General features: G+C 58.0%; 51 protein-coding genes, 1 other RNA gene, 4 pseudogenes and 1 riboswitch (1 of these 57 running past the window's edge). Of the genes and pseudogenes, 42 read left to right on the top strand and 14 right to left on the bottom strand.

The window, feature by feature from the left end:
• From fabF to B5F22_RS06995, 4 genes are all read left to right on the top strand, one after another.
• On the top strand, positions 1-558 hold the end of the coding sequence (gene fabF / locus B5F22_RS07010; RefSeq protein WP_087392018.1) for a beta-ketoacyl-ACP synthase II. It extends 687 nt beyond the left edge of the window; the window shows 558 of its 1,245 coding nt (coding positions 688-1,245); its start codon lies off the left edge, out of view; its stop codon occupies positions 556-558.
• A gap of 5 nt (positions 559-563) precedes the next feature.
• Positions 564-992, top strand: coding sequence for a 3-hydroxyacyl-ACP dehydratase FabZ (gene fabZ, locus B5F22_RS07005; RefSeq protein WP_087392016.1), 429 nt, complete (start codon positions 564-566; stop codon positions 990-992).
• 67 nt (positions 993-1,059) lie between these two features.
• Positions 1,060-1,512: a MarR family transcriptional regulator gene (locus B5F22_RS07000; protein ID WP_087234225.1), complete on the top strand. Its 453-nt coding sequence runs from the start codon at positions 1,060-1,062 to the stop codon at positions 1,510-1,512.
• A gap of 393 nt (positions 1,513-1,905) precedes the next feature.
• Positions 1,906-3,894, top strand: coding sequence for a family 20 glycosylhydrolase (locus tag B5F22_RS06995; protein ID WP_158096642.1), 1,989 nt, complete (start codon positions 1,906-1,908; stop codon positions 3,892-3,894).
• Between the two features lie 83 nt (positions 3,895-3,977).
• Here the strand turns inward: B5F22_RS06995 and B5F22_RS06990 are convergent, their stop codons facing one another.
• The 7 genes and pseudogenes from B5F22_RS06990 to B5F22_RS06960 form a co-directional block, all read right to left on the bottom strand.
• The gene (locus tag B5F22_RS06990) at positions 3,978-4,763 is read right to left on the bottom strand and encodes an inositol monophosphatase family protein (protein ID WP_087392013.1); all 786 of its coding nucleotides are present in this window, start codon (positions 4,761-4,763) and stop codon (positions 3,978-3,980) included.
• A 110-nt stretch (positions 4,764-4,873) separates the two neighbouring features.
• Positions 4,874-5,140 (bottom strand): annotated as a pseudogene (locus B5F22_RS12470) (helix-turn-helix transcriptional regulator); the annotation flags it as partial.
• A 49-nt stretch (positions 5,141-5,189) separates the two neighbouring features.
• The gene (locus B5F22_RS06980; protein ID WP_087308103.1) at positions 5,190-6,812 is read right to left on the bottom strand and encodes a recombinase family protein; all 1,623 of its coding nucleotides are present in this window, start codon (positions 6,810-6,812) and stop codon (positions 5,190-5,192) included.
• Between the two features lie 100 nt (positions 6,813-6,912).
• Entirely contained in the window at positions 6,913-7,107 is a 195-nt protein-coding gene (locus B5F22_RS06975) for a hypothetical protein (protein ID WP_087392011.1), read from the bottom strand.
• A 72-nt stretch (positions 7,108-7,179) separates the two neighbouring features.
• A complete protein-coding gene (mobV, locus tag B5F22_RS06970) occupies positions 7,180-8,124 on the bottom strand; it encodes a MobV family relaxase (protein WP_087308759.1) in 945 nt (314 codons plus the stop codon).
• Positions 8,125-8,308: 184 nt separating this feature from the next.
• Entirely contained in the window at positions 8,309-8,704 is a 396-nt protein-coding gene (locus B5F22_RS06965; RefSeq protein ID WP_087308758.1) for a replication initiator protein A, read from the bottom strand.
• Positions 8,705-8,815: 111 nt separating this feature from the next.
• Positions 8,816-9,229 carry a cysteine-rich VLP domain-containing protein gene (locus B5F22_RS06960; RefSeq protein WP_058722955.1) on the bottom strand — a complete coding sequence of 138 codons (414 nt, stop codon included), beginning with the start codon at positions 9,227-9,229 and terminating at the stop codon, positions 8,816-8,818.
• A 338-nt stretch (positions 9,230-9,567) separates the two neighbouring features.
• Between B5F22_RS06960 and B5F22_RS06950 the strand changes: the two genes are divergently transcribed.
• The 7 genes and pseudogenes from B5F22_RS06950 to B5F22_RS06920 all read left to right on the top strand — a co-directional run.
• Positions 9,568-10,365: a helix-turn-helix transcriptional regulator gene (locus B5F22_RS06950; RefSeq protein WP_002578724.1), complete on the top strand. Its 798-nt coding sequence runs from the start codon at positions 9,568-9,570 to the stop codon at positions 10,363-10,365.
• A gap of 24 nt (positions 10,366-10,389) precedes the next feature.
• Positions 10,390-11,160, top strand: coding sequence for a nucleoside phosphorylase (locus tag B5F22_RS06945; protein ID WP_002578723.1), 771 nt, complete (start codon positions 10,390-10,392; stop codon positions 11,158-11,160).
• Between the two features lie 24 nt (positions 11,161-11,184).
• On the top strand, positions 11,185-11,961 hold the full coding sequence (gene ant(9) / locus B5F22_RS06940; protein WP_002578722.1) for an aminoglycoside nucleotidyltransferase ANT(9): 777 nt from the start codon (positions 11,185-11,187) through the stop codon (positions 11,959-11,961).
• A 199-nt stretch (positions 11,962-12,160) separates the two neighbouring features.
• Positions 12,161-12,289: pseudogene (locus B5F22_RS06935) on the top strand (zeta toxin family protein); the annotation flags it as partial.
• Positions 12,290-12,379: 90 nt separating this feature from the next.
• Positions 12,380-13,417 carry an IS1595-like element ISSag10 family transposase gene (locus B5F22_RS06930; protein ID WP_058962567.1) on the top strand — a complete coding sequence of 346 codons (1,038 nt, stop codon included), beginning with the start codon at positions 12,380-12,382 and terminating at the stop codon, positions 13,415-13,417.
• Positions 13,418-13,440: 23 nt separating this feature from the next.
• The gene (gene lnu(C) / locus B5F22_RS06925) at positions 13,441-13,935 is read left to right on the top strand and encodes a lincosamide nucleotidyltransferase Lnu(C) (protein WP_019543803.1); all 495 of its coding nucleotides are present in this window, start codon (positions 13,441-13,443) and stop codon (positions 13,933-13,935) included.
• An 81-nt stretch (positions 13,936-14,016) separates the two neighbouring features.
• Positions 14,017-14,439: pseudogene (locus B5F22_RS06920) on the top strand (chloramphenicol phosphotransferase CPT family protein); the annotation flags it as partial.
• A gap of 724 nt (positions 14,440-15,163) precedes the next feature.
• Here the strand turns inward: B5F22_RS06920 and B5F22_RS06905 are convergent.
• Positions 15,164-15,289 carry a helix-turn-helix transcriptional regulator gene (locus B5F22_RS06905; protein ID WP_087231441.1) on the bottom strand — a complete coding sequence of 42 codons (126 nt, stop codon included), beginning with the start codon at positions 15,287-15,289 and terminating at the stop codon, positions 15,164-15,166.
• Positions 15,290-15,437: 148 nt separating this feature from the next.
• Positions 15,438-16,256, bottom strand: a complete 819-nt coding sequence (locus B5F22_RS06900) for a DUF5131 family protein (protein WP_087392009.1) — start codon at positions 16,254-16,256, stop codon at positions 15,438-15,440.
• 117 nt (positions 16,257-16,373) lie between these two features.
• On the opposite strand from B5F22_RS06900, the gene B5F22_RS06895 reads away from it, so the two are divergent.
• From B5F22_RS06895 to B5F22_RS06880, 4 genes are all read left to right on the top strand, one after another.
• The gene (locus B5F22_RS06895; protein ID WP_242955075.1) at positions 16,374-16,697 is read left to right on the top strand and encodes an Arc family DNA-binding protein; all 324 of its coding nucleotides are present in this window, start codon (positions 16,374-16,376) and stop codon (positions 16,695-16,697) included.
• Positions 16,698-16,729: 32 nt separating this feature from the next.
• The gene (locus B5F22_RS06890; RefSeq protein ID WP_087392007.1) at positions 16,730-16,945 is read left to right on the top strand and encodes a YlcI/YnfO family protein; all 216 of its coding nucleotides are present in this window, start codon (positions 16,730-16,732) and stop codon (positions 16,943-16,945) included.
• 414 nt (positions 16,946-17,359) lie between these two features.
• Entirely contained in the window at positions 17,360-17,581 is a 222-nt protein-coding gene (locus B5F22_RS06885; RefSeq protein WP_087372061.1) for a hypothetical protein, read from the top strand.
• Between the two features lie 105 nt (positions 17,582-17,686).
• Complete coding sequence (locus B5F22_RS06880) at positions 17,687-17,884, top strand: hypothetical protein (RefSeq protein WP_087392005.1); 198 nt, start codon at positions 17,687-17,689, stop codon at positions 17,882-17,884.
• A 56-nt stretch (positions 17,885-17,940) separates the two neighbouring features.
• Here the strand turns inward: B5F22_RS06880 and ssrA are convergent.
• The 3 genes from ssrA to smpB all read right to left on the bottom strand — a co-directional run bounded on the left by ssrA (position 17,941) and on the right by smpB (position 19,329).
• Positions 17,941-18,286: a transfer-messenger RNA gene (gene ssrA, locus B5F22_RS06875) on the bottom strand.
• Between the two features lie 41 nt (positions 18,287-18,327).
• Complete coding sequence (locus B5F22_RS06870; RefSeq protein ID WP_087392004.1) at positions 18,328-18,849, bottom strand: peptidylprolyl isomerase; 522 nt, start codon at positions 18,847-18,849, stop codon at positions 18,328-18,330.
• An 18-nt stretch (positions 18,850-18,867) separates the two neighbouring features.
• Positions 18,868-19,329 (bottom strand): SsrA-binding protein SmpB, encoded by a 462-nt coding sequence (gene smpB / locus B5F22_RS06865; RefSeq protein ID WP_087392002.1) that lies wholly within the window; start codon positions 19,327-19,329, stop codon positions 18,868-18,870.
• A 216-nt stretch (positions 19,330-19,545) separates the two neighbouring features.
• Between smpB and B5F22_RS06860 the strand changes: the two genes are divergently transcribed.
• The 24 genes and pseudogenes from B5F22_RS06860 to B5F22_RS06745 all read left to right on the top strand — a co-directional run bounded on the left by B5F22_RS06860 (position 19,546) and on the right by B5F22_RS06745 (position 46,364).
• On the top strand, positions 19,546-20,529 hold the full coding sequence (locus B5F22_RS06860; RefSeq protein WP_158096641.1) for a LacI family DNA-binding transcriptional regulator: 984 nt from the start codon (positions 19,546-19,548) through the stop codon (positions 20,527-20,529).
• 150 nt (positions 20,530-20,679) lie between these two features.
• A pseudogene (locus B5F22_RS06855) lies at positions 20,680-22,059 on the top strand (PTS transporter subunit EIIC); the annotation flags it as partial.
• Between the two features lie 186 nt (positions 22,060-22,245).
• Positions 22,246-23,646 (top strand): glycoside hydrolase family 32 protein, encoded by a 1,401-nt coding sequence (locus tag B5F22_RS06850; protein WP_087392000.1) that lies wholly within the window; start codon positions 22,246-22,248, stop codon positions 23,644-23,646.
• Between the two features lie 164 nt (positions 23,647-23,810).
• Complete coding sequence (gene murI, locus B5F22_RS06845; protein WP_087391998.1) at positions 23,811-24,626, top strand: glutamate racemase; 816 nt, start codon at positions 23,811-23,813, stop codon at positions 24,624-24,626.
• A gap of 16 nt (positions 24,627-24,642) precedes the next feature.
• Positions 24,643-25,083, top strand: a complete 441-nt coding sequence (locus B5F22_RS06840; RefSeq protein WP_087231477.1) for a DUF1934 domain-containing protein — start codon at positions 24,643-24,645, stop codon at positions 25,081-25,083.
• Between the two features lie 34 nt (positions 25,084-25,117).
• Positions 25,118-26,866: an arginine--tRNA ligase gene (argS, locus tag B5F22_RS06835; RefSeq protein WP_087391997.1), complete on the top strand. Its 1,749-nt coding sequence runs from the start codon at positions 25,118-25,120 to the stop codon at positions 26,864-26,866.
• 265 nt (positions 26,867-27,131) lie between these two features.
• Complete coding sequence (locus B5F22_RS06830; RefSeq protein ID WP_087391995.1) at positions 27,132-28,421, top strand: glycosyltransferase family 2 protein; 1,290 nt, start codon at positions 27,132-27,134, stop codon at positions 28,419-28,421.
• An 843-nt stretch (positions 28,422-29,264) separates the two neighbouring features.
• Positions 29,265-29,711 carry a ribosome maturation factor RimP gene (gene rimP / locus B5F22_RS06825; RefSeq protein ID WP_087231486.1) on the top strand — a complete coding sequence of 149 codons (447 nt, stop codon included), beginning with the start codon at positions 29,265-29,267 and terminating at the stop codon, positions 29,709-29,711.
• A 14-nt stretch (positions 29,712-29,725) separates the two neighbouring features.
• A complete protein-coding gene (gene nusA, locus B5F22_RS06820) occupies positions 29,726-30,916 on the top strand; it encodes a transcription termination factor NusA (protein ID WP_087391993.1) in 1,191 nt (396 codons plus the stop codon).
• Positions 30,917-30,959: 43 nt separating this feature from the next.
• Positions 30,960-31,232, top strand: a complete 273-nt coding sequence (locus tag B5F22_RS06815) for a YlxR family protein (RefSeq protein ID WP_087231492.1) — start codon at positions 30,960-30,962, stop codon at positions 31,230-31,232.
• Positions 31,229-31,636: a hypothetical protein gene (locus B5F22_RS06810; protein ID WP_087391991.1), complete on the top strand. Its 408-nt coding sequence runs from the start codon at positions 31,229-31,231 to the stop codon at positions 31,634-31,636. The genes B5F22_RS06815 and B5F22_RS06810 overlap by 4 nt, the downstream gene beginning before the upstream one ends.
• Positions 31,636-33,963, top strand: coding sequence for a translation initiation factor IF-2 (infB, locus tag B5F22_RS06805; protein ID WP_087231500.1), 2,328 nt, complete (start codon positions 31,636-31,638; stop codon positions 33,961-33,963). Before B5F22_RS06810 ends, infB begins: the two co-directional genes overlap by 1 nt.
• Before the next feature lie 78 nt (positions 33,964-34,041).
• A complete protein-coding gene (argC, locus tag B5F22_RS06800) occupies positions 34,042-34,962 on the top strand; it encodes an N-acetyl-gamma-glutamyl-phosphate reductase (RefSeq protein WP_087391989.1) in 921 nt (306 codons plus the stop codon).
• A gap of 18 nt (positions 34,963-34,980) precedes the next feature.
• A complete protein-coding gene (rbfA, locus tag B5F22_RS06795) occupies positions 34,981-35,376 on the top strand; it encodes a 30S ribosome-binding factor RbfA (RefSeq protein WP_087391987.1) in 396 nt (131 codons plus the stop codon).
• Positions 35,373-36,323 (top strand): DHH family phosphoesterase, encoded by a 951-nt coding sequence (locus tag B5F22_RS06790; RefSeq protein ID WP_087391985.1) that lies wholly within the window; start codon positions 35,373-35,375, stop codon positions 36,321-36,323. The genes rbfA and B5F22_RS06790 overlap by 4 nt, the downstream gene beginning before the upstream one ends.
• A gap of 17 nt (positions 36,324-36,340) precedes the next feature.
• On the top strand, positions 36,341-37,213 hold the full coding sequence (gene truB / locus B5F22_RS06785; protein WP_087391983.1) for a tRNA pseudouridine(55) synthase TruB: 873 nt from the start codon (positions 36,341-36,343) through the stop codon (positions 37,211-37,213).
• A 17-nt stretch (positions 37,214-37,230) separates the two neighbouring features.
• Positions 37,231-38,139 carry a bifunctional riboflavin kinase/FAD synthetase gene (locus B5F22_RS06780; protein ID WP_087392035.1) on the top strand — a complete coding sequence of 303 codons (909 nt, stop codon included), beginning with the start codon at positions 37,231-37,233 and terminating at the stop codon, positions 38,137-38,139.
• Positions 38,140-38,496: 357 nt separating this feature from the next.
• Entirely contained in the window at positions 38,497-39,273 is a 777-nt protein-coding gene (locus tag B5F22_RS06775; protein ID WP_087231517.1) for an enoyl-CoA hydratase-related protein, read from the top strand.
• Positions 39,274-39,545: 272 nt separating this feature from the next.
• On the top strand, positions 39,546-40,397 hold the full coding sequence (locus tag B5F22_RS06770) for a 3-hydroxybutyryl-CoA dehydrogenase (RefSeq protein ID WP_087231520.1): 852 nt from the start codon (positions 39,546-39,548) through the stop codon (positions 40,395-40,397).
• Between the two features lie 66 nt (positions 40,398-40,463).
• Positions 40,464-41,627 carry an acyl-CoA dehydrogenase gene (locus tag B5F22_RS06765; protein WP_087231523.1) on the top strand — a complete coding sequence of 388 codons (1,164 nt, stop codon included), beginning with the start codon at positions 40,464-40,466 and terminating at the stop codon, positions 41,625-41,627.
• A gap of 20 nt (positions 41,628-41,647) precedes the next feature.
• Positions 41,648-42,451 (top strand): electron transfer flavoprotein subunit beta/FixA family protein, encoded by an 804-nt coding sequence (locus tag B5F22_RS06760; RefSeq protein ID WP_087372123.1) that lies wholly within the window; start codon positions 41,648-41,650, stop codon positions 42,449-42,451.
• 18 nt (positions 42,452-42,469) lie between these two features.
• Positions 42,470-43,576 carry an acryloyl-CoA reductase electron transfer subunit beta gene (gene acrA, locus B5F22_RS06755; RefSeq protein WP_087391981.1) on the top strand — a complete coding sequence of 369 codons (1,107 nt, stop codon included), beginning with the start codon at positions 42,470-42,472 and terminating at the stop codon, positions 43,574-43,576.
• Positions 43,577-43,800: 224 nt separating this feature from the next.
• Positions 43,801-44,298, top strand: coding sequence for a hypothetical protein (locus B5F22_RS12590; protein ID WP_242955074.1), 498 nt, complete (start codon positions 43,801-43,803; stop codon positions 44,296-44,298).
• A gap of 259 nt (positions 44,299-44,557) precedes the next feature.
• Positions 44,558-44,649, top strand: a riboswitch (ZMP/ZTP riboswitch).
• A gap of 50 nt (positions 44,650-44,699) precedes the next feature.
• A complete protein-coding gene (locus B5F22_RS06745; protein ID WP_204210546.1) occupies positions 44,700-46,364 on the top strand; it encodes a formate--tetrahydrofolate ligase in 1,665 nt (554 codons plus the stop codon).
• 55 nt (positions 46,365-46,419) lie between these two features.
• Here B5F22_RS06745 and B5F22_RS12750 read toward each other — a convergent pair whose 3' ends face one another.
• Complete coding sequence (locus B5F22_RS12750) at positions 46,420-47,496, bottom strand: metalloregulator ArsR/SmtB family transcription factor (RefSeq protein WP_087391978.1); 1,077 nt, start codon at positions 47,494-47,496, stop codon at positions 46,420-46,422.
• 253 nt (positions 47,497-47,749) lie between these two features.
• On the opposite strand from B5F22_RS12750, the gene B5F22_RS06735 reads away from it, so the two are divergent.
• Positions 47,750-53,461 (top strand): S8 family serine peptidase, encoded by a 5,712-nt coding sequence (locus B5F22_RS06735; RefSeq protein WP_158096640.1) that lies wholly within the window; start codon positions 47,750-47,752, stop codon positions 53,459-53,461.
• 330 nt (positions 53,462-53,791) lie between these two features.
• On the opposite strand, the gene B5F22_RS06730 is transcribed toward B5F22_RS06735, so the two are convergent.
• Positions 53,792-53,965, bottom strand: coding sequence for a 4Fe-4S binding protein (locus tag B5F22_RS06730; RefSeq protein ID WP_087231544.1), 174 nt, complete (start codon positions 53,963-53,965; stop codon positions 53,792-53,794).
• 167 nt (positions 53,966-54,132) lie between these two features.
• On the opposite strand from B5F22_RS06730, the gene B5F22_RS06725 reads away from it, so the two are divergent.
• On the top strand, positions 54,133-56,211 hold the full coding sequence (locus tag B5F22_RS06725) for an ATP-dependent Clp protease ATP-binding subunit (protein ID WP_242955073.1): 2,079 nt from the start codon (positions 54,133-54,135) through the stop codon (positions 56,209-56,211).
• A gap of 211 nt (positions 56,212-56,422) precedes the next feature.
• A complete protein-coding gene (locus tag B5F22_RS06720; protein ID WP_087391972.1) occupies positions 56,423-57,637 on the top strand; it encodes an argininosuccinate synthase in 1,215 nt (404 codons plus the stop codon).
• Positions 57,638-57,671: the final 34 nt, after the last annotated feature.

The following is a 57,671-nucleotide window of genomic DNA, read 5'->3' as shown; positions in this document are numbered from 1 at the left end:
TTTGTCATGGGCGAGGGCGCTGGTATCCTGGTGCTGGAGGAGCTGGAGCACGCTCTGGCCCGTGGCGCCAAGATCTACGCCGAGATGGTGGGCTACGGCGTCACCTGTGACGCCTACCACATGACCGCACCCGCCCCCAACGGCGAGGGCGGCGCCCGTGCCATGGCCCAGGCCCTGGCCGACGGAGACATGAAGCCCGAGGACGTGGACTACATCAACGCCCACGGCACCTCCACCCCCCTCAACGACTCCGGCGAGACCGCCGCCATCAAGACCGTGTTCGGCGACCACGCCTACAAGCTGGCCGTGAGCTCCACCAAGTCCATGACCGGCCATATGCTGGGCGCTGCCGGCGGCGTGGAGGCCATCTTCACCGCTCTGGCTGTGAAGGAGGACTACATCCCCGCCACCATCAACTACCAAGAGCCCGACCCCGCCTGTGACCTGGACATCGTGCCCAACCAGGGCCGCCACGCTACCGTGCGCTGCGCTCTGTCCAACTCCCTGGGCTTCGGCGGCCACAACGCCTGCGTGCTCATGAAGAAGTGGGAGGGCTAAAGGCTATGCAGTACAATTCCAATGAGATCGCCCAGATCATGCCTCACCGCTACCCCTTCGCCCTGGTGGACAAGATTGTGGACGGAGAAGAGGGCAAGTGGGCCAAGGGAATCAAGTGCGTCACCGTCAATGAGCCCTTCTTCCAGGGCCACTTCCCCCAGTACCACGTGATGCCCGGTGTGCTCATTCTGGAGGCCCTGGCCCAGGTGGCTGGCATCACCGTGCTGTCCATGGAGGAGAATCGGGGCAAGCTGGGCTTCTTCGGCGGCATCAAGAACGCCCGCTTCCGCCGCCAGGTGGTGCCCGGCGACGTGCTGGGGCTGGAGTGCACCATCATCAAACAGAAAGGCCCCGTGGCCGTGGCGGAAGCCAAGGCTGTGGTGGACGGCCAGGTGGCCGTCACCGCCGAGCTCACCCTGGCGCTGGGTAAGTAAATTACCGGGCTTTTGTGTGAAATCTGGAACTATGTACCATAAAACAGACGGACACGGAGGCAACGGAATGTTGGAGGAGCGATTCGGAGCGGTGTATACCAAGTTTAAGCTCCATTTTTACCAGGAGATTTTCGCCCATTTTCAGAATCGGGAGGCCAGCCTGACCACGGTGGAGACCTTCGCCATGGAGACCATCCAGGCCCTGGGCACCCCCACCGTCAACGAGTTTGCCACCTTTATGCGCATCTCACCCCCCAATGCGGCCTATAAGATCAACAGTCTGGTGCGCAAGGGGTACCTGACCCGTGTGCAGTCGGAGCAGGATAAGCGGGAATATCACCTGCAAGTGACCCAGAAATACCGGGATTACTGCAATGTCAGCACCGACTACATTCGAAAGGTCATGGAGCGCATCAAAGAGCGCTTTAGCCCCGAGGAGTGCGACAAGCTGGAGGAGATGCTGGCCATCGTCAGCCAGGAGCTGATGCCGGAGGTCAACCTCCCCGGCGAGACGGGCTGAGCCCCTCACTGACAAGCAAATACTGGGAAAAAGACCCGCCGATGGCGGGTCTTTTTTTGCCCTTTTTTCCGGGACAGAGGACAAAACCCAATAAAAGCTGACATTTTGTGGGGAAATGTTGACAACCTGGTGATGTCGTGGTAAACTATACCAGAATTACCATGGAGATTTATGCGTTTCCACTAGTTTCATATGGGGGAAGGCAGCTGCAACTTCCAGGTAAGGCAGGTGAAGGATGGAGAATGGAAGGGGGAGCGCGGACCGGCGTTCCCGATGATGTGCACGGCTTTGCCCCAGGCCACAGAGCAGCCATAGAGCGACGGCTCGGGCTGTGATGATTGATAAAACGTGCGTAGGTAAAGGAAGTTTATGTACCACAAGGAGGTAAGAGTAGTGAAACTATTCAAACGGGCTATGCCCATCCTGCTGTCTGCTGCAATGGCTGCCAGCATGCTGCTCCCCGCCGCTGCCGCCAATCAGGGCAGTGGGGAGACCACCACAACTGCCACTGAGGGCTCTTACGACAAGTCCATCGTCATGGTGGACGCTGGCCGTAAGTATTTCTCCGTGGACAGCCTGAAGTCCATCATCGACAGCGCTTCTTCCGCTGGCATGCACTATGTGATGCTGGGTCTGGGCAACGACGGTATGCGTTTCCTGCTGGACGACATGTCCCTGACTGTGGGTGACACCACCTACACCAGCGAAGAGGTGTCCACCGCCATCCACGCTGGCAACGAGGCTTACAGCGACTTTGAGGTGGACGAGCTCACCGAGGACGACATGGACGCCATCATGTCCCATGCCGATTCCAAGGGCGTGGAGATCATCCCCCTGATCAACACCCCCGGCCACATGGACGCCATCCTGGACACCGCTGAGGCCCTCACCGGCGTGGACTGCGCCTATGGCACCTCTCAGCGCACCATTGACATCACCAACGAGACCGCCACCAGCTTCACCAAGGCGTTCCTCCAGAAGTACATCACCTACTTCGCCAGCAAGGGCTGCACCCTCTTCAACATGGGTGTGGACGAGTACGCCAACGATGCCGGCGGCATGGGCTTCCCCAAGCTGGTGGCCAATGGCCAGTACGACGACTTTATCAAGTACGTCAATGAGGTGTCCGCCATGGTCAAGGACGCCGGCATGACTCCCATGGCCTTCAACGACGGCATCTACTACGATAACACCACCGATCAGGGCACCTTCGACCAGGACATCATCATCTGCTATTGGTCCTCCGGTTGGTGGGGCTATGACGTGGCCAAGCCCGCCTTCCTGGCTGAGCAGGGCCACCAGCTGGTGAACACCCACGGCGACTGGTATTGGATCGTGGGCGGCAACAAGTGCACCGCCGAGAAGGCCAGCCAGTTCAACATCAACAACTTCATGGGCGGCACCATCGAGGACCCCGTGGGCGCCATGTTCTGCATCTGGAGCGACGTGCCCCAGGCTCAGACCGATGCCAGCGTGGCAGAAGAAGTGGCCGACGTCATCGCCGCCTTCGGTTCCACTCTGCCCGAGACGGCCGAGCGCAATGTACACCCCATCATTGCCGGCAGCAAGGTCCTGCTGCAGAAGACCTATGACTACGCTCTGACCCTGTCCACCGAGGGCGTCACTGACACCGCCAAGGCCGCCTTTGAGACCGCTCTGGCCAACGCCAAGATCGTGCTGGACAAGGAGAACGCCACTCAGGACGAGATCGACGCCGCTTGGGACGCCCTGCTGGAGGGCATCTGGGGCCTGGGCCTCACCCAGGGTGACAAGACCATGCTGGAGCAGCTGATTGCCAAGGCTGAGAGCATGATCCCCGACCAGGACAAGTACGTCCAGGACAACTGGCAGACCCTGGTGGACGCTCTGGCTGCTGCCAAGGAAGTGGACGCTGACGGCGACGCCATGGACGAGGACATCCAGCCCGTGGCAGATGCCCTGTTCAACGCCATCCTGGCCCAGCGCTTCAAGGCTGACAAGTCCATCCTGGAAGACCTGATTGCTCAGGCTGCGAACATGGATACCACCGGGGCCAGCGAGGCCGCCGTGGCCACCTTCCGCACCGCTCTGGCCAACGCTCAGGCTGTCATGGCCAACGAGTCCCTCTCTGAGGACGACCAGGCCACTGTGGACGCCGCTGTGGCTGCTTTGAGCGACGCCATGAACGGCCTCACCGCCGGTGGCGCTCCTGAGACCACCGACAAGCCCGAGGCTACCGATAAGCCTCAGACCACTGACAAGCCTCAGACCACCGAGAAGCCCGAGAACAACGTGCCCCAGACTGGCGACTCCGCCCAGGTGATGGTGTACGTGGTGGCTCTGGCTGCCGCCGTGTGCCTGCTGTCCGGCGCCACTGTCGTGGCCCGCAAGAACCGCGGCTAATCTCCCGGTTTCAGAAAAAAGTACGGTCAGCGTCAGCTGACCGTACTTTTTATGCCTTTGATAGAAATGAATGACGGGTGTCCTCAGAACTCTAGCGAGACTGCCTCAGCGATGCGGGCACCGATGGGACCGTTGTGGGCGAACATGTCGCTGGGCTGGGTGGGGATGAGGGGGTTGCCCTGGTAGTCCCGTACCTGACCTCCGGCCTCCTCCACCAGCAGGATTCCGGCGGCGAAGTCCCAGGGCTTCAGGCCCCGTTCCAGATAGGCGTCCATACGGCCACAGGCCACGTAGGCCAGATCCAGGGAGGCGGTGCCCATGCGGCGGATGTCAGCGCCCACCTCGAACAGGCGGCGGAACAGGGCGAAGTTTGTCTCAGCCAGCTGCTTTTGGTAGGGGCTGGTGCCGATGGCAATGAGGCTGTCCGCCAGCTCCTGCTGGTCGCTGACGTGGATGGGCTCGCCGTTGCGGAAGGCGCCCTGTCCCCGGACGGCGTGGAACATCTCTCCGTTGAAGGGGTTGTATACGATGCCCAGCATGACCTGGCCACCTTCCACCAGGGCCAGAGAGATGGCGCTCATCCCCAGGTCGTGGATGAGGTTGCACGTGCCGTCCACCGGGTCCAGTACCCACATGGGAGCGTTGGGGTCCAGATGGGCGTTGGACTGCTCCTCGCTCATGAACTGGATGTGGGGCCAGCGCTTGGGCAATTCTTCCCCGAAAAAGCCTTGGACGGCCATGTCCACCTGGGTGACGTAGTCCGCCCGGCCCTTCTTGCGGATGTGGGTAGAGCCCTCCCGGTCGTAGAGCAGCTTGCCCGCCTGGCGGACCAGCTCCATGAGGGCTTGGATATCAATGTCTGTGTGCATGGGAATGTCTCCTCTCGCAGTGGGGTGATTCTGTGAGGACAGTATAACCCCGGAGGAGGGAGGATGTAAAGGGGCGGGAGGGAGATGAAGAGAAAAGGATATCGCCAAGGTCATCCGTTCCACCCATACCGCAGCACGTAATAGATCACATAGAACCAGTTCAGAAGCCCGTGGAAGATGGCCCACCCGATGGAGTGCCAGTTCACATAGGAGATCACCATGGCCAGAGCGGCGCCAAAGGACAGCCCCTTGGTGGCGTTTTGCACGGTGGTATTCTTGACGATGGTGGTGGTCTGCTTGGCTCCGTAGATCAGCTCTTCGATGGTGACGTCCAAAATCTCAGCAATTTTGTGGAGGGTCTCAATGTCCGGCTGGGTTTTGCCCGTTTCCCTTAGTTAAAGATATTGTTGGGTATCTCAAGATGTGTCATTCGATTTTGCCGATAAAGCGGTAGAAGATTTCCACTTCCTGTTCCCGGCTTCCGTCCTCACTTTTGACCGCTTCATGGACAAGGATTTTTTCAATCAGCGTATTCAGAAGTTCAGCCGTCAATTCTGTGGGATTGACATACTGTTTCATCAGACCTATCCACTTTTCAGCGTCAACCGCTGTCTGGGCGGCGACCTCCATCGCTTCGTGAAGCCGTTCAATTTTTGCGTCCAATTCTCGCTGTTCGCCCTGATACTTTTCGGACAGCATATTGAAATTGTATTCTGTAATGCGTCCGGCAGACCAGTCCTCATACATTTTTGCAAACAGGGTGTCTACTTCTGCTTTGCGCTTTTCCGCCTTTTTCAGTTCGGCTGTCTGCCGCTTCCTTGCAGTATTGCGTTCCTTGTCGCTGGCGTTAAGTAGCCGTTTCAGAAGTTTGTCCCCATCCTGCTGTGCCAGCACAGACCAGTATTGCAGACGGGAAAGGACATAGGCGTAAAGCACATCATAGCGGATATAGTGCATGGAACACTGGTGCAATCCTTGCCCGTACTTGCTACAATGGTAGTGGGCATAGGGATTTTTGTTCTGGCTGTTCACACCATAGGCCAGCGACCAGCCGCAGTCCGCACATTTTACCAGCCCGGAAAATATCTGTGTTGTGCCGTTCTTCTGCCGTCTGCGCCTGTTGCAAATCTGCTCCTGTACTTGACGGAACACATCTTCGGAAATAATCGCTTCGTGGGTGTTCTCCACACGATACCATTCCTCTTTTGGCTTGCGTACTTTCTTCTTGTTTTTGAATGAAATGTTGGTCTGCTTATTGTGGACGCTGTGTCCGATATAGGTTTCCTCTTTCAGAATACTTTTCACCTGCGCTATCGTCCACGCATAGGCTTTTTCCTCCGGCGCTCCGGCATAGATATTTGCGAAAGTGCCGTATCTCTGGAAATTCAGCCAGCCGGGAGTAGGCACTTTTTCTTCGACCAAAATCCGTGTAATGCTGGCGGCTCCCCGGCCATGAACGGCAAGGTCAAAAATCTTTTCGATAATCCACCTTGTTTCCGGGTCAATCAGAAGATGGCCTTTCTTATCCGGGTCTTTGACATAGCCCAGCGGGGCATAGGCTCCATAGTGTGCGCCATTTGCAAACCGTGTCCGCATGGCCGCTTTTACCTTTTTGCTGGTCTGGCGGGCGTGCATTTCATTCAGAATGTTGAGGAATGGGGCAAGCTCATTCTCTCCGTTGATGGTGTCCACATTGTCATTGACAGCGATATAGCGGACTCCTTTGCTGGGAAAGTAGATTTCCGTGTATTGGCCGGTCAGAATGTAGTTTCTGCCTAAGCGGGATAAATCCTTCGTAACAACGCAGTTGATTTTCCCGTCCTCAATGTCATCAATCATTCTCTGAAAATCCGGCCTGTCAAAGTTCGTTCCAGACCATCCATCGTCGATATATTCATCTATGACATTCAGGCTATGCTCGGCGGCATATTGCCGGAGCATCATGCGTTGTGTCTGAATACTCCCGCTTTCTCCTTGCAGTTCATCGTCCCGGCTCAATCTCATATAAAGCGCCGTGTTGTAAATCGTAGTATTGTAAGGTTGTTTCACCGTTAAAAATCCTCCTTCTAAAGAAACAACCCACGCTTACAATACTTTTGCTCTATGGCAATTATATCATAAGCGTGGGCGTGTTATCAATGATGGGCTATCAGGTTGAAGCGGCTTTTTCTGCGGTATGCCGCACCACATCTACAATCAGATCACCGAGGGGCTTCCCGCCTGCGGCGAAGTGTTCGGAGATTTTTATACGGTTGTTCCCACATACAAAATACTGCGTGCCGTTCTCTGCTTGTATGACCTGCCCTGTCCGGGGTGTAAAAATATCGCTTTTGCTTTTTGCCATCCAGTGTCCTCCATATTCAGTTTTCAAGGTACAATGCCGCACAGAGGCGGCGAAAATTTCTGCTTATATCTATCACCTTTCCTTTACCGTGTGCCGCTGCTGACGTTTCAGTTCCGCCAGTATATCCGGCGGGATACGGTCAACCAGCCGCTGTAAATTGTCCAGTTCGCTTTTCAGCTTTGCCCGTTCCATCGTATCTTTCATCTTTCCTTTTTCGCTGGCCTTTGCCCTTGCTTCCAACTTCTCATTCTCCGCCAACAGGTCATTGATTGTGACCTTGTACTTTTTCAACTGCCCGGAGAAGTTCTCCATCTGCGGGAACCACTTTTTCAGCATGGAGAGGGCTTCCTCTTTTTTCTTTCCGGCGTTCAGCGGGTTAATGCCGTCAAGGGTGGCTTCAATGGCTCTGGCCTGTTTGGAGAGGGAAACCGCCTGTTTGAAAATCCGGGTGGGGATATGCTTCCGGCCTGTCTTGCTGGCACTCTCCCCACGCTCCAAGTCGGGATATTTCACCACCATATAGGCGTGAAAATCGTCCTGCCACTTCGTCAGGTTTGCCCGGTTGCCGATAATCTCCTTTGCACACAGGCGGTTGTCCTTTGTCAGCGGAACAAAGGTCAAATGCAGGTGGGGCGTTTTCTCGTCCATGTGTACCACCGCCGACACGATATTTTCCCGTCCTACCCGTCCAATGAGGAAGTCCGCCGCCCGCTGGAAGAACGCCTGTATCTCCTTTGGGGATTTCCCCTTGAAAAACTCCGGGCTGGCAGTTATCAGCGTATCGACAAACCGTGTGCTGTCTTTCCTCGTCCGGCATCCGGCCTGCTCGATACGGCTCTGAATGAAGTGGTAATAGCGTCCTTCCGGCTTGACGATATGGAAGTTGTATTTGCTCCGGCTTGTGTCAATGTCGGGATTGCTGGCATACTGTTCTTTCTGTCTTTCGTGATGGGCTTCCAGCGGCCTTGCCGGGTTGCCCTTGTGCTTCTCAAACCGTAAAATTGCGTGTTGTGCCATTCTGCTCCTTTCCCCATTCCTTTCCTATCCGGGGTTTTCCACAGGGAAAATCCCGCCGGAATTATCTCTGATACGATAGGAATGGAATGGATATAAATAAATCATTTTAATCTTTGTATTTCTATATACCGTCCGGTTTTCGTACTTCAGGGGGGGCGGTTTCCGTACTTCATGGGTACGGTTTTCAGCCCTCCGGCGTACCAGAACGGGATTTCTTGAAGTCGGTGTTTGGAACCGCTTCATAGGATTTTGGGAAAATGCGGTTGGGTTTTCCACAGCCCTGCTTCTGGATTTCCACCAGTCCGGCGTATTGCAGTTCCCGCAGGGTGTTCACCGCTTTCTGCCGCCCACAGTGGAGCAGGTCAACCACCTCGCAGATGGGGTAATACAGGAAAATCCGTCCGCAGTCATCCGCCCACCCATTCTTGCGGGATAACTCTGTCCGGCGCAGGATAAAGGCGTACAGAACCTTTGCCTCGCTGGACAGGGGCTTGAATGTGGGGGCTTCAAAGAGGAAATTCGGGAGCCGGGTGAAGCTGAACGCCTTTTCCGGCTGATGGATATAGATGGTATTTGTCATAGCGCATTTTGTGGACGGTTAGAAGCCCGTTTTCCGGGGCGGGCGATACTTTATACCACCTGCCCCGTTTTGGGGCTTGCGGAGCCTGATAAATCAAGGCTTTTTTCGCTCCTAACTGTCCACAGCAGACCTCCTTTTCCGTTCACTTTCTGTTTTCTGCCGCCTGTGAACTCTGGCGGCACAGCCGGGGCAGTATTTTGCCCGGTTAGATTTGGGGACGAACACGCCGCCGCAGACCGCACAGCGTTTCAAGTCCTTATCCCGGAAAATCTCCGCTTCCAACGTCCCGTCCAGCGGCAAGACCGCCCAGCGGAACCACTTACAGCAGACCGAGAAAGAAATCGTCTGCGGGCAGGTGCAGGTGTCCCCATCATCAAGGACAATGCAGTTGCCGTCCTCACAGCAACAACACTCCCGGCGTATCAGGCTGGCCGCCTGTTTTCTCTGCGCCGGTGTCATGCGGTAAAGGGAACCGTCCGGCCTGCGTTCCAGTGGCGGCAAGTCTTTATAGGGGTTATCTCTCATGCGTTCCCTCCATTTTGCTTTCCGTTGCCGTTCTCCCCGAAAAGGTTTCCTGCCCCATTCCTGCGGCGTGTTCCAGCGTTGGCACGCTCCCCGCAGCTTCGGGACATTTTGTCTCGAAGTCCGGTTCCTTGCGGTGCTTCCCCAGCCGGGGTATTCCTTTTCGGACGGTCATTCTGTTTTCAAGGTGCTGTCCATCGATGAACTACCCTAAGTCTACACGAAAAAAATGCAATCCCCGGAATTTTGCGAGAATTGCATTTTGATGAAGTTTACACTTTGGAAATTGCATTTTTGCAATCATTCTGTATAATGGAAGTATGCGGAGGAGGTGCGTATCTATGGCTTTACCCGGAACACCCGGACAGCGGATTTCCGATTTATGCAACGGGAACCACATCACACAAAAGGAACTTGCGGAGAAGATAGGGGTTTCCGCTTCCCAGTTGAGCCGCATTGTCAGCGGCGAAACGAGAACGGTCAGCAGTGATATTCTCATAGGCGTGGCAAAGGAATTTAAGGTATCGACAGACTACATACTGGGCTTATCCACCGTGAGCGTCCGTAAAAGCTACGATATTTCTGAATTAGGCTTGTCCGAGGGAGCCGTGAGGGGGCTCGTGACGGGTGCTGTTGATGTGCAAATCCTCAACCGCCTGTTGGAACACAGGAATTTTCCTAAGCTGATAGATTTGATACGGATTTATTTTCAGGACACAGCGGCAAAAGGCATAACAGCAAGAAACCAGCTTATCGAGATAGCAACGGCTTCCCTGTCCGACCTGATGAAAGAACACCCGGAACACCGGGCGGAAGCAAAGCAGGATTTACAGCTTTTGAACGCCCAGAAGATGGGGGAACATGAGGCGGAGATTGAGAAAATCAAAAATGTGTTCCTTGCTATCCTGCGGGATATTAAGAAAGACATTGACAACGGGGAACAGCCGGGAGAAGCTGTGACCGCCGCGATGTTCCAAGCCATGCGGGACGCATTGGCGGAACAGAAGCAAAACCCGCTTTCCATTGACGATGTAGCGGCGATGGTTGCCGGACAGATCGGACAGCTTACGCCGATGGATGAAGAAACTGCCGACCTGTTCAAGCAGTTGGCAAAAAAGATGATGAAAGGAATAGAATAATAGCCTGTTATTCGAGATAATAATATGCCATTAGTAAAGCATGACTACCCTGTTTTAGAGTACGATACCGCATCAAAAGCTGTTTTTCAGCCGGGAAATGGGAAAAAATGTTTTCCTGCAAAAGCAGTGTTTGCTTTTTTAGGAGACGAGGTTGAAAATTATGCACATACCCATGATGGAATACAGATAGATGAATTTGAAAGTGCAACAAGACGATATCCTATTTATGAATGTCTTTATAATCAGGAGAAAATATGTCTATGTCCGGCTCCTGTGGGAAGTGCTGCTGCCGTCCAAGTTTTAGAATATTTAATTGCAGGGGGTGTAACAAAGATTATTTCCGTCGGCTCTTGCGGCGTATTGGAAGACATCCCGGAAAATAGATTTTTGATACCTGTTTCTGCATTGAGAGATGAGGGAACATCTTACCATTATCTTCCTCCCTCCCGAGAAGTAGAGATTTCAAAGGCTGGTATAAATGCGATTGAATCTGCTTTAAGCCAAAAGAATATACCATATTGGGAAGTTAAAACATGGACAACAGACGGTTTTTATCGAGAAACAGTAGAAATGGTTCAGTATCGGAAAGAAGAGGGATGTCAAGTAGTAGAAATGGAATGTTCCGCATTGGCGGCGTGTGCAAAATTTAGAAAAGTTACATGGGCTATGCTGCTTTTTTCAGCCGATACTCTTGCAGACCCTCATAAATACCAAGAAAGAGAATGGGGAAAAACAAGTATATCCATAGCCTTAGAATTAGCCTTAGACGCTGTTTTATCAGTTGTTGAGGAGTAAAAATAAATACATATAGGAGTTACAATGAATATAAATGAATTTCCACAACAAGTAAATCAAGTTATTTCAATAGCAGAAACCATATTACAAGGTCAAATATTGGGGATATATTTATATGGTTCAGCAACAATGAATGGGCTGCGTCCAGATAGTGATATAGATATACTGATAATTACTAAACAAGAATTGAGTAATTCAATCAGAGCAGATCTAACAAAGCAATTATTGAAAATTTCTGGCTCCGTAGGCTGTATTGAAAAAAGACCTTTAGAGGTAACTATTATCAATCAATCTGATATTGTTCCGTTGCAATTTCCGCCAAAATGTCAGTATATGTATGGTGAATGGCTAAGGGGAGAGATGGAAGCAGGAGAATATCCGCAAGCCTGCAATGACCCAGATATAATGATTTTATTATGGCAAGCAAGAAAAAATAGCATAACTTTGAAGGGGGCGGAAAGCAAAGAGCTTATTCCCGCTATCCCATTTCACGAAATTAAAAAAGCAATTCGGTTTTCTTTACCTGGTTTGATTTCCAGCTTTAAGGGTGATGAAAGAAATGTGTTATTAACCTTATCACGAATGTGGTTTACTTTAGTAACAGAAGAAATCACGACAAAAGATGTTGCCGCAAAATGGGTAATTTTAAAATTGCCGGAGAGATTTCCCCCCCTGCTAACAACGGCAAAGGAAGCTTATTTGGGAAATTTGTCTGATGAATGGGAGACAGTAGAAAAGGAAGCGATGGCACTTGTAGAATATATGAAAAAACAAATTGAGGAATTACTTAGAACAGAGTAGCAAAGTTAGCGGGGCCAATCAACGGTCAAGATGAACGGCGCATAAATGCGCCGCCGTTGACAGTCCCGCCCGTCTTTGCTGATGGGCAATCAAGGCGGGAAAGCCCTAAAATGGCTTCCCGCCCATTTCAATCTTGAGAGAAGAAACGCTCCAAAATCAGAAAGAGAGCGGTAAATCTGAATTGCGAGGGAGAATGTAGATGAATCAAGGAAGAATTATTGTGATTACAGGTTCGCCGGGAACAGGAAAGACAACAACTGCGTCGATTGTCGCAAAAGAATCGAACATGGATAAATCTGTGCATATGCACACAGACGACTTTTTTCATTAGGCTCTGTCACAACAAATGGTTGATTTTTGACGAGAAATAGCGTATAATAATAGTAAGAAACAGTACCACCGAAGGAGGTAATTGGATATGCCTACTATCAAAGACGCATTAGATATTATCGGTAAGTTGACTGTCGCAGAGCAGGAAAGCCTTAAAACAATGCTTTTAAGTCCTGCCTTTGTAAAGTCTTTGAATATTGAAGATTTCGTAGCAAAGGAACGCTTTGCAAATGGTCGTGTATGCCCTCTTTGTGGCTGTATCCATGTGGTTCGCAATGGTCATCGTAAAGATGGCACACAGCGATATGTATGTAAGGATTGTGGCAAGTCCTTCGTGATTGCTACGAACTCCATTGTGTCTGGTACAAGAAAAGACTTGTCCGTGTGGGAGCAGTACATTGATTGTATGATGAATGGCTTATCCATTCGTAAGACTGCTGTTGCTTGTGGGATTCACAGAAACACCGCATTCCTTTGGAGACACAAGATTTTGGATGCACTTCAGAATATGGCAGACGATGTTACCCTTGACGGCATTATTGAGGCTGACGAAACTTTTTTCGCCATCTCGTACAAGGGCAATCATAGCAAGAGTAAGACATTTGCTATGCCACGCAAGGCTCATAAGCGTGGTCATTCTACACATATCAGAGGCTTGTCCCAAGAAAAGGTATGTGTTCCTTGTGCGGTTAATAGGAATGGCTTGTCTATCTCCAAGATTACGAATACTGGTAGAGTTTCTACAATAGATTTACATCATATTTATGATGGTAGGATTAAGACCAATTCCACTCTTGTTACGGACAAGATGAACTCCTATGTGAGATTTACAAATGCCAATGGCATTGACCTTGTGCAGTTAAAGACTGGCAAAGCCAAGAAAGGCATTTATAATATCCAACATATCAATAGCTACCATAGCCAGCTAAAGAGGTTTATGCGTGGCTTTAACGGTGTTTCTACCAAGTATCTGAACAACTATCTTGTGTGGAATAACCTTGTAAATTACGCCAAAGAAAGCGACATGGAGAAAAGGAACATCTTCTTAACTTTCGTTTTGGCAACATTGAAAACTGCTAAATGCAGAGATTTATCAAACAGACCAGCAGTTCCTCTGGTCGCCTAATTAGAATTTGTGGAGATGATAAGATGGTCAATATAACAGATGTAAAACAGATTCTTCAATTTGCAATAGATGCGGAGATTAAAGTCTTTCTTGATGGTGGCTGGGGTGTAGATGCTCTTCTTGGATATCAGTCAAGAGCCCATAATGATATTGACATTTTTGTAGAAAAGAACGATTATCAGAACTTTATAGAAATAATGAAAGCTAATGGCTTTTATGAGATTAAGATGGAATATACAACATTGAACCATACTGTATGGGAAGATTTGAAAAACAGAATTATTGATTTGCATTGTTTTGAATATACGGACGAAGGTGAAATTCTTTATGATGGGGATTGTTTTCCGGTAGAAACTTTTTCGGGTAAAGGAAGAATTGAGGAAATAGAGGTTTCCTGTATTGAACCATATAGTCAAGTAATGTTCCATCTGGGATACGAGTTTGATGAAAATGATGCACATGATGTGAAGTTATTGTGTGAGACACTTCATATCGAAATTCCAAATGAGTATAGATAACTGCAAATAACAGTTTGTAGGGGAGTTCTGATACTCCCCTATAAAAATGGCTATTTATCAACTGTTTGTTGTGACATAGCCTTTCATTATTTAAGCAAAGGAGCAATACCGCCGCATTTACCAGAGTCCAACGAACAAAATTTAGTTGTCATTGAAGCCTTTTTAGAAGCTGCAAAGCGCTATGCCCGCGGCGGATATGATGTAATTGTAGATGGAATTGTCGGGCCGTGGTTTTTAGAACCATGGAGAGCCCTTGTTCGAGAAGATTATGAAGTACACTATATTGTTTTAAGAGCCAGTAAAGAAGAAACTATGAAACGAGCTGTGGAACGTTCAAAATTAGACAGAAAAACAAATGTTGAATTAGTAGAAACAATGTGGGAGCAATTTTGTAATTTGGGGATATATGAATCGAATGTTATAGAAACGACAACCTATTCTATCCAAGAGGCTGTTTTTGCAGTAAAAGAAAAAATTTCAAGTGGAGCCGCATTGCTATCTTAAACGATTTCTAAAAATCGAAATTTCATTTATCAGAGAAATAGCAAAGCCAGTTAACGGTCAAGATGAACGGCGCATTTCATGCGCCGCCGTTGACCGTTCCGTCTGGCTTTGCTGATGGGCAATCAAGGCGGGAAAGCCCTAAAATGGCTTCCCGCCCATTTCAATTATGAGAAAAGAAACACTCCAAAATCAGAAAGAGAGCGGCCAAGCACTTTGAGGGATTGGTCGCCTTGTTCACCCATTCAGCGGAACGGCGGGTGGCGGTCAAGGCCGGGTGTAAGCCCGTTCATTTCAGCCTTGACGGTTGCCCGCTGTCCTGTTACTTTTCCGGGAGTGTAGCCACAACTTCGGGACACTTTGTCCACAAGTCGGAGCGTAGGACGAGGGACGGGGGCTTTCATATACGCCCAGTCTGCTGTTGAAACCAGACCTGTGCTTACGGCTCTACGCCACGCAAGCACAGCCCTGTTTTCCTGCCGCTCCAAATGCCCTTGCCCTCCCCGGCGGCAACGGCATTTTCACGGCAACGCCGACAGAGCGTATAACACACTACACTTTGCTTCGCAAAGTCGTGTGCCAAATGGGGGCGTTGCCCCCTTTGGAAACCCCCACAAGAAAAGGCGGTACGCTACCCCTCCACGGGGCGCATACCGCCTTTTCTTGTTATCCAGCCCTCCGGCTGTATCGGTTGAGCAAAAGTCAGCGTGGGATTGATGTGGTATCTTTATCTAAGTGAACCCCCGTTCTCCCAATTGGACACCGCCTGACGGGTCACGTTGAGCTGCTGGGCCAGCTCGTCCTGGGTCATCTGTTTTGCCGTGCGAAATTTTTTGATGTTCTTGCCAACCATACGGGCACCTTCCTTTTCTGGGGAGTTCTTCACTATGATAGGGGAGAAGACCCCCAAATGGCAAGCAACGATTTGTTGCGTGGGGAGGAAACAAAAGATTTCCACGAAACAAGCGTCCCATGTGGAAGTTTGTTTCCATGGGACGCTGCTAGGGCTGGCATCGGCCGCACCAGCGGCACCCGTTGCAGGTCTCACGCCGGGCACAGGTGGCGCACCGCTTTTGAAGGGGAATCTCCTGAGCTGGGGCGGGATATTGCAGCCCGGAGCGCAGGGCCTGCACATGCTGATAGGCTTTGCAGATGTGATACTCCTTCCCGTCTTTGACAAAGCGGTCCCCGGTGCCAAAGAAGGTAAAGGGCACCTGATATTGTCGGCACTGGTCATAGAGCTGCTTCACCCATTCATAGTGCAAGGGCCTGGCTCCTTCGTAGTTTTCCCCGTCTGCGATCACGTGTTCCAGCTGTCCGGTGGCCAGGTAGGAGGCCAAATCCACCGGCCCTAGAAAGGGGGCTACCATGACGCCCTTGTGTTTGGCGGGAATGTCCAGGAGGATGGGGAGCCGCTCATCGGCCCGCCGTTGGTTTTCTGCCGTGACATTCAGGGACACGTGGTCCCAGCCGTCCAGCCAGTCCCAGGGCAGACACTCCTGGATGCGGTGGGCCCGCTTGGTCAGGAGGAAGAAGTGGACGTCAGAGCGCTGGCGGATCATGTCCCACACCTCGTCCCGCCACGGGTCTGCCTCTTCCAGAAAAAAGTCGCTGGTCATGCATACCCGGAGAGATTCTCCGCTCTTGATTTTATAGTTGCCCTGTCGGTCCTTTTTCAAGGGCAGGTTAAAGTTGGTTTTGACCTTGTAAATGTCGCCGCCAAATCGGTCCCGCTGGCTGTCTTGGTAAAACATGTAGCAGTGGTCGCAGCCCTCGCTGAACTTGCGGCAGCCGTGCCAGGGGTTCCAGATGTCTCTCATGGTGGGCGTTCCTCCTTCCTCCGGGGGTATGTGTAGATACAGTATAAGTTTTGGATGGGAGAGCGTCAAGGAGGGGGAGAGCAAATACAGCGCCATGTAAACATGTCTTATGGTATAATGAACACACAATATATCTATAAAGGTGATTTTATGGCAATTAAAAGTGTGTCTATTCGCATTGAGGAAGAAATGCTGGAGAAGCTGGGCTTTGTAGCCGACTATGAGGGGCGTTCGGTCAACAGTCACATCCTGGTACTGATTCGAGAGAATATCAAAGCCTTTGAGCAGGAGCACGGGGAAATTGACGGGACCATCCGCCCGGACGTGAATGTGAAGCCAGGCAGAAGAAGTAACAGATGGACGCAAGATATCACCTTGCGTCCATTATACTCTGCATTGCAAATGCAATGCAGACTTTCCAGAATTTATGAGATAGACTGATTGCAATACAAAAGTATTGCGAGGAAACATCTATGGCCAGATTTCAGATACCGTCCACGCCGCCCACCGTCAACAAGACCATTCGCCTTCCCAGCGATGTCGTAGAAGAGGTGGAACAGGCAATTCAAGGTAAAAATTGTACGTTTTCTGCCTTTGTCATCGCTGCCGTCCGTACGGCCCTGGAGGATATTCGTGAAGGGGATGCGTCGTGTCAGGATGTAAATGTGAAGTCCACTAGGAAAACATAAAGAAGGACCGCAGTTTGATGGGATTGGAATCAAACTTGCGGTCCTTCTTCCGTTGACTTTTTCGCATTTTAGTACTATATTGAACTTGGACATTCTTATCAGTTTTCAAACAGCTGCGTCTTTATGTAACGAGCACATAAAACAGGCTTGGGGTTAACTTTGGATGTCTTACAATGAAACGAGTAAACCGTGAAACTCATCAATTCTTTCAGATGCTCGTTATGAATTGAGAAAGTAGTTGTGTGTGACTTTTAGTAGTTCCCCTATGTTTCACAGCTTTACACGACAAAAATCGAGCCAAAGAACATGGTTCCTTGGCTTTGTTTTGGTGCGTGTAAAGCAATATAAATAGGTATTTGCTTCCACGCCCAGGACAGAGGGGCGTGTTTTTTTGGCTCAGAAAGGAGGTTTATTATGAAAAAAGTGTCTGGAAAGACCCATACGCAAGAACAGCTGAATGCCTGGGCCAATCAAAATAACCCCAATAATAAGGCTTATCAAGCAAACTTGAATCATCACAGCAATCAGCTTAATCCCAACCACAAGACGCACCAGCAAAGACACAACGCACAAAGGAAATATCAGGAGTCGGGATATGTGGAATGGGCGCCGGATTATCCTGAGTGGGATGATTGAAATAACTATCCTTCCAGTGGATGTGAAGGGGATGCGAGCAAAGATTCTTGACATGGACGGCAGCGCTGCCATAGGATAAAGAAAAACAGAAAGAAGCGATCGGTTATGGACGAACAAGCAGAAACTCTAAAGCTGAAGAAGATGCTGGAGGATCTGTACGGGATGAAAATCAAAGATCCCAAACCTAAGACAGAGGAGGAACGGGCGGCATTCTGGAGGCATTTTGAGGAGGTGAAGGCTGAGATACTCAATGAAATCGAAGCCAAGAAGAAAGCCCAGGGGGCAGTAGAAGTTAGTGAATAGTGAAGAGTGAATAGGGAATAAGTAAAAATCCCGAACGCATTCGCATTCGGGATTTTTGGTGGAGGCGAGGGGAGTCGAACCCCTGTCCGAAAACCATTCCACAGGACTTTCTCCGGGTGCAGACGGTTATTTACATTCCCTTCCCACGCCGTGAATCGTCACACTGCGAAGGTTGGTAGAGTCATGATGCGTGGCACGGTCAACTCTTTCCGTACGCACGGGCACCACTAAGATGACGCCCCGGCCGGCTCGTGGTCCTTCCGGCAGGGACGGCCGCATTAAGCAGCGGCGAGAACGACGTTATCGTTGTTCTTTAATTTATAAGTTGCCCATTTTAAGGCGGCTGGGCGCCGCCACCCGCTTATCCTGCTTCCTAGTCCCCGTCGAAACCAGTACGCCCCCATAGAGCCTCCCGGCTGTGCCGGGAGGCGTGGGAATTAAAATTAGATCGTTTCCGGTTCGGGGTAGTCCACGCCGAAGGTCTCCACGGTGACCGCCTTCATGCGCTGGTCCTCCAGGGGCTTGTCGTTGTAGTCCCGCTTGGCGGACACGATGCCGTCGGCCACTTCCATGCCCTCGATGACCTTACCGAAGGCGGCGTAAGCGCCGTCCAGGTGGGGAGCCTTCTCCACCATGATGAAGAATTGGCTTCCGGCGGAGTCAGGCCGCATGGAGCGGGCCATGGACAGCACGCCACGGTCGTGGGCCAGATCGTTCTTAAAACGGTTCTGGGCAAACTCACCCTTGATGGAGTAGCCGGGGCCGCCGATGCCGATGCCCTGGGGGTCGCCGCCCTGAATCATAAAGCCGGGGATGACACGGTGGAAAATGAGGCCATTGTAGAAGCCCTTCTTCACCAGAGAGATGAAGTTGTTGACGGTATTGGGAGCCACCTCGGGATACAGCTCGGCCTTCATGATGCCGCCGTTCTCCATTTCAAAGGTGACAATGGGATTTTGAGCCATGATACATGCTCCTTTCTTTTAGTAGCGACCACGGGAGAGTCTATCCATCTCCCGCTTGGCGTCCCGCTTAGCGGCCGCCTCTCGCTTGTCATACAGTTTCTTGCCCCTAGCCACTGCCAGCTCCACCTTCACCCGGGGACCGGAGAGGTAGACCGACAGGGGAATGAGGGAGTACCCGTCCTGCTGGACCTTGGCGTGGAGCTTTAGAATCTCCCGCTTGTGCAGCAGCAGCTTCCGGGTGCGCCGGGGGTCCTTATTAAAGATATTGCCCTGTTCATAGGGGGAGACATGCATCCCGTGGAGGAACATCTCTCCGTCTTTGACAATACAGAAGGAGTCCTTCAGGTTCACATTTCCCTTGCGGATGGACTTGACCTCCGTGCCGCACAGCTCAATGCCGGCTTCGTATTTGTCTTCAATGAAGTAGTCGTGAAAGGCCTTTCGGTTCGAGGCCAGCTGTTTCACCGATTGCTTTCCCACCCGGGACACCTCCTCTCTGGGCAGGGTAACAGTATACCACGGATTTGCCCACCCTGCAAGGGGGAGAAGGGGGGAGAAAGCGTAAAAAAAGCCCGTTCTGTGCCGGGAATCCTTCCCCTTCCATTGACAAAATTATGGGAGTATGGTTAAGATAGAGGTAACAAGAGAGGAAGATGGCGGGAAGGGGCCGTCGCAGACCTGGAAAGGGGAATGGGTATGAACATTACCGAATTTGCAGCGTTGGCAGGAGTTTCCAAAACAGCGGTCAGCCGATACTTTAACAACGGATACCTCAGCGCCGAGAAGCGAGCCGCCATCGAGGAGGCGGTGCGCCGTACCGGATATTCCCCCAGCGAGGCGGCCCGGGGGCTGCGCACCCGCCGCACCCGGCAGATCGGGGTGGTGCTGCCCCGGCTCAGCGGCGAGAGTACCGCCCGGGTGGTGGACGGCATCAGCCTGGTGCTGGGCGACAAGGGCTACCGGATGCTATTGGCCAACACCGCCAACCGCCCGGAGCGTGAGGTGGAGTATCTGGACGCCCTGCGCCAGAGCGGGGTGGACGGGGTGATCTTCCTGGCCAGCATTTTCACCCCCGAGCACCGGGCTGTGCTGAAAAGCATGCACATGCCGGTGGTGATCGTGGCCCAGCAGTACGACGGGTACAGCTGCGTCTACCACGACGACCTGGGCGCCGCCCGGGATTTGACCAGTTTACTCATCCAGCGGGGCAGCCACCCGGCGTACATCGGGGTCACGGCCCAGGACCGGGCCGCCGGCCTGTCTCGTCGGGAAGGCTATGTCCAGGCCATGCGCCAGGCCGGGCTGCCCGTGCGCACCGAGGACATGTGTGTGTCCGGCTTTCGGATGCAGGAGGGCTATGCCCAGGCCAAGGCGTTGATTCAGGCCCGCCGCCCCGACGGCATCTTCTGCGCCACCGACGCCATCGCCATTGGCGCCATGCAGGCCTGCCGGGAGCTGGGGCTCCGGGTGGGCAAAGACGTGCTCATTGCCGGAGTGGGTGACACCACATTGGGTCAAGTCACCGCCACCCCGCTCACCAGCGCCCACCTGCACTACGAGACCAGCGGCCAGGAGGCCGCCCAGCTGCTGCTGCGGCTGCTGCGCAGCCAGGGAGCCGGGGTGCGCAACGTGTGTCTGGGCTACGAGATCATGGAGCGAGCTTCCACCGGCATTTTGTGAAACCTTGTGGAACTGACAAGATATTGAAGTTGCGTTCTCCCGGTAGAACAATAGATTTCCCCCTAAATTCGTGATATGATAGATTCAACAAGGATGAAACCGATTTCATTCTGGTTTCATCGAAAATCGTGAACAAGGGAGAGGAGATTTATGGACTACAGGCAGACAGCAGTGGAAATTCTCAATGCCGTTGGCGGATCGGAAAATGTCGTCAGCGCAGCCCACTGTGCCACCCGGCTTCGTCTGGTGATTGCAGACGACAAGAAGGTGGACAAGAAGACCTTGGAGAACGCCAACGGTGTGAAGGGCGTGTTCCAGGCACAGGGCCAGCTCCAGATCATTCTGGGCACTGGTACGGTAAATAAGGTGTACGCAGAGTTCATTGCACTGTCCGGCACCGCTGCGGTGAGCAAGGACGAGGCAAAGGCTCAGGGAGCCAAGAAGGGCAATTGGTTCCAGCGTGCCATTAAGACCTTGGGCGACATCTTTGTGCCCATCATCCCCGCCATTGTGGCTTCCGGCTTCCTGATGGGCATCATGGAGTCGCTGAAGTTCATGACTAACAACGGATTCTTGACTCTGGACACCAGCAGCTCTCTGTTTGTGTTTGCCGATCTGTTTTCCAACGTGGCTTACACCTTCCTGCCCATTCTCATCGCCTTCTCTGCAGCCAAGGTCTTTGGCGGCAACCCCTTCCTGGGTGCGGTCATCGGCATGATTATGCTCCACCCCAACCTGCAAAACGCCTGGACCGTGGCTACGGAAGGCGTGCACACCTATCAGGAAGTGTTCTTCGGCCTGTACAAGGTGCCCCTGGTGGGCTATCAGGGCCACGTGATTCCCGTGATTATCGCTGTGTGGCTGATGTGTACCATTGAAAAGAAGCTACACAAAGTCGTACCCCCCATGTTTGACCTCTTTGTCACCCCGCTGGTGAGCGTGTTTGTCACCGGCTACCTGACTCTGGCCGCCATCGGCCCCGTGTTCACCACCGTGGAGAACTTCGTCATCAACGGCGTGCAGTGGCTCATCGCCATCCCCCTGGGCATCGGCTCCTTTGTCATGGGCGGCCTGTATGCCACCACCGTGGTCTCCGGCATCCACCACATGTACACCATCATTGATCTGGGGCAGTTGGGCCAGTATGGCCTGACCTTCTGGCTGCCCCTGGCCTCGGCGGCCAACGTGGCCCAGGGCGGCGCTGCTCTGGCGGTTGCCCTGAAGACCCGCAACAAGAAACTCAAGTCCATGGCCCTGCCCGCCTCTCTGTCGGCATTCATGGGCATTACGGAACCTGCCATCTTCGGCGTGAATCTCCGCTTCTTGCGGCCCTTCATTGCCGGGTCCATCGGCGGCGCCTGCGGCGCTCTGTACGCCTCCATTGTGGGGCTGGGTGCCACCGGTACCGGCGTCACCGGTATCTTCGGCGTGCTGCTCCACCTGCACCGCCCGGTTCAGTACCTTATCACCATCGGCATTGCCACTGGCGTGGCCTTCGTCCTATCCTGGATGTTCGGTATCAAGGAAGAGGAACCTGACGCCCAGCCGGAACAGGCTGTGGAGCAGGCTCCTGCCTCCGCCCAGCTGGCGGCGGGCCAGGGAGAAGACGCAGTCTAAGCCCTCCCTCTTCCAGGCGCCTCTGGGAAGATTCCCTGGGGCGCCTGGATTTTTGGAAACCGACAACGATAAGCGCTGAATGAGGAGGACCACAATACCATGAGTAATGCATTGCAGCGGGATTTGGAGCGGCTGGTGGCCCGGGTGGAACGGGAAGACGGCCCCCAGGCGGCCGCAGACCCCTTCCGCCAGACCTTTCACCTGATGCCCCCGGTGGGGTGGCTCAACGACCCCAACGGCCTGTGCCGATGCGGGGACTGGTACCACGTGTTTTATCAGTACGGGCCCTTTGACGTCACCGGAGGGGTGAAGCACTGGGGCCACTATCGCAGCCGGGACCTGCTCCACTGGGAGGCCCTGCCCGTGATGCTCTACCCGGACCAGCCATGGGACATCCACGGGGTGTACTCCGGCTCCGCTCTGGTGGAGGACGGAACGCTGTATCTCTACTACACCGGAAACGTGAAACACGCCGGAAATTACGACTACATCAAGGCCGGGCGGGGCCACAACACCGCCCTGGCTGTGTCCAAAGACGGGGTGACGGTGGAGTCCAACACCCTGTTGATGGAGAATAAAGACTACCCCGACGGCCTGACCTGTCACGTCCGGGACCCCAAGGTGTGGGCTCAGGACGGGAAATACTACATGGTCCAGGGGGCTCGCACCCTGGACGACCACGGCCAGCTGTTGGTGTTTGAGTCCACGGACAAGTTCAACTGGACCTTCCTCCAGGCCCTGAAGACCCCCCACCACTTCGGCTACATGTGGGAGTGCCCCGACCTGTTCTGCCTGGACGGGCAGTGGTTCCTGGTGTGCTCGCCCCAGGGGGTGCCCCACGAGGAGACCCGGTTCCAGAACGTGTACTCCTGCGGCTATTTCCCTCTCCACGGGGACTTCCGGGGGGAGTATTCCCTGGGCGAGTTTGTGGAGATGGACCTGGGCTTTGACTTCTATGCCCCCCAGACCTTCCAGGACGGGGACCGCCGCCTGATGTTCGGCTGGATGGGTATGCCCGACGCCGACTACACCAACCCCACCACCCAGCGTGGCTGGCAGCACTGCCTCACCGTGCCCTGTGAGCTGCGGCGGCAGGGGGACCGGCTGGTGCGCCTGCCCGCCGTGGAGATCACGGCTCTGCGGGGAGCTGCCATCCCTGCCCATCAGGCCAAGGTCTTTGACCTGGAGGCCATGACAGAGCCTAGCGGCCGGATGGTGTTCCGGGACGCCGCTGTGCTGGAGTGGCAGCCGGGTCTGGTGACCCTCTCCTTCCTGGAGGGGGGAGCGGGACGCACCCTGCGCCGTGTGGCGGTGGACCAGCTCAACGCCCTGCGCATCTTGGGGGACAGTTCCAGCTTGGAGATCTTCCTCAACGATGGCCGGCAGGTGCTGTCCACCCGCTACTATCCCCAGCCGGAGGCCCAGGGCATTGCCATCACAGGCGCTCAGGCCCGGGTGTGGGAGATGGGCGCCATGTCGGTGACCCAAGCTGAAGGTTAAACCGATGACCGGACAAGCGGATGCACTCCTCCATGGGTGCATCCGCTTTTTTAGCAAAATGAGAGGGGAAAGAGGGGGGATTCTGTGGCAAATCACCACTTGTTTTTCGGTTAAGAATGACATATAATACTATGGTTTCATATGAAGGAAAGGAGGGGCGTCGGATGGATACACGTCCCATTGGAGTGTTTGACTCCGGCCTGGGCGGCCTCACCGCCCTGCGGGAGCTGGCCCGACGGATGCCCCAGGAGGATCTGGTGTACTTCGGGGACACCGGACGGGTGCCCTATGGCAGCCGCTCCAAAGAGACCATCATCAAGTACGCCCAGCAGGACGTGGCCTTTTTGAGCACCTTTGACCCCAAGGCCATTGTCATTGCCTGCGGCACCGTGTCCACCACCGCTCTGGACACTCTGCGCCAGCAGTATGCCGTGCCCCTGTACGGGGTGGTGGAGCCCGCCGCCCGGGCCGCCGCCCAGCGCACGAAAAACGGCAAGGTGGGGCTCATCGGCACCCAGGCCACCATCCGCTCCGGAGCCTACGAGCGGGCGCTGGATGCCCTGCGCCCTGGCACCCAGGTGACCGCCCGGGCCTGCCCCCTCTTTGTGCCCCTGGTGGAAAATGGCCGTTTCCACCCCGGCGACATCGTGGTGGAGACGGTGGTGAAGGAATACCTGGAAGAGGTAAAGGCCCAGGAGGTGGACACTCTCATGCTGGGCTGCACCCACTATCCCTTGCTGCGAGAGGTCATCGGGGCCTGTATGGGCCCTGAGGTGGAGCTGGTGGACGTGGGCGCGGAGTGCGCCCGCTGGGTCATGGGACAGCTCTCCGGCCGGGACCAGCTGGCCCCTCAGGACCGGAAGGGCAGCCACCGCTACTTCGTCAGCGACAGTACCGGGGACTTTGCCGCCCTGGCCTCCATGTTCCTGGGTGAGGACGTCACCGGGGACGTGGAGCAGATTGACATCACCGTGTACTAATGGGAGGACGGGAGCCATGACAGACAATGTGATTATTTCCATCAAAGGCACCCAGGTCAGCGCCGAGGGCGGACCCGACGAGATGGAGCTGGTGACGGCGGGGGTGCTCAACCAGGAGGGAGAGGGGCGCTACACCATCTCCTACGAGGAGAGCGAGCTCACCGGACTGGAGGGCACCACCACGGTGGTGCGTGTGGACGGCCCTCGGGTGACCCTGCTGCGAGAGGGGAGCATCAACTCCCAGATGGTATTTGAAGAGGGACAGCGCCACCTGTCCATGTACGAGACCCCCTACGGCTCCCTGTCCGTGGGTATCCTCACCCGGCGTATGCGCTCCACCTTGGGCGAGGCCGGGGGAGACCTGGAGATCGACTACGCCATTGAGATCGACCATCTGCTGGCGGGTCAGAACATCTTCCGCATGAACGTGAAAAAGGACCCGTCTATTGCTCAGTGACAGGCGGAGTTAGACTACAAAGGAGAGAATAACCATGGCAAATTTGATTCAGACCGCCCGGGACCAGGTGGCGGAATTGACCCAGAAGGCCTATGAGAAGGCCGCCGCCCAGGGCCTGCTGCCCCAGGGTGAGACCATCCGAGGCACCGTAGAGGTGCCCAAGGACAGCCGAAACGGGGACTTTGCCTCCTCCTTTGCCATGGCGGGGGCCAAGGCATTGAAGATGGCCCCCCGTGCCATTGCCCAGATCATTCTGGACAACCTGGAGCTGGAGGGCACTCTGTTCCAGCGGGCTGAGATTGCCGGCCCCGGCTTTTTGAACTTCTTCTACTCCCCCAACTGGTACCAGCAGGTGCTGGGTGCGGTGGAGGCGGACCCCGCCGGATACGGCTCCAGCGATGTGGGCCACGGCCAGAAGGTGATGGTGGAGTTCGTCTCCGCCAACCCCACCGGCCCCATGCACATGGGCAACGCCCGTGGCGGCGTGCTGGGTGACACCCTGGCCAATGTGCTCTCCCGGGTGGGCTACAACACCTGGAAGGAGTTCTACGTCAACGACGCTGGCAACCAGGTGCACAAGTTTGCCCAGTCCATCCACGCCCGGTACATGCAGATCATCCTGGGTGAGGACGGCTATGAGTTCCCCGAGAAGGGATACCAGGGCGAGGACATCAAGGAGCTGGCTCAGGCCTTCTACGCTGTCCACGGCGACAGCTACAAGGACGCCCCCGAGGAGAAGTGGCTGGAGGATATGAGCGCCTTCGGCCTGGAGCGCAACATCCCCAAGATGAAGGCCGACCTGCTCAAGTATGGCATCGAGTACGACCAGTGGTTCCTGGAGTCCGAGCTGCACAACTCTGGCTATGTGGCACAGACCGTGGACCTGCTGGCTCAGAAGGGCTGGACCTATGAGAAGGACGGCGCTCTGTGGCTGGACACCACCGGACTTTTGAAGGAGAAGTACCTGCGGGAGGGCAGAAGTCAGGAGCAGGTGGATAAGCTGGATTTGAAGGACGACGTGCTGCGCCGGGCCAACGGCTTCTACACCTACTTTGCCGCCGACATCGCCTACCACCGCAACAAGTTCGAAGAGCGTCACTTTGACAAGGTCATCAACGTCTGGGGCGCCGACCACCACGGCCACGTGGCCCGTCTCCAGGCCGCTCTGGACGGTCTGGGCCTGGACGGCTCCAACCGTCTGGTCATCGTGCTCATGCAGCTGGTGAACCTGCTCCAGGACGGCAAGCCCGTGCGTATGTCCAAGCGGACCGGCAAGGCCATCGCCCTCCACGACCTGCTGGACGAGATCAGCGTGGACGCCGCCCGCTACTACTTCAACAACCGGGCCGCTACCAGCCCTCTGGACTTCGATTTGGACCTGGCCGTGCGTCAGGACTCCGACAACCCCGTCTACTACGTCCAGTACGCCCACGCCCGTATCTGCTCCCTCATCGCCAACCTGGCCGCTGAGGGCGTGCAGGTGCCCGCCTGTGCCGACGTGGACGCCGCTCTGCTCTCCACCGAGGAGGAGCGGGGCCTCATCAAGACTCTGGCCCAATACCCCAACGAGATCGCCCAGGCGGCCCAGCACTACGACCCCAGCCGCATCAACCGCTATCTCACCGGTCTGGCCGGGGACTTCCACCGCTTCTACAACGCCTGCCGCATCAAGGGGGAGGAGCCCCAGGTGCAGGCAGCCCGGCTCAAGCTGGCCCACACCGTGCGTCTGGTGCTGGCCAACGGCCTGGGACTGCTGGGCGTGACCGCTCCGGAAAAAATGTAAGTCCCGTTCCGCTTCCGCCCTCCGGCTTGCAACAGGAGGGCGGATTTTTGCGGAGGATTTGAAAAAGTGCACAAAAGAGCCTTTGGATTTTTATAGATTATGAATATAATATGGAGAAGTTCTAAAGAATCTATTAAGAAATGGAACAACCCCTTGCAAGTTGCGTCCAAAGGGAATAGAGTAGTACAACCGATCGGTGTGGAGACCGATGGGTTGGAGATAGAAGAATGAAAAAGAACGAAGAAAAGGATATGAGGTGTGAACTATGTTGATGATGCTACAGAAATTCTGCGGCGTACTCACCTTGATCTTGGCGGTCTTGTATGCATATCAGGCGTTTTACGTCGTGGTGGGACTGCTGCGCCGGAAGTATCCGGTGTCCGGGCAGGCCAAGACGCTTCACCGATATGCAGTACTCATCTCCGCCCGTAACGAAGAAGAGGTCATAGGTGAGCTCATTGAAAGCTTGCAACAGCAGGACTATCCCAAGGAACTGCTGGACATTTATGTGATTGCCGATAACTGTACCGATGCCACGGCCCAGGTGGCCCGCCAGGCTGGCGCCCACGTCTATGAGCGCTTTGACCGGGTGCGGGTGGGCAAGGGCTACGCCATGGACTGGTTCTTCCACCGCCTGCAAGAGGAGGGGAAGGGCGACGTCTACGACGGCTACTTTGTCTTTGATGCGGACAACATTGTGGACCCTGCCTTTGTGCGGGAGATGAACCATGTGTTCGACTCCGGCGACTATGCCGCCATCACCTGCTACCGCAACTCCAAGAACTACGCCTCCAACTGGATTTCCGCCGGCTACTCCCTGTGGTTCCTCCGTGAGGCCCGCTTCTTGAACTTCTCCCGCATGCAGATGGGCACGGGCTGCGCCATCTCCGGTACCGGCTTCCTGGTCTCTGCCCAGGTGGTGCGGGACAACGGCGGCTGGCCCTACCACCTGCTCACCGAGGACATTCAGTTCTCCATTGACTGCGCCGTCCAGGGCCGCCGCATTGGCTACTGCGACAAGGCTGTGGTGTATGACGAGCAGCCCACCACCTTCCAGCAGTCCTGGACCCAGCGGATGCGCTGGTCCAAGGGCTTCTATCAGGTGGCTGCCCGCTACATAGGAGGCCTGTTCCGGGGTTGCTTTACCCAGAAGAAGGGGCGCTTCGCTTGCTACGACATGATGATGACCGTGGCTCCCGGTATGCTGCTGACCATGGGCGTGCTGGGCATCAACATCTTCATCTTCCTGTCCGCCCTCACCGAGCCCCGCATTGTGGCCACCGAGCTGGTGCAGGACTCCCTGCTCTTTGTCATGGATAACCTGTTCAACTTCTACCTGGTCATGCTCCTCTACGGCGCTGTGACCCTGGCGGTGGAGTGGAAGGCCATCCATGCCCGGGCTGTGGATAAGGTGATTTATCTCTTTACCTTCCCTCTGTTCATGCTCACCTATATCCCCATCTCTCTGGCCGCTCTGGTGCGCCGAGTGGAGTGGAAGCCCATTCGCCACAACTCTTCGGCCAGCTTGAAGGCCAAGAATGGCTCTTTGACTTAACGTTAGAAATGACCCCTGGGGCGTAAGCCCTGGGGGTTTTCTCCTTTGAGCATAGAGAACTTGACTTTACTATTATGGCAAGGCATAGGCTTGCCAGCCTGGTGGGGACGCTTCCCGCTTGGGGTTCCTTTTGCTCGGTCAAAAGGAACCAAAACCCGCTTAGGGCGTTCCCCCCTAAGTACCCCCCTGGGGTACGAGGCTGGCCCTGCGTCAAGACTAGGTTCGGCCCGTCACCCTTGCTGTGGCCCCTGTCGCTGCCACCACACCAGGCCACCTTGGGTAGCTGGCCCTATAACCAGGCGGTTTCCATGGCCGGGCCTACCCTGGAGAAGCGGCGTTCCCGCCGCCGGAAGCCAGGCTTTCGTTAGCTGGGAACAGCGGCTCACCAGGGTTAGGCCCTGGCAATAGAAGTACACCCACACAGAGGAGTCGTTGCTTTCGGTAGAATTTCCACGCTATCCATGTGACCCCACCGGGCCAAGGGCCGAAACCAGGAGAACGCAGGGACATCCAGTACCGCGGGGTGGATTCCACAAGGCGGGGGAAGGCCCCGCCTTTGGCGATTCTTTGGTGACTTTCTCATCGGGGAGAAAGTCACCCCAGCGGAGCGCGTCTCCCCTCGCCAGGGGAGAAAGGCTGCGCCTGAGAACTGGAAGAAGCACCAGCTTCTTCACCAAAAGGCGTGGGCCAAAGCCCACAGAGATTTTTCCATCTGTGTGCCTTGGGGGCTTGCAATCCAGGCAGGGGTATGGTATACTGCTATCGTAAGTAGGGTAGTTTAGGTAAGAGTGAGGCATCCGCCTCACTCTTTCTTTTCGGACAGAGGAAAGGAGCTGAGTGAACATGGCAAAAGTGACCGACGTGGTGGCCCAGCTGGCACAGCCCATCGTGGAGCAGGCCGGATGCACCCTGTGGGACGTGGAGTACGTCAAGGAGGCCGGAGAGTGGTTTTTGCGAGTCTACATCGACAAAGAGGGCGGTGTGGACATCAACGACTGCGAGGCGGTGTCCCGACCCCTGTCCGATCTGCTGGACGAGGCCGACCCCATCCAGGGCAGCTACACCTTTGAGGTGTCCTCTGCCGGGCTGGACCGCCCCCTGAAAAAGCCCGAGCACTTTGCCGCCTGCGCCGGACAGCAGGTGGATGTGCGCTTCTACCGCCCCGTGGACGGGCGCAAGGAGTACACCGGCGCCCTGGTGGGCTGCGACGGGGACGGCAACGTCACCGTGGATGACAAGACGTTTGAGAAAAAGGACGTGGCGCAGGTGCGTCTCCACGTCACATTTTAAAGGAGTTCATTGATATGGCCAAGAAAAAGACTGCTGCAAAGAGCATGGAGCTGGACGCCAAGGAATTCTTTGCCGCCATCTCCGACATTGAGAAGGAAAAGGGCATTCCCAAAAGTTACATGATCGACAAGATCACCCAGGCTCTGGTGGCCGCCTACAAGCGGGACCACGCCGGGATCACCGACAACGTGATCGTGGACGCCAACGAAGAGAAGTGCTCGGTGCGCATGTTTGTCAAAAAAGAAGTGGTGGAGGAAGTGACCAACCCCAACACTGAGGTTGCCATCGCCGACGCCCGCCGGGCTCTGCCCCGGGTGGCTCTGGGCGACGTGCTGCGCATTGAGATCAAGCCCAAGAACTTCGGCCGTATCGCCGCTCAGACCGCCCGCCAGGTCATCGTCCAGGGTATGCGGGAGGCGGAGCGCTCCATGATCTTCGACGCCTTCTCTGCCAAAGAGCACGAGATCATCTCCGGTGTGGTCACCCGTGTGGACGCCCGCAACGGCTCTGTGTCCGTGCGCCTGACCTCCGGGTCCGAGTTCACCGACTCCTTCCTCTCCGCCGACGAGCAGGTGCCCGGCGAGGTGGTCAAGGAGGGCGACCGCATCCGTGTGTATGTGGTGGAGGTGCGCCAGGCCAACCGTGGTCCTCAGGTGGTCATCTCCCGCACTCACCCCGGCCTGGTCAAGCGCCTGTTTGAGCTGGAAGTGCCGGAAATCTACGACGGCACCGTGCAGGTCATGTCCATCTCCCGTGAGGCAGGCAGCCGCACCAAGCTGGCTGTGTGGAGCGAGGACGAGAACGTGGACGCCATCGGCGCCTGTGTCGGCCCCAAGGGCCAGCGGGTCAACGCCGTGGTGGAAGAGCTGCGGGGCGAGAAGGTGGACATCATCAAGTACTCCGAGGACCCCGCCGAGTATGTGGCCGCCGCTCTGGCTCCCGCCGAGGTGCTCAGCGTGGTGGAGCTGGAGCCCGGCAAGCGCTGCCGTGTGGTGGTGCCTGACGACCAGCTGTCCCTGGCCATCGGCAAGGAGGGCCAGAATGCCCGCCTGGCCGCCCGCCTCACCGGCCTGAAGATCGACATCCGGCCCGCCAGCGACCCCGAGCCCGCCGAGGAGCTCATGGAGGAGTCCGCGGAGGAGCCCGTGGAGGTCGTAGAGGATCAGCCGGAGCAGGCCGAGGAGCTGATGGGCGAGGAGGAGTAAGCCTCCCGTCCCACCGAACATGAATCATTGGGGGTGAAGGAGAATGCCGAAAAAAATACCCATGCGCCAGTGCCTGGGCTGCCGGGAGATGAAGCCCAAGGGTGAGCTCATTCGCGTGGTGCGCTCCCCGGAGGGGGAGATCTCCCTGGATTTTAAGGGAAAGAAGCCGGGACGGGGGGCCTATGTGTGCCCCAACCAGCAGTGTCTGGCCCGGGCCAAGAAGGCCAGAAGCCTGGAGCGGGCCTTTTCCGCCCCCATTGCCCCCGAGGTCTATGAGGCCCTGGAGGAGCAGATGAAGGCGGGTGAGACGCCGTGAGCCAAAAGGCATTGAGACTGCTGGGATTGGCCCTGCGGGGCAACAACCTGGCGGTGGGCGAGCTCCCCGTGGGGGAGGCCTGCCAGACCCACCGGGCCCGCCTGGTGCTCCACGCCGCTGACGCCGCAGAGAATACGGTACGTCGGGCCGGACGAGAGGCCCAACGGGCGGGGGTGGAGCTGGTGGCTCTGCCCTGCACCAAGGAGGAGCTGGGGGCGGCTCTGGGCCGTAACAGCTGCGCCGTGGCGGCGCTCACCGATAAGGGGCTTGCCGCAGCGGTGGCGGCGGACCTGGCCCAGACCAACGGCGACCTGGAGCCCTTGGCCCAGGCCCTGGCAGAGTCCAGCCGTGGAAAACAAACCAAAACTGTGGGGCGTCGTCGCACCCCACGCAACGCGAACTGATGGAGGTGGCCGATTTGAGCCTTACGAAATATAGCGCCCGTGACGTGGCCAAGGATTTTGGGGTACAGCCCAAGGAGATTGTGGGTGTGCTGGCCCAGCACGGGATGAGCAATGTCTCTCCCACCAAGACCCTCACCGACAAGGAACTGACGGTGATTTTTGAGCACCTGACCCAGAACAACCAGGTGGCGTCCATTGAGAGCATTTACGCCGACGTCTACCACGAGAAGAAGCCCGCGGCTCCCGCCGCCAAGGCCCAGGGCAACCAGGCCCAGCAGGCTGCCCCTGCCAAGCAGGGCGAGAAGGAGCCTGCCAAGGCCGTCGAGCACAAGCCCCACAGCCGCACCCCCGAGAAGAAGATCGTGGACACCCGTAAGGGCGGCGGGGTGAACCTGGAGAAGTACGACCAGCGTCTGGAGGACCTGGCTCCCGATAAGGCCAACCGCATGCAGACCGGCAAGCAGAAGTTCCAGAACCGCGGCGGCAAGAACCGTGGCCAGAACTTCGGCAACAAGCGCAAGCAGGAAGAGGCGGAGAAGATGCGCCGCCTCCAGCTGGAGATTGCCAAGAAGACCCCCCTCACCGTGAAGATTCCCGACGAGATCGGAGTGGGCGAGCTGGCCAGCCGCATGAAGAAGACCGGCGCCGAGGTGGTCAAGTGCCTGATGAAGAACGGCATCATGGCCTCTCTGTCCGAGATCATCGACTACGACACCGCCGCCCTCATCGCCATGGAGCTGGGCTGCAAGGTGGAGAAGGAAGTCATTGTCACCATCGAGGAGAAGCTCATTGACGTCTCCGAGGACAAGGAAGAGGACCTGGTGCCCCGCGCCCCCGTGGTGGTGGTCATGGGCCACGTGGACCACGGCAAGACCTCTCTGCTGGACTATATCCGCCACGCCAACGTGGTCTCCGGCGAGGCCGGCGGCATTACCCAGCACATCGGCGCTTACCAGGTGGAGGTAAACGGCAAGCCCATTACCTTCCTGGACACTCCCGGCCACGAGGCCTTTACCGCCATGCGTGCCCGTGGCGCCATGGTCACCGACGTGGCCATCCTGGTGGTGGCCGCCGACGACGGCATCATGCCCCAGACCGTGGAGTCCATCAACCACGCCAAGGCCGCTGAGATTCCCATCATCGTGGCCGTCAACAAGATGGATAAGCCCACCGCCAACCCCGAGCGCATCAAGCAGCAGCTCACTGAGTACGGCCTGGTGGCCGAGGACTGGGGCGGCGACACCATCATCTGCCCCATCTCCGCCAAGACCGGTATGGGCATCGACAACCTGCTGGAGATGGTCACCCTCACCGCCGAGATGCGGGAGCTGAAGGCCAACCCCAACCGTACCGCCCACGGTACCGTCATCGAGGCCCGTCTGGACAAGGGCCGCGGCCCCGTGGCCACTCTGCTGGTGCAGAACGGTACCCTGAAGCAGGGCGACGTCATCATCGCCGGCATGGCCGTGGGCCGTGTCCGTGCCATGACCGACTACAAGGGCAACAAGGTCACCGAGGCCGGCCCCTCCGTGCCTGTGGAGATCATCGGTATGGGCGAAGTGCCCGGCGCCGGTGACGACTTCCACGCCGTGGCCGACGAGCGCATGGCCCGTGAGCTGGTGGCCCAGCGCAAGGAAGAGATGAAGAACGCCACCACCGGCCACGCCAAGCAGAAGGTGTCTCTGGAGGAGCTGTTCAGCCAGATTCAGGCCGGCGAGATGAAGGATTTGAACATCATCGTCAAGGCCGACGTCCAGGGCTCTGCCGAGGCTGTGAAAGCCAGCCTGGAGAAGCTGTCCAACGCCGAGGTGCGGGTGCGTGTCATCCACTGCGCCGTGGGTGCCATCAACGAGTCCGACGTGATGCTGGCCACCACCTCCAACGCCATCATCGTGGGCTTCAACGTGCGTCCTGACAAGAACGCCGCCGACTCCGCCCACCGCAACAACGTGGATATGCGCATGTACCGGGTCATCTACCAGGCCATCGAGGAGATCGAGGCCGCCATGAAGGGCATGCTGGCTCCCAAGTTCAAGGAAGTGGCCCTGGGCGAGGCCGAGGTGCGCCAGGTGTACAAGATCACCGGCGTGGGCATCGTGGCCGGCTGCTACGTCACCGAGGGCAAGGTGGCCCGCAACGCCCAGATTCGTCTGGTACGCGACGGCATCGTCATCCACGAGGGCGTCATGAACTCCCTGCAGCGGTTCAAGGACTCCGTCAAGGAAGTGGCCCGTGGCTACGAGTGCGGCATCGGCATTGAAAAGTACAGCGACATCAAGGAGGGCGACATCATCGAGGCCTTCCAGATGGAGCAGGTGCAGCAGTAATTACGCTCTATTTTTGTGTGGGGGCGGGCGGCAACTCGCCTGCCCCCACATTCCATATTTCAAACTGGAAGTGGTAATATGAAGCCCAAAGTATACATTGACGGCAAACAGGGCACCACCGGCCTGCAAATCTATGACCGGCTGGCCCAGCGCAGCGACATTGAGCTGCTGCTTATTGACGAGGACAAGCGCAAGGACGTGGCCGAGCGGAAAAAGCTTTTAAACGCCGCCGACCTGGTGTTTTTGTGCCTGCCGGACCAGGCGGCAAAAGAGGCGGTGGCCCTGGTGGACAACCCCAACACCCGCATCATTGACGCCTCCACCGCCCACCGCACCAACCCCGACTGGGATTACGGCTTTGCGGAGTTGTCTGAGAACCATCGAAACAACATCGTCATCTCCAAGCGGGTGGCAAATCCCGGCTGTCACGCCAGCGGCTTCATCGCCTCGGTATATCCCCTGGTGCAGCGGGGCGTGATTCCCGCCCACTTCCCTCTGACCTGTTACTCCCTCACCGGATACTCCGGCGGCGGCAAGAGCATGATCGCCGAGTATGAGGCGGAGGGACGGGAGGCATGCTATGATAGCTGCCGCATCTACGGCCTGACCTTGCAGCACAAGCACCTGCCCGAGATGCAGAAGATCTGCGGCCTGGACCGGGCCCCGGTGTTCGCCCCTGTGGTGGGAGACTACCCCCAGGGCATGGCCACCACCGTGCTGCTGCCCTGGGTGGACGCCAAGCTGGCCCATGAGGCCCTCAGCGAGCACTACGCCGGGCAGGCCCTGGTGAGCGTGGCTCCCCTGGGTGGGGACGCGCCCATGATCTACTCCAACGCCCTCTCCGGAAAGGACACCATGCGTCTGGTGGTGTACGGCCACGAGGGGCAGACCGCCGTCACCGCCGTCTTTGACAACCTGGGCAAGGGTGCGTCCGGGGCTGCGGTGCAGAATATGAACCTGATGCTGGGCTTTGACGAGACCTGTGGTCTGAGCCTGTAACCAAAGGAGGAAAACACTATGGCAAGCAATCGCCTGGGACGTATCAACGAGGAGATTCAGCGGGAGCTGTCCGCTCTCATCCCCACGGTGAAGGACCCCCGGGTCACTGGCCTGATCTCTGTGACCCGTGTGGAGACCACCCCCGACCTGCACTTTGCCAAGGTCTACGTGTCCGTGCTGGACAAGACCGAGGTGTCTGGGGTGATGAAGGGGCTCAAGTCCGCCGGAGGCTACCTGCGCCGGGAACTGAGCCGGACCCTGAACCTGCGCCACACCCCTGAGCTCATCTTCGAGCGGGACGACTCCATCGACCACGGCGCCCACATCCTGGAGATGCTCCGGGACCCCAACGTGGTCAAGCCCGCCAACCCTGCCAACGCCCACATCGTGCTGGACGAGGAGGAGGGAACATGACCCACCAGGAAGCGGCTCAGTTTCTCACCGAGCACGACAACTATCTCATTTTGACCCATAAGCGCCCCGACGGGGACACCATCGGCTGCGGCGTTGGCCTGTGCCACCTGCTGCGCAAGATGGGCAAGACCGCCTGGCTGCTCCCCAGCTTGGACGCCACCGCCCTGTTCCAGGAGTATCTGGAAGGGGTACAGGCTCCAGAAGGGTACACCCCGGACACCGTGGTGAGCGTGGACGTGGCCACCCTGGGGCTGCTGCCCCCCAATGCCCAGCCCTATGTGGGGCGCATTGACCTGGCCATCGACCACCACCCCTCCCAGGAGTTCTTTGCAAAAGAGACCTGCCTGGAGGCGGACAAGGCCGCCTGCGGCGAAATCCTCTGGGAGATCGCCCAGGACCTGGGTGTGATGGACGAGACCATCGCCACCCCCCTCTATGTGGCGGTGTCCACCGACACCGGGTGCTTTGTCTACGCCAACACCACCCCCCACACCCACCGGGTGGCGGCGGGGCTCATGGAGCAGGGCATTGACTTCAAGCGCCTGAACAAAAAGCACTTCCGCACCAAGTCCGTGGCCCGGATGCGCCTGGAGAGCCTGCTGCTCCAGGGCCTCTACCTGTGCCACGACAATACCGTGGCGGTGGCCACCCTGTCCCTGGACGTGATGGCCAAGGCCGGAGCCACCAACGACGACACCGAGGACATCGCCGCCTTTGTGGGTCAGCTGGAGGGGCTGCGCCACTCCGCCACCATCCGGGAGCTGAAGCCCGGGGAGTGCAAAATCTCCATGCGCACCAATGCCGACTACCTGGACGCCTGCGCCGTGTGCGCCCATCTGGGGGGCGGCGGACACAAGGCTGCCGCTGGCTGTACCGTGATGGGCAGCGTGGAGGAGGCCAAGGCCGCCATTTTGCAGGCCATTGACCAGGAATTAAACCGTAAGTAACCGGGGAGGAACACAGGATGCCCAACGGAATCATCATCATTGACAAGCCCCAGGACTGGACATCCATGGATGTGTGCGCCAAGCTGCGGGGCGTGCTGGGAGAGCGGCGGATTGGACACGCCGGGACCCTGGACCCCATGGCCACCGGAGTCCTCCCCGTGTTTGTGGGCCGGGCCACCCGGGCGGTGGAATTTGCCGAGCGGGGGGACAAGGAGTACGTGGCGGGGCTGAAGCTGGGAATCGTCACCGACACCCAGGACACCAGCGGCAACACCCTGGAGGAACACCCCGTGGAGGTAACCGCGGAGCAGGTGAAGGCGGTGCTGCCCCAGTTCACCGGGGACATTCTCCAGGTGCCCCCCATGTATTCCGCCATTAAGATCAATGGCAAGAAGCTCTATGAGCTGGCCCGGAAGGGGAGAGAGGTGGAGCGGCCCGCCCGGCCCGTGACCATCCATGCCCTCACCCTGGAGGAGCAGACCGCCCCCGACGAGTTCACCATCCGGGTGAAGTGCTCCAAGGGCACTTACGTGCGCACCCTGTGCCACGACATTGGAGCGGCTCTGGGCTGCGGCGGGTGCATGAGCTCTTTGCGCCGCACCATGGCCTGCGGCTTTGCCCTCCAGGAGGCCCACCCCCTGGCCGAGGTGCTGGCCTGTGAGGACCCGGCGGGGTTGCTGAAACCTACCGACTCCCTCTTTGCCGATTACCCCGCCCTCACCCTGGGCAAACGGGGGGCGGACCGGGTGCGCCACGGCGCTCAGGTGTGCCAGCCGGAGGCTCAAGACGGCACCTACCGCATTTACGGGCCGGAGGAGGAATTCCTGGCCCTGGGACGGGTGGAGCAGGGGAAGCTCCTCATGGTCAAAAGCTTTTTTCAACCCACTTGAACGGAGAGAGAACCATCATGGCAGAGAAACAACGAGTCATAGCCCTGGGCTTTTTTGACGGGGTACATCGGGGCCACGGGGCGCTGCTGCGCACGGCCCGGGAGCTGGCAGATGAGCGGGGAGTCCTTGCCGCCGCCGTCACCTTCGACCACCACCCCCGGGACCTCATCCGGGGTGAGCCCACCCCCCTCATCAACACCCACCAGGAGCGGGCCGTCATTATGAAGCGGTACTACGGCACCGACGAGGTGCTGGTGCTCCCCTTTGACCGGGCCATGATGGAGATGCCCTGGCGGGAATTTGCCACCCACATCCTGTCCGAGCAGATGGGGGCCGTCCACGTGGTGGCGGGCCACGACTACCACTTCGGCTACAAGGGAGAGGGCAACGTGGATCGGCTGCGGGAGATCTGCGGGGAGATGGGCATTGGCTGTACCATCATCCCCCCGGTGCAGATTGACGGCATCACCGTCTCCTCCACCTACATCCGTGGACTTATCTCCCAGGGGGATATGGACCGGGCCTGTGAATTTTTGGGCCACCCCCACCTCATCAGCGGCACCGTGGTCCACGGCAAGCAGCTGGGCCGTACCCTGGGCATTCCCACCGCCAACCTGGTACTGCCCCTCAATGTGCTGGTGCCCGCCTTCGGGGTGTACGCCACCCGGGTGCATGTGGCAGGGGGGACCCACCTGGCGGTGACCAATGTGGGGGTGCGCCCCACGGTGGACGACTCCAACCAGGTCACCGTGGAGCCCTGGATTCTGGACTTTGAGGGCGACCTGTACGGCCAGACCATGGAGGTGGAGCTGCACACCCACCTGCGGGGCGAGCGGAAGTTCGACTCCCTGGAGCAGCTCCAGCAGGAGATTTTCCGCAATGCAGACCAGACCCGGGCGTTCTTTGTGGGAGCAGGAAAAGAGTAAATCTAGGTGGAGAAGCGTACTTTTCCATTTTATCGGCAGCCTAGGACCCTAGGCTGTCGATTTTTTGCCCTGAAAATGGGCACTATGCACAAAAACATAGGAAAAAATACCGCTTGGAATGTACAGGTAATTATAAGAAAATTCCTTGCAAATGGGCCTGGAAAGCAGTATACTGGATGGCAGGAAGCGACATTCCGGATTTTTTTGCGGCAAATTTGTTAAAAAAATAACGACAAGTCTGCCGCTCGCCTTTTGTAAAGTCGTGTTAAAAATATAACGTTCCACCGCAGTTTGATGGAAATTCGATGAAGAAAAGGTAGTCTGGATGTAAAATTTGATTGCAAGGAGGCAATCCACATGTCATTTGTGAAGTTTGAAAAGCAGGGCAATGTGGCCGTTCTGACCATCGACCGTCCCGAGGCCCTCAACGCCCTGAACTCTCAGGTCCTGTGCGACCTGGACGCCGCCATCTCCCAGGTGGAGGCCGACGACGAGGTCCGTGTTGTGGTGCTCACTGGCGCTGGCCGTTCCTTCGTGGCTGGTGCTGATATCGGCGAGATGGTGAACTTCTCCGCCATCGACGGCAAGAAGTTCGGTGTCCACGGCGGCTCCATCTTCCTGCGTCTGGAGAACCTGTCCAAGCCCGTCATCGCTGCCATCAACGGCTTTGCTCTGGGCGGCGGTTGCGAGCTGGCCATGGCCTGTGACATCCGCATTGCCTCTGAGAAGGCCAAGTTCGGCCAGCCCGAGGTGGGCCTGGGCATCACCCCCGGCTTCGGCGGCACCCAGCGTCTGCCCCGCATCGTGGGCATCTCCAAGGCTATGGAGCTGATCCTCACCGCCAAGGTCATCGGCGCTGCCGAGGCCAAGGAGATCGGCCTGGTCTCCCAGGTGTACGCTCCCGAGGAGCTGATGGACAAGGCCCTGGAGCTGGCCAACGCCATCTGCGCCAATGCCCCCATCGCCGTGTCCGAGTCCAAGCGCTGCATCCGTATGGGCATGCAGACCGACATTGCCACCGGCTCCGCCTTCGAGGCTGAGGCCTTCGGCGTGACCTGCGGCACTCAGGACAAGAACGAGGGTATGGGAGCTTTCTTGGCCAAGCGTGCCGAGAAGAACTTCCAGAACAAGTAAGCACCTCTTGGAAGGTAAGCCCTCGGCAGAGTTTCGCCGTCCGCAGACGGCGAAAGAAAATGAAATCCGTATTTTCTGAGGACATGTGCATCAGAAAATACACTTCTCAGCCCGCAAACGTGCGAGCAAGGCGAGTGCGATGCAGCGGGCTGCAATCTCCTCGAGAAAACGCTTGCGTTTTCGAGACATAGCTGAGAAGCACTTCCAGAACAAGTAAGCTATTTCCCTTATCATATATTAAAACTGGTCATTCCAGTGAGGAGGAACTTATCATGAAGAAAGTTGTAGTCATCGGTGGCGGCACCATGGGTCTGGACATCGCCCAGGTCTTCGCTCGCAAGGGCTTTGACGTGGTGGTCCGTGACATTAAGGACGAGATCATCCAGGCTTCCGAGGCCCGTCTGAACAAGGGTCTGGACAAGCTGGTGGCCAAGGGCAAGATGGACGAGGCTGGCAAGCAGGCCATCCTGGACAAGATGTCCTTCACCACCGACCTGAACGCTGCTGCTGATGCTGACCTGGTGGTTGAGGCCGCCATTGAGAACCTGGAGATCAAGAAGTCCATCTTCGCTGAGCTGGACGCCATCTGCAAGCCCGAGACCATCCTGGCTTCCAACACCTCTTCCATCTCCATCACCGCCATCGCTGCCGCTACCAAGCGTCCCGACCGCTTCATCGGCATGCACTTCTTCAACCCCGCCACCGTCATGAAGCTGGTGGAGGTTATCCGCGGCGCCAACACCTCCGACGAGACCTACAAGGCCATCTATGACCTGTCCGTGGAGATTGGCAAGGAGCCCGTGGAGGTCAACGAGGCCCCCGGTTTCGTGGTCAACAAGATCCTGATCCCCATGATCAACGAGGCCTGCGACCTGCTGTACACCGGCGTTGCCACTGCTGAGGGCATTGACACCGCCATGAAGCTGGGCGCCAACCACCCCATGGGCCCCCTGGCTCTGGGCGATCTGGTTGGTCTGGATGTGTGCCTGGCCATCATGGACACTCTGTACAATGAGACCCACGATCCCAAGTACCGCGCCTCCCTGCTGATGCGCAAGATGGTGCGCGCTGGCCACCTGGGCCGCAAGACCGGCAAGGGCTTCTTTGACTACACCAAGAAATAATTTGCTCCCATCCGGGGGGCGGCAATGCCACCCCCCGGTCTCATACTGATAAGGAGGAAACATTCCATGGATTTCAAACTGTCCAAAGAACAAGAAATGATGCGCAAGCTGTTCCGTGAGTTTGCGGAGAACGAGGTCAAGCCTCTGGCTGCCATGGTGGACGAGGAGGAGATGTTCCCCGAGAACACCGTCAAGAAGATGGCTGAGCTGGGCATGATGGGCATCTACTTCCCCAAGAAGTACGGCGGCGCTGGCGCCGACGTGGTGAGCTACGCCATGGCCGTGGAGGAGCTGTCCAAGGTCTGCGGCACCACCGGTGTTATCGTGTCCGCTCACACCAGCCTGTGCTGCGCTCCCATCTACGAGAACGGCACCGAGGAGCAGAAGATGAAGTATCTGCCCAAGCTGTGCTCCGGCGAGTGGCTGGGCGCCTTCGGTCTGACCGAGCCCGGCGCTGGTACCGACGCTCAGGGTCAGCAGACCACCGCCGTGCTGGATGAGTCCGGTGAGAACTGGATCATCAACGGCTCCAAGATCTTCATCACCAACGCTGGCTTCGCCAACGTGTTCGTCATCTTCGCCGTCACCGGCACCGTGCTGGACAAGCGCGGCCGCAAGAGCAAGGAGATCTCCGCTTTCATCGTGGAGCGCACCGATCCCGGCTTCAAGGTTGGTAAGCACGAGAAGAAGATGGGTATCCGCGGCTCCTCCACCTGCGAGCTGATTTTCGAGGATTGCGTCATTCCCAAGGACCGTCTGCTGGGCAAGCAGGGCAAGGGCTTCGCCATCGCCATGAAGACCCTGGACGGCGGCCGTATCGGCATCGCTGCTCAGGCTCTGGGTCTGGGCGAGGGTGCCGTGGAAGAGGCCATCAACTACACCAAGGAGCGCGTGCAGTTCGGTCGCCGCATTTCCCAGTTCCAGAACACCCAGTTCCAGCTGGCTGAGATGCACACCAAGATGCAGGCCGCTCAGTTCCTGGTCTACTCCGCCGCTGCCAAGAAGCAGGCTGGTGAGAAGTACACCATGGACGCCGCCATGGCCAAGCTCTTCGCTGCTGAGGCTGCCAGCGACGTGACCCGTCGTGCCGTTCAGCTGTTCGGTGGCTACGGCTACACCCGTGATTACCCCGTGGAGCGCATGATGCGTGACGCCAAGATCACCGAGATCTACGAGGGTACTTCCGAGGTTCAGCGTATGGTTATCGCTGCCAACCTGGGCATTAAGTAATTGAGGAGGAAGAGCGCATTATGAAAATCATTGTCTGTGTCAAGCAGGTGCCCGACACCTCCGGCAAGGTTGCTGTGAAGGCTGACGGCACCATGGACCGTGCCGCTATGGCCACCATCTCCAACCCCGATGATATGAACGCTCTGGAGGCCGCCCTCCAGATCAAGGATAAGAACCCCGACACCAAGGTGGTTGTCATCTCCATGGGTCCCCCTCCCACGGAGTCCATGCTGCGTGAGTGCCTGGCTATGGGCGCTGACGAGGCCGTGCTGGTGTCCGCCCGTGAGTTCGGCGGCGCTGATACCTTCGCCACCTCCACCACTCTGACCGCTGCCATCCGCAAGATCGGCGTGGAGAAGGACGACATCGTGTTCTGTGGCCGTCAGGCCATCGACGGTGACACCGCTCAGGTCGGTCCCCAGATCGCTGAGAAGCTGGGCCTGCCCCAGGTCACCTATGTCACCGGCATCGACTACACCGACGGCCAGCTCACCGTGCGCCGCGAGCTGGAGGATGGCTACATGACCATCAAGGTGCAGACCCCCTGCCTGCTGACCTGCATCAAGGAGCTGAACACTCCCCGTTACATGCGTGTGGCTGGCATCATGGATTGCTATTCCAAGCCCTACACCGTGCTGGACTTCAACGCTCTGGTGGACGATCCCATGGTGGAGCTGGAGACTGTCGGCCTGAAGGGCTCTCCCACTCAGGTGTACAAGTCCTTCTCTCCCCCCGTCAAGGGCGCTGGCACCATGCTGGAAGGTGCCGACAAGGCCACCTGCGAGCAGCTGGTGTCCATTCTGGGCGAGAAGCACATCATTTAAGGGAAGGAGCACTGAATTATGGCTTTCAATAGTAAAGACACCGCCGCCTTCAAGGGCGTGTGGGTATTCTGCGAGCAGCGCGACGGCGTCATCCTGAGCACCGGCTACCAGCTGCTCAGCGAGGGCCGCAAGCTGGCCAACGATCTGGGCGTGGAGCTGTGCGGCGTGCTGCTGGGCCACGAGGTCAACGAGACCTACGCCAAGGCTCTGGGCGGCTACGGCGCTGACCGTGTGTACATCTGCGATCACCCCCTGCTGAAGGACTACACCACCGATGCCTACACCAAGGTCATCTGCGACCTGGTGGAGGACAAGAAGCCCGAGATCTTCCTCATCGGCGCTACCAACATCGGCCGTGACCTGGGCCCCCGTGTGGCTGCCCGTCTGAAGACCGGTCTGACCGCTGACTGCACCCACCTGGACGTGGATGTGGAGAAGTACAAGGCCTTCCTGAAGACCACATCCACCATCGACGTGGACAACACCAAGTTCGAGGCCAACACCAACCTGAAGATGACCCGTCCCGCCTTTGGCGGCCACCTGATGGCCACCATCGTGTGCCCCGACTATCGTCCTCAGATGTCCACCGTGCGTCCCGGCGTCATGCAGACCCAGGCCTACAACGAGGAGACCGCTGCTAAGACCGTCCTGGAGAAGGTGGACGTGCAGCTGACCAAGGAAGACATCCACGTGGACCTGGTGGAGATCGTCAAGTCCGCCAAGAAGGCCGTTGACCTGATTGGCGCCGACGTGGTTGTCTCCGTGGGCCGTGGTATCAGCGCCGACCCCAAGCGTGGTCTGGAGATCGCTGAGGAGCTGGCCAACGTTCTGGGCGGCGTGGTTGGCGCTTCCCGTGCCGTGGTGGACGACGGCTACATCGGTGTGGACCACCAGGTTGGTCAGACCGGTAAGACCGTTCACCCCAAGATCTATGTGGCCCTGGGCATTTCCGGCGCCATTCAGCACGTGTCCGGCATGCAGGACGCTGAGTGCATCATCGCCGTGAACAAGAATGCCAACGCCCCCATCTTTGACGTGGCTACCTACGGCATTACCGGCGACCTGTTCAAGGTCGGCCCCATGCTGGCTGAGGCCATTGCCAAGTTCAAGGCTGAGAAGGCCTAAGTTGCATTTTTTAAGACTGGCTTCCCTTCGGGGAGGCCAGTCTTTTTTTGCCTGCGTTGCAGGCGAAAAAGACTGGGAAGAAGTGAGATGGGGTCCCATACAAGGGGGGCACCACACGAAAAATACATTCTAAAACAAATTAGCTAGATTAGCTGATTTAGCTATTGCAAAACTGTTGAGAGCATGGTACAGTGTGGGTACAGCAAAAATAAGGAGGAATGCACATGCTGATTAAGTCCTCGGATACGTTGAGTAAAGACTATGAGGCATTTTCAAAATTGGCACACAAGGTGCAAGAACCAATTTTCATCACAAAGGAGGGAGAAGGGGATTTAGTATTAATGACGATAGAAGTTTATGAAAAGATTTGTAGGAGTTCAAATTTAGAAGGGAGGAAATCCGCAATATCTAAAGAAGAAAAAGTTGATGTGGAGGTTAGTGATATGACAGAAAATAGACTAGGTAAGATTTTGCGAGAACTGTATGATAGTGCAGCACGGGGGCATCAGGTAGCGAATATTCACACTTTTGCCATTTATTATGCCAATGTAATTGAGAAAAACAGACTTAGTAAAAAAGAAATTCTACGTGTAGCGGGATTGCCTGAAACATATCAAACGGAAATTTCAAAGGGAATTAATCTGGCGCAGTATGTGGATGTAAAGAATGATGTCATCGAAAGAATACAAAAGATTGAAGCGACAATTGGATTAAACATATGAATGATATTCACAGTGAATATGACAACAGAGAGCCCGAACAATGGGACATATAAACTCTTTAGCTAGATAGAAAACTACCAGTTCCGGCCCTGCGTAATTTTGGAAAAAACCTGGAATCCATTGCACGGCAACGGGTTGAGGCTGTTGAAAACTTTGTGGAAGCTGTGGATAACTTCCTGTAATCTCTGAGTAAAGCCTGTGGGAAGGGAGGGCAAAGCGGGGAAAGGCCTTGACGGGTGTGGGCGGGCATGGTAAGATAAATCTGCTGTATGACTGACGGAAGTGGAGTGACCACGTGGAGTACAGCCGACGCCCATGTGCGCCGTATTGCCGACCGTCTGGGCGCACTCGAAATCAGTGCGCCCTTTTTTGTTTTTGAGGCGCAGGAAGGAGCATGGAAGATGAAAACAGACATTCAAATTGCCCAGGAGGCCCAGATGCTGCCCATCGGACGGGTGGCGTCCATGGCCGGGATTGACGAGAACCTGCTGGAGTATTACGGCAAGGTGAAGGCCAAGATCGACATCACCCCGTTGCGCAATGTGCCCCGGAAGGGCAAGCTGATTCTGGTCACCGCCATCAACCCCACCCCTGCCGGAGAGGGCAAGACCACCACCTCGGTAGGGTTAGCCGATGCCCTGCGCCGCATGGATAAAAATGTGATGCTCTGCCTCCGGGAGCCCTCTCTGGGCCCCGTGTTCGGCGTGAAGGGCGGCGCTGCCGGCGGCGGCTACGCCCAGGTGGTGCCCATGGAGGACATCAACCTCCACTTCACCGGCGACTTCCACGCCATCGGTGCCGCCAACAACCTGCTGGCCGCCATGCTGGACAACCACATCCAGCAGGGCAACGCTCTGGGCATTGACGTGAAGAAGATCACCTGGCGCCGCTGCGTGGACATGAACGACCGCCAGCTGCGCAACATTGTGGACGGCCTGGGTGGCCGGATGCAGGGCGTGCCCCGGGAGGACGGCTTCGATATCACTGTGGCCAGCGAGATTATGGCTGTGCTGTGCCTGGCCACCGGCCTGTCTGATTTGAAGGAGCGGCTGGGCCGCATGATCGTGGGCTACACCTACGATGACAAGCCCGTTACCGCCGCCGATTTGAAGGCCCAGGGCGCTATGGCTGCCCTCTTGAAGGACGCCATCAAGCCTAACCTGGTGCAGACCTTGGAGCACACCCCCGCTCTGGTCCACGGCGGTCCCTTCGCCAACATCGCCCACGGCTGCAACTCCGTCTCCGCCACCGACACCGCTTTGAAGCTGGCCGACTACGTGGTCACCGAGGCGGGCTTCGGCGCCGATCTGGGCGCTGAGAAGTTCCTGGACATCAAGTGCCGGGCCGCCGGGCTCACCCCCGATGCCGTGGTCATCGTGGCCACGGTCAAGGCTCTGAAGTACAACGGCGGCGTGCCCAAGACTGAGCTGGGGGCGGAAAACCTGGAGGCTCTGGAGCGTGGCCTGCCCAATTTGCTCAAGCACGTGGAGAACATCACCCGTGTGTTCGGCCTGCCCGCCGTGGTGGCCATCAACCGCTTCGCCAATGACACCGAGGCCGAGCTGAACCTCATCCGCACCCGCTGCCAGGAGCTGGGGGTCAATGTGGCCCTGTCCGAGGTGTGGGGCAAGGGCGGCGAGGGCGGCCTGGAGCTGGCCGAGGAAGTGCTGCGCCTGTGCGACCAGCCCCAGGACTTCCACTACGCCTATGACCTGGACCTGCCCTTGAAGGACAAGATTCAGACCATCGTGGAGAAGGTGTACGGCGGCGCTGGCGTGCACTACACCGCTGCCGCTGCCAAGGAGCTGGCCCGTCTGGAGGCCATGGGCTTTGACAAGCTGCCTGTGTGCATGGCCAAGACCCAGTACTCCCTGTCCGACGACGCCACCCAGCTGGGACGGCCCGAGGGCTTCACCATCACCGTGTCCAAGGTGAAGGTGTCCGCCGGCGCTGGCTTCGTGGTGGTGCAGACCGGCGACATCATGACCATGCCCGGCCTGCCCAAGGTGCCCGCCGCCGAGAAGATCGACGTGGACGAAAACGGCGTCATCTCCGGCCTGTTCTGAGATATAAAATTCGTTTGGCGGCCATCCCCCCACGGGGATGGCCGCCATTTTTGCGTCATTTTTTGCCGAACAGCGCCGCCTGCCGCTCCAAAAACCGCTGGACCTGTTCTTCGTCCAGGGTGTAAAAGGTGCGGTTCCCGTGGATGGTGCACTGCACCAGGCCGCAGTCAGAGAGCTTATTCATATGGTGGTGGATGGTGTTGCGGCTGAGAGAGAAGCGGGTGGACAGCTCCTGCACATAGGCGGTGCGTCCCCGCAGATAGCACAGAATGTCAAACCGGGTGGAGTCCCCCAACAGGCGATAGGTCTCGCACACCTGGTCCTGGGCGGAGGTACGGCCGCTGACCAGCTCCATGAGCTCCCGCCGCAGCACGCCGCCGTAGATGCGCACCTGGCCGGGGGCCTCGTCAAAGGTCAGGTTGGTGTCCGCCCCGAAGAGGAAGGGGTGAAGGGTGTAGGTGGTTTCCGGGGCGGGGCGCAGGTGGGACAGCTGGGTGAAAAACTCCAGCTGGGACAGGGGGGCGCACTGTTGGAGATAGGGGGCGGCCAGCTCTTCCAGCTGCGCCTGGTGTTCCTCCAGGTGGGCCACAATGGGGCGCAGGCACGCCAAGGCCCGCGCTCCCACCGCCCGGTGGTTGCGGGAGAGCTCCAGCAGGGCCACCTTGGTGGAGTCCGGGGCGTTGAGCCCCAGCACCAGGTCGGTGAAGACCTGGGCATCCATCCGGCGCTGGTTGGGCAGGTCGTCCTCGAAGATGCTGGCAATGCCCCAGACCACCTCCTCCCGGTCCAGCCCGTCCACCAGATGGGAGAAGGCCTCCCAATCCCCTTGGAATCGGTCCAGCAGGGGATAGAGGAGGAAGAAGGCGGGAGAGCTGGAGCCGATGGTGTTGTAGGGGAAGCCCTCCAGGTTGCCAAACAGCGCCTGGATTTCCTTTTCCTCAGCAGTGGCCACCCGGTCCAGCTGGTGGGTGAGGGCCTTGAGTCGCTCCAGAGCCTGGCACAGAGCGGGGCTGGGCAGCACCTTGCGCTGCTGAATGCGCTGCTCCATCTGGTCCCAGGTTTTGTTGCTGGCACGCCGTCCCAGATAGGCCAGTGCTTCCAGAATGAGGTTTGGTTTGTGTTGAATTATCATAGAAATTCCTTTCTGCCCCGGAGTTTCAGCTGATACGGTAAGATTGGCTGGGGCTTGCAGTTGACAATTTTTTGGAGAGTTGACAATTTCTCTTGACAAAGGGAATGGGTGGAGGTATCATTTGACCATGACATACGCCTATCGTACAAAACGAACGATGTCCATATGATAGCATGGCAGAGCCCTTTGGGCAATGGGGGTATGTGAGATTCAGATAGAAGGGAGAAGAACAATGGAAAAAGTCAGAAAAAGCATGGCAATGTTACTTGCCGTCATGATGCTGGCTGGCGCACTTCCCGGAGCTGCTTGGGCTGAGGGCACTCAGACCAATGAGCGCACGGTCCAGGCCCAGGAAGTGGAGTCCGAGTCCCGGGTGCAGTACCAGGACGCCCAGGACGACAGCCAGCCCCGATATGCAGAGGATGAGGTGGTAACCGTCATCGTGGAGATGGAAGCTCCTGCTGTGATGGACTGCTACCAGGTCAGCAGCTACGCCGCCTCTGTGGGCGACGAGACCAGCGCCGGTGAGGCGGTGTCTGAGTACCTGGCCTCCGCCGATGCCCAGCAGACCACCCAGCAGCTGCTGGACGATCAGCAGGGCATCATCGACCAGGTCACCGCTCTGGCCGCTCAGCAGCCTGCGGTGACCGATGCCACCGAGGAAAACAGCGGTGAGCCGGTTGGTACCATTGTAGGCCAGTGGGCCACTCTGGTCAATGCCATGGCTATCCGGGTGCCCTACAGCGCTCTGGATGAAATTCGCAACCTGGACGGGGTCAAGCGGGCCTATGTGGAGCTGGTGTATGACCGGCCCGAAGAGACCAGCGGCACCGTGGACGGGGACAAGGCCTGGTACTCCTACAGCTATGATAAGGTAGGGGTGGAAGGTGTCTGGAGCCAGGGCTACACCGGTCAGGGTATGCTGGTGGCCGTGCTGGACACCGGCCTGGACCTGAAGTGGGGCGTGACCCAGAACGAGGATGGCACCCAGGGCCGCGGCGTGGTGCGGGTCCACGAGGCCTTCACCGACAACTCCTTTAAAAACGACCCCAGCGATGCCGAGAGCGGCTGGAATCTGCGCTACACCTCTGAGAGCCTGGCTGCCTTCCTGGAGGACAACCAGCTCAACTCCACCACGGGTGCCGATGGCGGCGTGATCGTGTGGGACTACAACGGTCTTTATAAGAACCTCAAGGTGCCCTACGCCTGTGACTACGCAGACGGCGACATCAACGTCCTGCCCACCTCCAGCGACCACGGCACCCACGTCTCCGGTACGGTGGCGGGCTATGCCGAGACCGACGAGGGCGAGGTCATTTTCTCCGGCGTGGCCCCCGATGCCCAGATCATGATGATGAAGGTGTTCCCCGATCAGGACGGCGGCGCCCAGCAGTCTGTGACCCTCAACGCTCTGGAGGATGCTCTGGCCTTGGGCGCAGACGTCATCAACCTGAGCTTGGGTTCTGACAACGGCTTTGCCGACGACGACACCATGCAGAACGAGCTGTACGCCCGCATTGAGGAGGCCGGCATTGTGCTCATGACCTCCGCCGGCAACAGCAGCTACTCCTCTGCCAGCAACAACTACGGGGACAACCCCCTGACCTCCAACGTGGACACCGCTATGATGTCCTCTCCTGCCATTTACGACTCCAACCTGAGCATTGCCTCTCTGGAGAACGCCATCCAGGTGCAGTCCTACTTCACCTGGACCAACGAGGAGGGTGAGACCCGGGAGATCTCCTACACCGATCCCTGGACCGTGGCCATGAAGGCCACCTTCGCCGACGGCAAGGAGTACCCCGTCTACCTGGTAGAGGGCACCGGTACCTGGAGCGACTACAACGCCGTGGGCTGGTACAATGAGTACTCCAACCCCAACGGAAAGACCGGCTTTGCCCTGGTCAAGCGCGGCGACCTGTCCTTTGCCGATAAGGTCACCAACGCCCAGTCCTTCTCCACTGTGGCCCACGGAGAGAAACGGGGCATTCTGGGCGTGCTGATCTATGACAGCGACCCCAATGCCACGGAACTGATCAACATCAGCGTGGAGAACACCAGCCTCACCAGCGCCTTTATCAACGGCCAGGACGGCGCTGCCATGGAGGCTGCCCTCAAGGCAGGTCAGTCCGTGAACATCGTGGTTCCCGAGGACGACAAGGCCGTGGAGAGCCCCACCGACGGTCAGATGTCCACCTTCTCCTCCTGGGGCGCCGGTCCCAGCCTGGAGCTGAAGCCTGAGATCACCGCCCCCGGCGGCAACATCTGGTCCACCATCATCGACCAGATCAACACCGCCGACGAGGGCTACACCGGCAGCTACGGCATGATGAGCGGTACCTCCATGGCCGCCCCTCACATGACCGGTATTGCCACCCTGGTGCGCCAGTACGTGCAGTCCAGCGCAGCCTTTGCCGGCAAGGAGCCCAGCGAGGTGGGCGACATTGTCAACCAGCTGCTGGTGAGCACCGCTGTGCCTCAGACCGATCAGAGCGGGGTGTACTACTCTCCCCGTCAGCAGGGCGCCGGCCTGGTCAACGCCACCGCCGCCGTGGACACTCCCGCCTACATCACCGTGGACGGCCAGAACGTGGGCAAGCTGGAGCTGCTGGACGACCCCGACCGCACTGGCAGCTACGACATCACCTTTGATGTGCACAACATCTCCGACAAGGCCATGACCTATGACGTGGCCATCACCCTCATGCGCCCTGCCACCGAGACGGTGGACAGCACCTGGGGCGAGCGCAACACCATGATGCACCAGGACGTGGTCATCAAGACCGTGGAGCTGGGCCAGGTCACCGTGGAGGCCGGACAGACCGCCCGCTTCTCCAAGACTGTGACCCTCACCGACAGTGAGAAGGCTCAGCTGGACCAGCTGTTTGAAAACGGCGTGTATGTGGAGGGCTTTGTCTCCCTCACCGACACCGCCGGCACCGCTCCCGCCCTGGGCCTGCCCATGCTGGCCTTCTACGGCGACTGGACGGCCGCCCCCATCTTTGACCAGGGCGACTGGACCGACGAGGCCGAGGACGGCGAGAACGTGATGAACAACGAGTCCACTTGGGGCGTGTCCCTGATGGGTAGCACCGTGGTCAACTGGAGCTCCGGGGGGATCATTGGCTATCTGGACCTGGGCCAGAATCCCTTTGACTCCGACGCTGTCATGAACCAGACCCTCTATTGCGAGGAGAACATCACCATCTCCCCCAACGGAGACGAGTACTTCGACCGCGTGGACGACTACATCCTCTATCAGCTCCGTGACGCCAAGATGATCGTGGTGCGGGTCACCGACGCTGAGACCGGCGAGGTGTACTTTGCCGACTGGAACTCCTACATCACCCGTACCCTGTACAACGCCTCTTACGCCACCGCCATTCCCCAGAGTGCCATGTACTACGGCCTCATTCCCACCTGGGACGGCACCGACCAGGAGGGCAACGTCCTGCCCAGCGGCACCAAGTGCAAGTATGAGATCATCGCCTACGGCGAGGGCGACTACGGCGACAAGGTGTACAACGAGGACATGGGCTATGAGATCACCAACTTCGACGGCGTGGCCGCCGGGGAGCTCACTCCCACCTTTAACGGCCACGAGATGGACATGACCGGCGACGTGATCGACTTCTCCATCACCGTGGACACCGTGGCCCCCGAGCTGGAGAACAACACCGTCTCCATCTATGAGAAGGACGGCCGCACCTATATGACCGGCACCGTCTATGATGAGGACGGCTCTCTGGCCAATATCGAGGTCTCCCCCTATGTGGTCCGTACCTATAAGGACGGCTACGGCGATCCCAACTACTCCGAGGTGGGCGTGGATAGCACCAACGCCTTCCTGGTGGAGAACTTCTATGACCCCGCCGTGAAGACTCACACCTTCACCGTGGACGTCACCGAGTACGCCCACAGCATTGAGAGCTATCCCGGCGAGAACAACGTCTATGATTTCACTTGGAACGGCAACGTGCTGGTGTCCTGCGGCGACTACGGCGCCAATGACCGCAGCTATGCCATTACCGTGGATTCCACCCAGGGCCTGGTGCTCTCCCAGACCTCTGCGCTGCTCCATCCCGGCAGCACCTTCAACCTCAGCGTCATCGACAACACCGACCAGGAGGGCGCTATGACCCGCACCTCCAGCAATCCCGACGTGGCCACCATTGACGAGTTCGGCCTGGTCACCGCTGTGGCTCCCGGCCAGACCGTCATCACCGTGGCCAAGGGCGGCTCCAGCGCCATCTGTGTGGTGGCCGTGGAGGAAGTGCCCACCGTGGTGGAAGACTTCGACCTATCCATCCAGAGCTTTGACGGCCTGAAGCCCGATGGCCAGGTGGTGGTGAAGGTGGACAACCTCCAGCCCGCCAACGTGGATCTCTCCGAGATCAAGTGGACCGTGTGGGAGGACGAGGACTACGCCGAGAACTATGCCGAGGGTCTCATTGATGTGGACCAGTACACCAGCGATGGACTCTCCGGCGTGCTCTACCTCACCGTGTCCACCTCTCAGGAGGGCCTGGAGCTGCCCGAGGGCAACGGCCGCCTGGATGTGACCCTCAACGGTGTCACCCGTTCCATGGACATCAACTGGGACGACATCTACACCACTTCCGATCAGGACGACCTGATTTCTGACATGGCCATGGGCGACCAGGTGGTATACGTCCAGCAGGGCCAGACCGCCGAGCTGGTGGCCAAGTATCGCCAGAACAAGCTCCACGAGACCAGTGAAGTGCTCACCGAGCTCACCGGTCTGCAGCTGGACGGACCCGACTTCTACTATGTGGGCGGCACCTATGATGGCACCCTGGTCAACGAAGAGGGATATGAGCTGCCCGAGGAAATCCACCTGTACACCCGGTACAACTACGCCGACGGCTCCACCTCCGATGTGGAGATCGTCAACTACGACTGGTATCACGCCTATGACTATGACCCCGAGACCGGCGTGCTCCACGTCAATTACGCCCCCAACGGTGCCAACAACAACCTGGTAATCAAGGCAGAGGGTGTGGAATCCCAGGGCGCTGAGGCTGGCACCATGTCCGGCCAGACCTGGACCCGTCCCGATTCCCTGTATGGTCCCTTTGACTGGACCGTCACTTCCGGCAACGGCGAGCTGACTCAGGGTACGGTAGAGGACAACTGGGGCCAGGAGATCAATGCGGCTCTGTACACCCCCTCCGAGCCCGGCGTGAGCTACATCACCGCCACCACCAAGGACGGCCAGTACTCCGTCAATTTCGCCGTGGTATGCCAGGGCGTGATGGCGGATACCTTGGATTTGGACACCCACAGAATGGACCTGGAGGCTGGCCAGAGCCAGACCCTCACCGCCACTCTGAGCCCCGAGCCCACTCTGGCCGAGGATGCCCAGGTGCGCTACATCAGCTTCAACCCCGATGTGGCCTCTGTGGATGAAAACGGTGTGGTCACCGCCCACAAGGAGGGCTATGCCTACCTGAAGGTGGAGAGCGTGGCCGACAACCAGGTCACCAGCTACTGCGTGGTCAAGGTCACCGGTAACATGTATCAGGTGAAGTTCGTGGACGACACCGGCAACATCTACAAGCTGGTGGAAGTGGCCGAGGGCAGCTGCGTGTCCAAGCCCCAGGACCCCGTGCGGGAGGGTTACACCTTCGACGGCTGGTTTATGGACGAGGACGGCACCCAGGCCTACGACTTCAACACCCCTGTGGATGCTGACCTGACCCTGTACGCCCACTGGACCAAGGAAGACACCGAGCCCACCCCCAACCCCGGTGGTGACGGCGGCTCCCAGGGCGGCGGCAGCGGTACCGGCGACGGTTCCCAGACCGGGGGCAACACCAAGCCCGACGGCTCTGTCCCCGGCACCGGCGACGAGAGCAACCTGATTCTGCCCATGGCCACTCTGGTGTGCGCCATGGCAGGCGTGGCCGTGCTGAGCGTGGTACGCCGCAAGAAAGAGGACTAAAACCCAACGCCGAAAACGCAAAAAGGATGGGCCGGGATTTCCCGGCCCCGCCTTGTTTATGGTTGAAACAGCATATTTTCTTTTGAATGATAAAAGCCCTCGGCAGAGTTTCCCCGCCCTGAGGGGCGGGGAAATAAAATGAAATCTGTTTTTTCCGGGGACATGCGCCTCGGGAAAAACACTTCTCAGCCCGCCAGTGTGGAATTGGGTCGCCCTTTGACCCAATTATGCATGCAGCGGGCTGCATCCCCTCGAAAAAATGCTGGCATTTTTTCGAAAAAGTAGGCCGCACAGCCAAAGCTGTGCGGCCTACTTTTTTGCAGACTGAAATTAGTCGGCGGGAGCGATGGCGCCCACGGGGCAGGTGCCGGCGCAAGCGCCGCAGTCGATGCAAGTACCAGCGTCGATCTGCATGTGATCGTCACCCATGGAAATAGCGCCCACGGGGCAAGCGGACTCGCAGGAGCCGCAGGACACGCAGGTGTCATTGATTGCATGTGCCATGTAAAATACACCTCCATCATTAGAGTTAGAACCATTCTCATTGTAGCATAACTGGCGAAAAATGCAACAAGGAATTTTGGGAAATGGACGAGGGAGAAAAATCTGGCCACAGGGGTATAAACTGGGGAAAAGCAACCCATGATTGGAGGGAAGACAGGAGGGATTCCATGGAAGACAGGAAGAAATGGAAGGAACGTTCCCCAGTGGGGAAGAAGGGCGGCCTGCCCCGGGATTCTGCGGGGTGGGGCGGAGAGATGCAAGCCACCCGGGCGGAACGGGCCAGAGTGCGGGAGGGTGGGGAGACCAAGCTCACCGACCGCTACTCCCGGGACCTCACCCGTCTGGCGGCCATGGGTGCCCTGGACCCTCTCATTGGACGGGACGAGGAGGTGGGCCGGGTGGTGCAGATCCTCTCCCGGCGCACCAAAAATAACCCCGCCCTGGTGGGAGAGCCAGGGGTGGGCAAAACCGCTGTGGCTGAGGGCCTGGCCATGCGTATGGCTTCCGGACAGGTGCCCCCGGTGCTGCGGGGCAAGCGACTTTTGTCCCTGGACCTGGTGTCCATGGTGGCGGGCACCAAGTACCGGGGTGAATTTGAAGATCGGGTGAATCAAATCCTGGCGGAGGTGCACCGGGCGGGCAACGTCATCCTCTTTTTGGACGAGCTGCACAACATTGTGGGTGCTGGCTCGGCGGAAGGGGCCATTGACGCCGCCAACATCTTAAAGCCCGCCCTGGGCCGGGGGGAAATCCAGGTGGTAGGTGCCACCACCCTGGAGGAGTACCGGAAGTATATCGAGAAGGACTCCGCCCTGGAGCGGCGGTTCCAGCCTGTGCGGGTGGGGGAGCCCACTCCGGAGCAGACCCTGGAGATTTTGAAGGGCATTCGCCCCCGGTATGAGGCCCACCACGGCATTGTCATCACTGACCGGGCCCTTCAGGCGGCGGTGGAGCTGTCCCGGCGCTACCTCCCCGACCGCTTCCTGCCGGACAAGGCCATCGACCTCATGGACGAGGGGGCGGCCAAACTGCGGATGCAGGGGGAGGTGCCCCACGCTCTGCGGGGCCTCATGGGCCGCATTGAACAGGCCGCCCGGGAGCGGCGGGCAGCCGCGGCGGAGCAGAATTACGAGCGGGCCGCTATGCTCCGGGACGCCGAGTGGGACTTTCGGGGGGAGCTGGAGCGAAAGCTGGCCCGGAAGCAACTGGCCCCCCACCAGCAGTTGGAGCCGGAGCACATCGCCTCGGTGGTGGCCCAGTGGACGGGGATCCCGGTGGAGACGGTGACCAAGGGGGAGGCCCGGCGGCTGCTGGAGCTGGAGGACGAGCTGCGGGCCCGGGTGGTGGGCCAGGACCAGGCGGTGGCGGCGGTGTCCGCCGCCATCCGCCGCAGCCGGGTAGGGCTCAAGGAGCCCAACCGCCCGGTGGGGGTGTTCCTCTTCCTGGGCCCCACCGGAGTGGGGAAGACCGAGCTGTGTCGGGCCCTGGCCGCCGCCCTCTTCGGCAGCGAGGAGGCCATTGTCCGTTTCGATATGTCCGAGTATATGGAGAAGCACTCGGTGTCCCGGCTGGTGGGTGCGCCCCCCGGCTATGTGGGCCACGAGGAGGGGGGACAGCTCACCGAGCGGGTGCGCCGCCGCCCCTGGTCGGTGGTGCTCTTTGACGAGCTGGAAAAGGCCCACTCCGATCTGCACAACATCCTGTTACAGGTCATGGAGGACGGGGTGCTCACCGACGGACTGGGGCGAAAGACGGACTTCCGCAACACCGTGGTGGTGATGACCTCCAACGTGGGGGCCCGCCACATGGTCAGCCACACGCCCCCCATGGGCTTTGCCGGGGGAGACCTGGACGCCTACCGCACCCGGGCCGTGATGGAGGAACTCAGACGCCAGTTCCCGCCGGAATTTCTCAACCGCCTGGACGAGGTGGTGCTCTTCCACCGCCTGGACCAGCCCCACTTGGAGCGCATCGCCGGGCGGCTGCTGGGTGGCCTGGAGGGCCGTCTGGCCGCCCTGGGGGTGGGGCTCAAGGCGGACGAGAAGGCGGTGTCCCTGCTGGCCAGCCCCATGGAAGAGCGGGAGCGGGACCAGGGGGCCCGCCCCATCCGCCGCTCGGTGCGCCGCCGGGTGGAGGAGCCCGCCGCCCAGATGCTCCTCTCCCGGGACCTGGAGCGGGGAGACGTGCTGTGCCTGGGGGTGGAAAAGGAGCAGCTGGTGCTCCACCGGGAGAAAAAGCAAATCTGAATGCGCAGCGGGCCGTCTCTCCAGTGAGACGGCCCGCTGTCTTTGTATGAATATGCATATATACGTGAATAAACCCCGGATATTGTGGAATATTACCCATAGAATTTTGGGAACAACTGAATAGTTATGCAAATTGGGGGTTGCAATTTTCCAGAAGAAGGGGTATACTCTACTTCACTAAGACAGAGAAACGCATTGGAGGAATGCAACCATGGCAGAAGTGAAAAAAGTAGTGCTGGCCTATTCCGGCGGCTTGGATACATCCATCATCATTCCCTGGCTGAAGGAGAACTACGGCAACCCTGAAATCATCGCCGTGTCCGGCGACGTGGGCCAGGGCACCGAGCTGGACGGCCTGGAGGAGAAGGCCATCCAAACCGGCGCCTCCAAGCTGTACGTGGAGGACCTCACCGACGAGATGGTGGACGACGTGATCATCCCCTCCATGATGATGGGGGCCAAGTATGAGGACTATCTGCTGGGCACCGCCTTCGCCCGGCCCATCATCGCCAAGCGTCTGGTGGAGATCGCCAAGGCCGAGGGCGCCGACGCCATCTGCCACGGCTGCACTGGCAAGGGCAACGACCAGGTGCGCTTTGAGCTGGCCATCAAGCGCTTTGCCCCTGAGATGACCATCATCGCCCCCTGGCGGGAGTGGGACATCAAGGGCAGAGAAGAGGAGATCGCCTACGCCGAGGCCCACAACGTACCTTTGAAGATCAGCCGGGAGACCAATTACTCCAAGGACAAGAACCTGTGGCACCTGTCCCACGAGGGCCTGGACCTGGAGGACCCCGCCAACGAGCCCCAGTACGACAAGCCCGGCTTCCTGGAGATGGGCGTGTCCCCCGCCATGGCCCCCGACCAGGCGACTTATGTGACCATCGACTTTGAGAAGGGCTGGCCCGTGGCGGTGGACGGCCAGAAGATGAAGGCCAGCGACATCATCCGCAAGCTCAACGAGCTGGGCGGGGCCAACGGCATCGGCCTGCTGGACATCGTGGAGAACCGTCTGGTGGGCATGAAGGACCGGGGCGTGTACGAGACGCCCGGCGGCACCATCCTCTACCGGGCCCACGAGGTGCTGGAGATGATCACCATCGACAAGGACACCAAGCACATGAAGCAGAAGCTGGCCATCGACTTTGCCGACCTCATCTACAACGGCAAGTGGTTCACCCCCCTGCGGGAGGCGCTCCAGGCCTTCGCCGTCAAGACCCAGGAGTACGTCACCGGCACCGTGAAGCTGAAGCTGTACAAGGGCAACATCATCACCTCTTCCGTCACCTCCCCCTGTTCTCTCTACTCCGAGAACCTGGTGACCTTCGAGGAGAGCGACTACAACCAGGACGACGCCACCGGATTCATCAATCTGTGGGGTCTGCCCGACACCGTGCAGGCGCTGCGGGAGCAGGGCAAGCTGTAATAATAGAGTGGCGTCGTCCTGCTCTGGCGGAGCC

The sequence above is a fragment of the Pseudoflavonifractor sp. An187 genome (assembly GCF_002160275.1).
GTDB lineage: Bacteria > Bacillota > Clostridia > Oscillospirales > Oscillospiraceae > Enterenecus > Enterenecus faecium.
Note: the sequence above shows the minus strand (reverse complement) of the source record. Positions and strands in the feature narration are given on the sequence as shown.

What these genes read in the sequence shown, in the direction of transcription:
- B5F22_RS06730 (WP_087231544.1), bottom strand. Translation starts at nt 53,965, where the DNA reads ATGGCACATGCAATCAATGACACCTGCGTGTCCTGCGGCTCCTGCGAG.
- B5F22_RS06895 (WP_242955075.1), top strand. Translation starts at nt 16,374, where the DNA reads ATGAACACACAATATATCTATAAAGGTGATTTTATGGCAATTAAAAGT.
- B5F22_RS12750 (WP_087391978.1), bottom strand. Translation starts at nt 47,496, where the DNA reads ATGATAATTCAACACAAACCAAACCTCATTCTGGAAGCACTGGCCTAT.
- B5F22_RS06770 (WP_087231520.1), top strand. Translation starts at nt 39,546, where the DNA reads ATGAAGAAAGTTGTAGTCATCGGTGGCGGCACCATGGGTCTGGACATC.
- B5F22_RS06850 (WP_087392000.1), top strand. Translation starts at nt 22,246, where the DNA reads ATGAGTAATGCATTGCAGCGGGATTTGGAGCGGCTGGTGGCCCGGGTG.
- B5F22_RS06885 (WP_087372061.1), top strand. Translation starts at nt 17,360, where the DNA reads ATGAAAAAAGTGTCTGGAAAGACCCATACGCAAGAACAGCTGAATGCC.
- argC (WP_087391989.1), top strand. Translation starts at nt 34,042, where the DNA reads ATGAAGCCCAAAGTATACATTGACGGCAAACAGGGCACCACCGGCCTG.
- B5F22_RS06930 (WP_058962567.1), top strand. Translation starts at nt 12,380, where the DNA reads ATGCCTACTATCAAAGACGCATTAGATATTATCGGTAAGTTGACTGTC.
- rimP (WP_087231486.1), top strand. Translation starts at nt 29,265, where the DNA reads ATGGCAAAAGTGACCGACGTGGTGGCCCAGCTGGCACAGCCCATCGTG.
- B5F22_RS06900 (WP_087392009.1), bottom strand. Translation starts at nt 16,256, where the DNA reads ATGAGAGACATCTGGAACCCCTGGCACGGCTGCCGCAAGTTCAGCGAG.
- B5F22_RS06965 (WP_087308758.1), bottom strand. Translation starts at nt 8,704, where the DNA reads ATGACAAATACCATCTATATCCATCAGCCGGAAAAGGCGTTCAGCTTC.
- acrA (WP_087391981.1), top strand. Translation starts at nt 42,470, where the DNA reads ATGGCTTTCAATAGTAAAGACACCGCCGCCTTCAAGGGCGTGTGGGTA.
- mobV (WP_087308759.1), bottom strand. Translation starts at nt 8,124, where the DNA reads ATGGCACAACACGCAATTTTACGGTTTGAGAAGCACAAGGGCAACCCG.
- B5F22_RS06720 (WP_087391972.1), top strand. Translation starts at nt 56,423, where the DNA reads ATGGCAGAAGTGAAAAAAGTAGTGCTGGCCTATTCCGGCGGCTTGGAT.
- B5F22_RS06765 (WP_087231523.1), top strand. Translation starts at nt 40,464, where the DNA reads ATGGATTTCAAACTGTCCAAAGAACAAGAAATGATGCGCAAGCTGTTC.
- B5F22_RS06990 (WP_087392013.1), bottom strand. Translation starts at nt 4,763, where the DNA reads ATGCACACAGACATTGATATCCAAGCCCTCATGGAGCTGGTCCGCCAG.
- B5F22_RS06945 (WP_002578723.1), top strand. Translation starts at nt 10,390, where the DNA reads ATGCCATTAGTAAAGCATGACTACCCTGTTTTAGAGTACGATACCGCA.
- nusA (WP_087391993.1), top strand. Translation starts at nt 29,726, where the DNA reads ATGGCCAAGAAAAAGACTGCTGCAAAGAGCATGGAGCTGGACGCCAAG.
- B5F22_RS06890 (WP_087392007.1), top strand. Translation starts at nt 16,730, where the DNA reads ATGGCCAGATTTCAGATACCGTCCACGCCGCCCACCGTCAACAAGACC.
- B5F22_RS06760 (WP_087372123.1), top strand. Translation starts at nt 41,648, where the DNA reads ATGAAAATCATTGTCTGTGTCAAGCAGGTGCCCGACACCTCCGGCAAG.
- B5F22_RS06870 (WP_087392004.1), bottom strand. Translation starts at nt 18,849, where the DNA reads ATGGCTCAAAATCCCATTGTCACCTTTGAAATGGAGAACGGCGGCATC.
- B5F22_RS06815 (WP_087231492.1), top strand. Translation starts at nt 30,960, where the DNA reads ATGCCGAAAAAAATACCCATGCGCCAGTGCCTGGGCTGCCGGGAGATG.
- murI (WP_087391998.1), top strand. Translation starts at nt 23,811, where the DNA reads ATGGATACACGTCCCATTGGAGTGTTTGACTCCGGCCTGGGCGGCCTC.
- B5F22_RS06905 (WP_087231441.1), bottom strand. Translation starts at nt 15,289, where the DNA reads ATGGTTGGCAAGAACATCAAAAAATTTCGCACGGCAAAACAGATGACC.
- B5F22_RS06840 (WP_087231477.1), top strand. Translation starts at nt 24,643, where the DNA reads ATGACAGACAATGTGATTATTTCCATCAAAGGCACCCAGGTCAGCGCC.
- B5F22_RS06950 (WP_002578724.1), top strand. Translation starts at nt 9,568, where the DNA reads ATGGCTTTACCCGGAACACCCGGACAGCGGATTTCCGATTTATGCAAC.
- B5F22_RS06790 (WP_087391985.1), top strand. Translation starts at nt 35,373, where the DNA reads ATGACCCACCAGGAAGCGGCTCAGTTTCTCACCGAGCACGACAACTAT.
- B5F22_RS06725 (WP_242955073.1), top strand. Translation starts at nt 54,133, where the DNA reads ATGGAAGACAGGAAGAAATGGAAGGAACGTTCCCCAGTGGGGAAGAAG.
- B5F22_RS07000 (WP_087234225.1), top strand. Translation starts at nt 1,060, where the DNA reads ATGTTGGAGGAGCGATTCGGAGCGGTGTATACCAAGTTTAAGCTCCAT.
- argS (WP_087391997.1), top strand. Translation starts at nt 25,118, where the DNA reads ATGGCAAATTTGATTCAGACCGCCCGGGACCAGGTGGCGGAATTGACC.
- B5F22_RS06960 (WP_058722955.1), bottom strand. Translation starts at nt 9,229, where the DNA reads ATGAGAGATAACCCCTATAAAGACTTGCCGCCACTGGAACGCAGGCCG.
- B5F22_RS06780 (WP_087392035.1), top strand. Translation starts at nt 37,231, where the DNA reads ATGGCAGAGAAACAACGAGTCATAGCCCTGGGCTTTTTTGACGGGGTA.
- B5F22_RS06880 (WP_087392005.1), top strand. Translation starts at nt 17,687, where the DNA reads ATGGACGAACAAGCAGAAACTCTAAAGCTGAAGAAGATGCTGGAGGAT.
- B5F22_RS06745 (WP_204210546.1), top strand. Translation starts at nt 44,700, where the DNA reads ATGAAAACAGACATTCAAATTGCCCAGGAGGCCCAGATGCTGCCCATC.
- fabZ (WP_087392016.1), top strand. Translation starts at nt 564, where the DNA reads ATGCAGTACAATTCCAATGAGATCGCCCAGATCATGCCTCACCGCTAC.
- rbfA (WP_087391987.1), top strand. Translation starts at nt 34,981, where the DNA reads ATGGCAAGCAATCGCCTGGGACGTATCAACGAGGAGATTCAGCGGGAG.
- B5F22_RS06975 (WP_087392011.1), bottom strand. Translation starts at nt 7,107, where the DNA reads ATGGCAAAAAGCAAAAGCGATATTTTTACACCCCGGACAGGGCAGGTC.
- B5F22_RS12590 (WP_242955074.1), top strand. Translation starts at nt 43,801, where the DNA reads ATGCTGATTAAGTCCTCGGATACGTTGAGTAAAGACTATGAGGCATTT.
- infB (WP_087231500.1), top strand. Translation starts at nt 31,636, where the DNA reads ATGGAGGTGGCCGATTTGAGCCTTACGAAATATAGCGCCCGTGACGTG.
- B5F22_RS06860 (WP_158096641.1), top strand. Translation starts at nt 19,546, where the DNA reads ATGAACATTACCGAATTTGCAGCGTTGGCAGGAGTTTCCAAAACAGCG.
- truB (WP_087391983.1), top strand. Translation starts at nt 36,341, where the DNA reads ATGCCCAACGGAATCATCATCATTGACAAGCCCCAGGACTGGACATCC.
- B5F22_RS06735 (WP_158096640.1), top strand. Translation starts at nt 47,750, where the DNA reads ATGGCAATGTTACTTGCCGTCATGATGCTGGCTGGCGCACTTCCCGGA.
- B5F22_RS06830 (WP_087391995.1), top strand. Translation starts at nt 27,132, where the DNA reads ATGTTGATGATGCTACAGAAATTCTGCGGCGTACTCACCTTGATCTTG.
- B5F22_RS06775 (WP_087231517.1), top strand. Translation starts at nt 38,497, where the DNA reads ATGTCATTTGTGAAGTTTGAAAAGCAGGGCAATGTGGCCGTTCTGACC.